Genomic DNA, 57,671 nt, shown 5'->3' with positions numbered 1-57,671 from the left:
AATCTTGCCTTTCTTCTTTAGTAGGAACATAAACGACATCTTCCTCTTTGCTTACATCGAGGGGATTAAGCATGTTTGCAATCAGCAAGGCATTTAAACAGTTCAACGGAATGGCGACAAATACATATGTTGCAGGAACCATGGATAAATAAGCTCCGATAATGGATCCGCTGATACTGCTCATGCCCATAATTCCAAATGTAAGCAAGCGCTGAGTTTCAATCGCACTAAGCTGAAGGCGCAAAACAGCAAGTGCTTCCGTATTCCCAAGAAACATCATCTGGATGGAAAAAAAGCTCTCAAGTTTTGGCAAACCGGACACTTTTGATATGAGCCAGCCTACTTTATCGATGATCCAGGTCAGTATACCGAAATAAGATAAAATATCAAAAAACGTAATAATGAAAATAATCGGCATTAAGGCACTGAAAAAGAAATCAACCTGCTCATTTGCCATTGCTGACGGGAAGACAAAAGAAATCCCTTCATTTGCACATGCAATCAGCCAGGTAAAGAAAGCTGCAATCTGATTAATGACCCATGTGCCGATTTTAGTCGATAGCATGAACCAAGTAATAATGAATTCAACTACGATCAATGTAAGAATGGCTTTCCATTTAACATTTCTTTTATTAGGTGAACAAAGGTACACAATGCCAATCACCACAAATACACCAAGTATATTTAACAAGAAATACATGCTATCACCCTCCTTGATTTATCATTGCCTATTTCTTTTTTTATATAAAAAATTCCATGTTTTTTCACACGTTTCATTCAACATACAGAAGAAAAAACAAAAAAAGGAGCCTGTGTTTTCTCTCCTTTGTGTCTCTCATTCTATTCCGCAGCAATTCCACCTTAAAAACCTATCACGCAGAAGATTTTATATTTTTACCTGAAAAATTGTATTTAAGTACTTTTCGTTATTAGACCCTTTCTGGATTTAATAGAACATATATTTAATACCCATATTTCTCTTTCCGAATGTCAAAATATGAGCGACAAAATATTTTCAGGAAAATTATATTAGGTCTAATTTACTTCAATCGGCTTTCCTTAACAACGGCCAAGTTTAATTTATATTATAAAAAACCCGATGCAGTTCTCTTAATATGACAATCGGTAAATCAGAAATCTCTCATAGGGATTCTGTTCATACAAACCCGGCAGCAAGACTTCCTGTTTTAATTCAAACGCAGGGTGGTTATTTAAGAAATAGGTATAATCATTTGATCCATAATATAGAATCAGCTCAATATCACGCGCTGATTTTTCCGCTGAAACTAAAATATTGTTGAGCACATTCATAAAAATTTGAATCGAAAACGGATTAAAAAAATAAAAACGGTTGTCTAAAGGATCAATCTGGTATTCTTCTGCCAAACAACAGAGAAAGTGAATTTGACCGCTGCTAATTTTAGCTTTCTTTAAATAAGAGTGACAATTTTTAACAGCTTCTTCATAAAAAGTCTCGTTCATTTCAACCCCTACAGCAGATGCATGAAATAAATGATTGATATAGAAATTTAGTCGCCCTTTACCGCACCCATAGTCTACAAGGCGGTCAGTGCTTTTTAATTCATATTGAGTAAATAAAATTTCAAGTGCATGATAAGGTGTTGGCTCATAGCGATGATAATGCAAAGATTTACTGAAACCCTTTTGATCTCCAATTGTTTTGATGTTTAATAATTCATCATAAAGCTGTTCTTTCATTGATATTCTCCTATTCAAACTCAAACATTGAATTAATGATACAAAACTGATTTATCGTCTTTTTGTTATTGATTAATTTTATAATAAAGCATGATGGGTCAGATTCAAGCTCACTTTCCTTTTCAAAATTTCAATATACGTTCCTTTTGTCTAACTGTCTTTTTCAAGTGTGATTTTTAAAAGCCTGTCACAATAAATGTTACCGTAAATAAGTCCAATGCAGCAGACTATTTAAAAACGGAAATATCTGCTGTAACCGTATTATTCTTAGAACACAGAAAATTCCCTGTCTTGAAACAAGCGACAGGGAATTTTGAGACTTTAATATAAACTAAGGTTAATTATCCACGATTTTTCTTAAGTTATTCGTAACAGTTAGTGACCACTGAACCACATTCAAAAAGCATTTTTAAGAGGTGCATTTTAATTTCAGACTGCCTCTCCCTGATTCGCTTGATTTGCCTTCGTTTCCCGTATCTTATAAATCACAAACAGTAAAATAAACCAAACAGGAGTTACGAACAAGGCAACACGAGTATCTTCAGCAAGTGCAAGCACGACAAGAACGAACGCTAGGAAAGCAAGGATCAAGTAATTGGAAAATGGATAAAGCGGCAATTTAAATTTGTTTACTTTCGCTAGATCTGGTCTTGATTTACGGTATTTCAAATGGCTGATGACAGTAATTCCCCAAATAAAAATGAAACATACTGTAGAAATACTTGTAATAAGCGTAAATACACCTTCAGGCATTACATAGTTCAAAACAACGGCAATTAGAATGACCACAGTTGAAAAGAACAATGCATTGGAAGGTACTTTACGGGAAGTAAGTTTTGTAAATGGTACAGGTGCATTTTTATCTTTTGCAAGTGAGAATACCATCCGGCTTGTACTAAAGATGGCGCTGTTACATGCAGAAGCTGCGGATGTTAGAACGACAAAGTTGACGATCCCAGCAGCTGCAGCGATACCAACAGCAACGAAGACTTGGACGAATGGGCTTTCCATTGGGTTGATGGCACTCCAGGGATAAATACTCATAATGACAATAAGTGCGCCTATGTAGAAAACTAAAATCCGAATAGGGATATTATTAATTGCTCTTGGGATAACTTTTTCCGGGTCTTCTGTTTCTCCTGCAGTAAGTCCTACAAGTTCAATCCCAACAAACGCAAAAACAACCATTTGGAATGAGAGAATAAAGCCATTTATTCCATTTGGGAACATACCGCCGTGGCTCCATAGATTTGTGAAACTAGATGCGCCTGAAGCAGTTGAAAAACCTTTAATAATCATGAAAATACCGATAACAATTAGTGCTAGAATAGCAATGACTTTAATTAATGCGAACCAGAACTCCATTTCACCAAAAAGTTTTACGGTTGCAAGGTTCATAATCAGCAAAATGACAAGCGCAATTAATCCCGGCATCCACTGTGGTATATCAGGAAGCCAAAATTGGGTATAGAGACCAACTGCTGTTAAGTCAGCCATCGCGATTGAAATCCAGCAAAACCAGTAGGTCCAGCCGGTGATAAATGCCGCCATGTTCCCTAAATAGTCTTTTATAAAGTCAACAAAAGAATGATAATTTAAATTGGTTAAAAGCAGTTCTCCAAGTGCGCGCATGATTAAAAAGCAAATTACGCCTGTAATCATGTAAGCAAATAAAATCGATGGTCCTGCTAAATGAATCGATTTTCCTGCTCCTAGAAATAATCCCGTTCCGATTGCCCCTCCGATAGCGATTAGTTGTACGTGCCTGTTTTTGAGGCCTCTTGTTAATTCTTGTTGCTGCATTTGAATTCCCACTTTCTAATTTTTATGCATTTTTGCTGAACATAGATTTTCTAATAATAAAATTAAAATCAGATAATGGCAAATTAAAAACCAAATAAAAGTTTAATCTATTATCCGTTAATTCAAGTTCGAAGTGAGTAAAATAATAATGCAATTTAATTTTGCATACATAAATGAGAGGCAGTTCGCTTCTCACCCTGCGTTAATCTCCTCAACCAGCACCCCAATCGCATCCTTCCGATCAAGCGAGGCCATCGTTCGCTTCATTTCATCCCTTTTCGCTTCTAGAGCTGCGAGATGTTCAAGCAATGATTCCTCTGTTAAAGCCTCTTCCTCAAGCATAAGGGCAAACCCTTTATCCTGAAAAGATTGAGCGTTTAAGATCTGGTCTCCCCTGCTTTGATTTTTCGTAAGAGGGATAATGAGCATGGGAATTTTTAAGGCTAGAAATTCGAATATGGAATTTGATCCTCCTCGCGTTATGACAAAATCAGTTGCTGCTAAATAATGAGGAAGCTCATCATGGACATATTCAAATTGTTTGTAGTCTTTCATATGTGAATACTTTTCATCAACATTCCCTTTGCCGCATAAATGTATGATTTGAAATGATTTTAGCTGCGGTAAGGCAGCTCTGATTGTCTCATTAATATTTTTCGCCCCTAAGCTTCCGCCCATCACGGTTAATACTGGACGTCTATGATCAAATCCCAGCAGCTCTCTGCCTTTATATGAAGAACCGTTCAGAATTTCACGACGAATCGGAGAGCCTATTACAGTCGTTTTTTCCCTAGGAAAATACTGCAATGTTTCTTCAAAAGAAGTGAAAATTTTCGTTGCAAACCGCTGAGCAATTTTATTGGCAAGTCCAGGGGTCATGTCGCTTTCGTGGATAAAAACAGGTATCTTCAGCGAATTCGCGGCAATGATCACGGGTACTGAAACGAAGCCTCCTTTTGAAAAAACGAGTACAGGTTTCAGTTTTTTCAATATGCTTCTAGCCTCTATACAGCCCTTCAGTACTCTGAAGCTATCCACCACGTTTTCAAAATCTATATATCTTCTTAGCTTACCGCTTGAGATTCCGTGATAGGGTACAGAAATCTTTTCTATTAACTCCTTTTCAATCCCCTTTTTTGAACCAATGTATTGTACTTCCCAGACGTCTTGGTCAAGCTCATCTATGATTGCTAAGTTAGGGGTTACATGGCCCGCTGAACCCCCGCCGGTAAAAACGATTGTCTTCATAAGCAAGTCCTCCTTCTATATTCTGAACTGTGAGAGAAAGGTTAAAAATTCATGTTGTTTCGTATGACTGTACTTCATGATGGCATATGTATTTGCTTCTGGCAAAGGTATCGATGGACAATCGACTTCAAGCAGTCTTCCTTCAAGCATTTCCCTCCTTACAGTGGAAACTGGAAGGAAGGAAACTCCCAATCCTTCGACAATAAACCGTTTCGTAATGTGAATTTGAGAAACCTCCATCATACGAATTCCCGGATACATTGCTTTTACCGATTTGCAAAGGGAAGCCCAATACACAGGATGATTATGAGTGAGCAGATAATTTGATGTTAACACTTCTTCCTCATCCAGCGGCAAAGCACTTTCAGAATCCCTTCCATCATGAGGTGCTACTAATAAAACCTTGTCTTTATATAAAAGCTGACAGCTCAAATCTGAGTGGGAACTGCTCAAACAGGATAAACCGAGATCTACTTTTTCACTTAGCACTGCTTCTTCAATGTCGCTTGATTCTAAAATTTTGACTGATATTTCAACTTCCGGATATTGATTGCAATATCTTTTGAGCACATATGGAAGGATGGTATCAGCAATCAGCGGGGAGATCGCGAGTGTAAATTGAGCGGTAAATCCTTGCTGAAAAGAATGTAATTTTACTAAACCGTTTTGATACACTGAAAGCAGTTCTTTTGCTTGCTGTAAATACACTCTGCCTTCTTCAGTGAGCTTTATTTTTCTGCCTTCACGCTGAAATAATAAAACCCCAAGTTCTTGTTCCAGCAGTTTAATATGAACGGAAACGGACGGCTGCGAGATGTAAAGAATTTCTGCTGTTCTTCTAAAATTTTCACATTCTGCTGCCGTTACAAACGTTTGAATCCAAGAGAATTCCATACTCGCCCTCCTAATTACTTTTTTTAATCGATCTCATTAATTATATTTAATTTTCTTAATACTTCTTATTTTATAAAATTGTAGATATAAAGGGAAGGAGAGATTTATATGTTTTCACAAGGTTTAAAGGGTATAGTTGCAGCAGAAACATCCATCAGCCATGTTGACGGGGGAAAAGGCAGACTGATATACAGAGGATATGACATACGTGAATTAACGGAGAATTATTCTTTTGAAGAAGTTTCATATTTGCTGTGGTTTGGGAGATTTCCAGATAAAACGCAATTGATTCAGCTGAAAAACGACCTAAAAAACCAGCGGGAGCTTCCGGAATATATTAAAAAACTTTTAACCAGCCTGCCTGCGGACATGGATTTAATGAGTGTTTTAAGAACAGCCGTTTCAGCTGCAGGCCCAGTGAACAGTGAGAAATTTTCGTTTTCAGATGCACTAAGGTTAACTGCTATTTTGCCCACTATCATTGCATACAGAAAGAGACACTTAGAAGGAAACGAATTTGTTTCTCCTGTCTCAGATCTTGATCATATTGAAAATTATTTATATATGCTAAACGGAAAGGTTCCAACAGAACCACAGCGCAAAGCATTGGAAACGTATATGATTTTAACACTGGAACATGGAATGAATGCTTCCACGTTTTCGGCAAGAGTAACTGCCTCGACCGAATCAGACATCTATTCCGCAGTCACATCTGCCATTGGTACGATGAAAGGACCATTGCATGGAGGTGCGCCGTCTGAAGTCATTTCATTTTTAAATGAAGTTGCTGAAGATGGTGACGCTGAGAAAATCATCCGGAACAAATTAAATCGCGGTGAGCGGTTAATGGGATTTGGTCATCGTGTTTATAAAACACACGACCCGCGATCATTGTCATTAAAATCAGCTTTGCTCAAGCTATCAGGAAACGATGAATGGTTAGATCTGGCGATTGAAGTTGAAAAAACAGCTGTATATCTGCTGCAGGAGCTAAAACCAGGCAGATCTCTCTACACAAATGTTGAATTCTATGCGGCAGCAATCATGAAATCCATTCACATGGATTCGCATCTGTTCACCCCTACCTTTACAGCAAGCCGTGTTGTCGGCTGGACAGCCCACATCCTTGAGCAGTCAGAGAATAATACGATTTTCAGGCCAGAGGCGCACTACATTGGAAAAATTCTTGCAAAGTAGGTTCTAATTCTATGAAATAAAGAGATTCACAATGATTTGCCATTGTGAATCTCTTTTTTATAGTTTTGCATTTATAGTCTTAGCTGACCAATTCTCTTTCTTTTCCACTACAGGTTTTTTCGACCAGAACGTAGCAAGAATCGGACCTGAAATGTTATGCCATACTGCCCCAAGAACGCTTGGCAACGCTGCAAGCGGACCAAAATGGGCGCTCGCTAGTGCAACACCTAATCCGGAGTTTTGCATCCCTACTTCAATTGAAATGGCTCTTCTTGTTCCTTCATCCAGGCCCAGCATTAACGCGGTTAAATAACCGAGCAAAAGGCCGAATGTGTTATGAAGGATAACTGCAGAGATAATAAGCAATCCCGACTCTGCAATACTCTCAACATTTGCAGAAATAACTGCTGAAACAATGATGATAATAGCCAAAACAGAAATAAGAGGGATAACTGAAAGGCTTTTGTCAACGCCCGTTCTGAAAAATTTCCTTATTGCGATACCCAAAATGATTGGTACGATAATAACCTGCGTAATTGATACGAACATCGAAACGGGATCGATTGGCATCCATTGACCTGCAAGCAAAAGCAAAATTAATGGTGTGGCAATTGGCGCAATTAATGTTGATAGTGATGTCATAGCAATTGACAATGGAAGATTCCCTTTTGCAAGATAGACCATCACGTTTGAGGCCGTGCCGCCTGGAACAGAGCCGAGGAGAACTAGACCTGCTGCTAATTCAGGAGGTAAATTCATTCCATAAGCAAGCAGGAAAGCAACAGATGGCATAATAATAAATTGGGCACAAACACCAATTATCACCGGCAACGGTTTTGTTAAAACAATTTTAAAATCTACCGCCTTAAGAGTAAGGCCCATTCCAAACATGACAATGCCGAGCAAAATCGTGATATATCCATTTAGCCATAGAAAAGGTGTAGGAATCATAAAGGCAATGCATGCGATACATATGACCCATACTGCAAAATATTTTCCTGCTAAGCTGCTGATTGCTTCTAATAGTTTCATAGTGTCACACCCTTGTTTTTTACAATTTTATTTGGATTGAGGATATTAAGCGGATCTAATGCTTGTTTTATTTTTTCCATCACACGGAGTGCTTCACCATGCTCTTTTTCCTGATACTTTTGTTTGCCGACACCGACTCCATGCTCGCCTGTACAAGTCCCTCCGCGTTCAAGAGCATACAAAACGATTGCTTCGTTTAATTGATCAGCCTTGTTTACTTCTAATGGATCACTCGTATCAAGCATCAAGAGAACATGAAAATTTCCATCTCCAACATGGCCGACAATGCCACCGTTAAGTCCTAAAGTGTCTATCGTCTCCCTTGCATGACGAATCGCACCTGAAAGCTCCGAAATCGGCAGACAGACATCCGTAACCATAAGCTTTTTCCCCGGATATCCATGGACATAGGCATAAGCTAAATGGTGCCTTGCTTCCCACAGCTTGTTTCGCCCCGCATTATCTTTCTCAAAATCGATGCTTTCACAGCGAAAATCAGATACTAGCTCTTTCGTGAATTCTACGTCCTGTCTAAGTCCTGCTTCATTCCCATGAAACTCCAAAAATAGAGTTGGTGTTTCTAAATAGGCAGTCTCACTAAATTGGTTTACCTGTTTCATGGATGGTTCATCAATAAGCTCAACTCTTGCAATAGGAATACCCGCTTGTAAAATAGCAACGACAGCTCCTACAGCATCATTTACAGTTGGAAAAGAAGCTCTTGCTGCCATGATGTGCTCAGGTATCCCGTAAACTTTTAGTGTCAATTCGGTAAAACAGCCAAGCGTTCCCTCTGAACCTACAAAAATACCGTTTAAATGATAGCCAGATGATGATTTTTCAGCTAAATTGCCGGTATGGATGATCGTCCCGTCTGCAAGGACCGTTTCCAAATCTCTCACTTGGTCACGCATGACCCCATATTTAACAGATGTTGTGCCGCTTGCATTTGTGGCAGCCATCCCGCCGAGAGTAGCATCAGCACCAGGGTCCACCGTGAAAAACAAACCATATTTTTTCAGCTCTTTATTTAACTGTGAGCGTGTAACGCCTGGCTGTACTTTTACAAGAAAATCATTCTCTCTTACTTCAATGATTTTATTCATGAAAGAAAAATCAATGGTAATTCCTAAGTCATAGGGAATAACATGCCCTTCCAAGCTGGATCCAAGTCCAAATGGCACTACTGGAACCTGATATTTGTTTGCAAGTCTCATAATCTCACTCACCTGGAGTGTTGTCTCTGGAAAAACAACGATATCCGGCAGACTTGGAGCATGATACGATTCATCTCTGCTGTGCTGTTCTCTAACTGTCTGATTGACTGATACCCCGCTTTCAGGAAGAATATGTTTAAGAGCATCTACTATATTTTCTGCAGCCATTTTCATTGTGATCTCTCCCTTGAAATTTTTATGTAAACGATTGCAATAGATCGTTTATAATAAAAGACAATAGGTCCTACCAATCAACACATTGGTCTAACCACTTTCAATTATACTTAATTATCTGAAAAATACAATAAATCATTCTATCTTTTAGGAAGTGAAAATTAAGATGAAGCAAAAGAAACGAATTTATGAAGTCATTGTCGAACAGCTAAAAGAATTTTTTCTGAATGGAGAATTAAAACAAGGGGATAAACTGCCTCCTGAACGTGAATTGGCAAGCCGTTTTAATGTCAGCCGCACATCAATCAGAGAAGCTCTTCGCATTTTGGAGATAAACGGAGTAATCGAAATCAGACAGGGCGGCGGAAGCTACATAAAAAAAACAGGCTTCCCTTGTTCTTCTGAAGAACTTTCAGCCGTTATCAGCAAAGCTGAAAACCACCTTGTCTATGAAATGCTTGAGCTGCGCCGTGCAATCGAAGCTGACTCTGCATACCTTGCCGCTCAGCGGGCGACTTCTCAAGAGTTAAACAAACTTCGAAAAGCTCTCGAATTGATGGCAGCCTCAAAAAACGATGTGGAATCTGGCTTGAAGGCAGACTTCAATTTTCATCTGAATATTGTTCAGGCAACTCACAATTCATTATTTATAGAGTTGATACAGACATTAAGCGAACAAATGGAAGATACAATCCGAGCAACGCGCAGACACCGTCTTTCTGACCCTGACAGGGCTCATGATACAATTGATGAACATAAAAAAATATATGCGGCAATCGCTTCCGGAAACTCAACATTAGCAAAACAGCTTGTGGAGGAACATATTACACGAATTAAAAGTGAATTGAGTGAGTATTTCTTAACTGGCTTAGGAGAAAATAAATGATTAAAATACTTTAAATTTTTGGGGATTGATCAAGAATGGAGATAAATTGTAGGTTTTTAGCTGTAAAGCATCATCGCATATGCTGTGATGCTTTACTAAATTGAAATGATTATCTTTTTTTTACAAAACCGTTCACAATCTTTTTCGTTACTTAAAGGATCCTATCATTTTAAGCTTTAGGTATCGTTCCTCGAAGAATATATGGGACAGTTGCCTTACTATCTATTTGTACGTATTCATTAGCCATTTTAGAATCCATCCAGGTAATCTCCTCAATCTCTTCTGGTCTTGATAAATGGATTTCTCCCCCTATTATTTTCCCGCTGAACGTAAAGAAGATCACATGATGCCCTCTTTCTTCAAAAAACGCTTCGCTTACAGATAAAACATCATTTATTTGCACGTCTAATCCAGTTTCTTCTTTTACCTCACGTAAAGCGGCTTCTTTAAGAGTTTCTCCCTGTTCAACTGCTCCCCCTGGAAGTGTATAGTATGAAGATTTCTCTCCTTTGTTTTTGACCATCAATACATTTTTGTGATCATCATTTAGAAGGACATATGTTACATCTACTCTTTTCATTTATTTCAAAACTCCTTTTTTTAAAAGATCAAGATATTACTGCTTTCTGCTTTTAATAAATATAGTGGGATTCTTCGTGTGCCCAAAAATGACACACGCTTTAACATGCTCTTAAAATCTTAACATAATATTCCACAATCAGGGTAAACCTTTAAAAACTAACCTCTCTTTTCCAGCAAATCTATAAATTTTCAAGATACGAGGATGTTTACTATGAATTATTCTGTGATTCATGGTAAACTTATCATTATTTTAATTTTCAAAAAACACGGAAAGAATATGGAATCCTTTCCAGAATAAGAGGTGCATACATGACAACTAAAACCAAAACGATAAAAGACCGAGATCATAATGCTGCTCTTCGCCGAGATGTGAAGTTTTTGGGCAAGCTATTGGGAGATGTACTTGTTCATCAGGGCGGACCAACCCTTTTAGAAAAAGTGGAAACGATTCGTGAGATGACAAAATCCCTTCGCAATAATGAGGACTATTCCAACTATGCAATATTGAAGGAGGAAATATCTACACTTGAACCTCCTGTGAGAAAGCAAGTGATCCGTGCATTTGCCGTATACTTTCATCTAGTTAATATCGCCGAACAAAATCATCGCATTAGAAGGCGCCGTGATTATCAATTTCAGGAGGAGTCTGTAAAACAGCCTGGCTCACTAGAAAATGCTGTTGCTTCTTTAAAGGAGAATGGTATTTCATCAGATGTGATTCAAAAATTGCTGAAAACCCTATCCTTAGAGCTTATTATCACAGCACATCCAACTGAAGCAACTAGAAGAAGTGTTCTTGAAATTCATAAACGAATCGCTGCCTTGCTTAAAAGTTTGGATCAGCCTGTCATAACTAATCGTGAGCGCCAAGAGCTTGAAGATAGACTATTTAACGAAGTCGTCATCCTGTGGCAAACTGATGAGCTGCGTGACCGAAAGCCTACTGTTATGGATGAAGTTGCAAATGGCTTGTATTATTTTGATGAGACATTATTTGAAGTCCTCCCAAAGCTTCATCAAGAACTAGAAGATTGTTTGCAGGATTATTACCCTGAAGAAAATTGGGAGGTTCCAAATTTCCTTCGCTTCGGTTCATGGATTGGCGGAGACCGCGACGGCAATCCAAATGTAACCCCTGAGATTACATGGAAGACCTTAACGAAACAGCGGACTCTGGCTATTCGAAAATACAAGGAATCTCTCAAGCAATTAAGGAAGCGGCTGAGTCAGTCTACAAAAAGAGTGTCAGTCAGCGCAGAATTGCTGAAATCGATTGAAAATGAAGCATCCATTTTGAATCAAAACGAAAAATGGCAAATTGAAGATGAAGTTTATCGCTGTAAATTAACAATCATGCTAAAAAAACTTGATGCGCAAAGTGAAGTTCGTTATAAAACGGCTGAAGAGTTTCTTTTCGATCTTAGATTGATTCAAAAGAGTGTCAAGCTTCACCATCCAAAAGGATATGAATTGAAAAGTTTGCGGGAGCTTATAAGGCAGGTTGAACTTTTCGGCTTTCATCTCGCAACACTTGATATTCGCAATCACAGCGGTGAGCATGAAGCAGCGATTAAAGAAATCTTTCATTCTGTAAAGCTTGCAGAAGATTACTCCAGTTTGTCTGAAAATGAAAAAATGAAGCTGCTTGGAGACGTTCTTCAAGATCCAAGACCTCTTGTTTCATTTACAGAGGATTATTCGAAAGAAACACAGGATGTTTTAGAAGTGTTCCAAATGATCCGAAATGCACATAAAGAATTTGGAGAACGTTCAATTGAAGTATATTTAATAAGCATGACACAATCTGCAAGTGACTTGCTTGAAGTAATGGTGCTTGCAAAAGAAGCTGGAATTTACCGTCTGCATCCGGATGGCCGAATTGAGAGCAAATTAAACGTTGCTCCCCTGCTTGAAACGATTGATGACCTTATTGCTGGCCCAAAAATCATGGAGCAGCTCTTTCAATTAGACTTTTACCGAAAACACTTAAATGAACAAAATAACCTTCAGGAAATCATGCTTGGCTATTCCGATGGAAGTAAAGATGGCGGTACTCTTACAGCTAATTGGAAACTATACAAAGCCCAGCAGGAAATTCATGAGATGGCGAAAACGTACAACATCCGTTTGAAGTTTTTCCATGGCCGCGGGGGTTCTTTAGGCCGAGGCGGCGGTCCACTCAATCGCAGCCTGCTTTCTCAGCCTGCTGAAACATTGGGAGATGGCGTGAAAATAACAGAGCAAGGTGAAGTACTTTCTTCACGATATGCTCTATATGACATCGCATACCGCAGCCTTGAGCAAGCAGCTTCAACCCTTCTTACAGCTGCGGCACATGTCTCAAGTGAGGCTGAACAATCTTCCATCAGAACAAACGACTGGGAAGAAGCCATGGATAGGATCTCAGCTGAATCTTTGAATAAGTATCAAGAGCTTGTCTTTAAAGATCCTGACTTTTTAACTTATTTCAAACAAGCAACACCTTTGCCTGAATTGGGTGCGTTAAACATTGGGTCACGTCCAATGAGCCGTAAAGGCAGCGAACGCTTCGAAGATTTGCGCGCTATTCCATGGGTGTTCGCTTGGACGCAAAGCCGCCAGCTTCTCCCTGCATGGTATGCAGCAGGAACGGGTTTACACAGCCATGCAAAGAATGATGTGAATCTTGCACTCCTTCAGCAAATGTACAAAGCTTGGCCGTTTTTCCGCTCGACCATCGACAATCTTCAAATGGCATTATTAAAAGCAGACTTAATGGCAGCTAATGAATATATCGCAATGGTTGAAAATCAGCATGCAGCTGATCGTATTTTCAAAGAAATCGAAACCGAATACAACCGAACAAAAAACATTTTGCTGGAGATTACACAGCAAGAAGAATTAATGGACCACCTGCCAAATATCCAAGATTCTGTAAGACTTCGGAATCCTTATGTGGATCCTTTAAGCTTTTTCCAGGTAGAAGTGATTTCAAAACTGCGTGATGCGAATGAAGAAAACAATAACGATGAACTATTAAGCGAAGTGTTGCTGACGATTAATGGGATTGCAGCGGGGCTTCGAAATACAGGATGATCTAAAAAATCGGACATGTTAAGTGTCCGATTTTCTTTATTTCTATCTTACCTTCTGTTATCTGCTGCATTCATTTGGAGCCATTTACTTAAATGAACCGTGCCAGACTGCAAATTGGATTTCCCCTCCAGGATTGTTATATATTCTAATGAATTGTTATCAGGATCCTTAATATATATTCTTGCTGATTGCATCCACGCATATACAACTGGTTCACTGGCATCTAAACCAAAAGCAGGAGAAAGCTCGATCCCTTTAGCAGATAAAAACTCAGGAACTTTCAATAATTCCTCATACGATAACCGAAATGCAAAATGAGACGGAGTAAATTTCTCAGCAGGCACTTCCCAAATTCCGAGCATTTGCTCTTTATTCGACGGATTTCCTATCCAAAAGAAAGCAGCCCTTCGTTCCTTTATAACAGCAGCCAATTCAAGTTCTAAATTTTGATAAAATGCAATTGCTTTTTCTAAGTTTATCGTCTCGACATGTGTCTCATATAATGCTGCAAGTTTCATTCCAATCTCTCCTTTACCTGATAGTTAATTCTTGCCCTAAGTTTACTGAAAAACAGGATAAATTAAATCAAATAAAAGATTGAAAAAAGAGACTTCTTTAGTCTTGTGTTCGAGAGATCTCCCAAAGTAAAGATGAACCATAATTTCCCAATAAAAAGCAATATTTAGGACAATCAGTGAAAACTATTGCTTTTATCCCCTTAAACTGTCAAGCTAAGATAGGAACAAAACTTAACAGGAAAGATCATACAGGTGACGAAATGATTGAAATTAAAATATCAACCCTAAGCAACGGGGAATTTAATAGAGGTGTATTCGCAACACGCGATATTGCAAAAGGAGAGCTCATCCACGAGGCACCAGTCATTCCTTATCCGAATGAAGAACATGTTCATATCGAAAAGACAACTCTTGCTGATTATGCATTCGAATACGGAGTGAATCATACTGCCATACTTTTAGGCTACGGCATGCTGTTTAACCACTCCTACACTCCTAATGCCACTTATGAAATCAGCTTTGAAAACCATACCTTTAACTTTAGTGCATATAAAGACATTAAAGCTGGAGAAGAAATACTGATTAACTATAATGGCGATGAAGAGGATCAAGAACTGCTTTGGTTTGATCGTGATGATGAGAATGATCAGAAGAAAGAAGAAGATAAATAATGATGATAGACCCGGAGAGAAAGAATTAAACCTTTTCGGGAAATGATAAATAACAGTGCACATAACACCAAACCCAGTTTTGAAAAAGGCAGCTAAATCAGCTGTCTTTTTTTATATAAATTATACAAAAATTTTGTTCTCCTTTTTAAGTAAGACTTCGTTGCAGAAGATCTAGTTTCGATAATTATTATCTACAGCTTGAGCCTTAGTCTAAAAACAGTCCTGGGATGGACGAAACACGATCTATAACAATTTATAATTTGTAACAACGATATGAAGGTGAGGATATTTGCGAATGGCAATACGACTTAGTTTGAGAAAAAAACAAGTATTGGTTTCAATACATGTTATTTCTGTTACTTTATGGTTCGGCGGTACTATGGGCATGTTATTGCTGGGTTTTTATCTAAAAAATGCTGTAGATGGCGAACAGCTTTATTACACTTTATTAAGTATGCACGTAATTGATGAAAGCTTATTAAAATACCCAGCCCTGCTAACATTGATAACTGGTATTATGCTATCTGTATGGACTCAATGGGGACTCTTTAAACATTACTGGGTTCTCATTAAGCTTGCTTTAACCATTGTTACCATACTGCTTGGCATCTTCTTTATAAATGATTGGTTTTCTTTTCTTGTAACAACAGCAGAAGAACTAGGTTTTTCTGCACTTCAGAATCAAGATTTTCATAATGTCTGGTTCTCTATGATCTTAACGGGTTCTTTTAATCTTCTATGTTTAGTAATGATGACCTTCGTTACCTATATTAAGCCTTTCGGAAAAATAAAAAAAATAGTGAAATAGATAAAAGGATCATCTAAGATGGTCCTTTTTCTAATCGATTCATTTGTTTATATATTTCACGATCTATGAGAGCCATAACGTTATCCCGCCCGATATGGAAACTAGATTATACATTATAGAATAATCATCTATCAGATATTTTTATTCCATATTGCTATGTTTCAGCAAAGCCTGTTCGTTACTGACTTCGTTTTTCTCTGCGTATTTTAGACAGATGCCATCGAAAAGGATGTGAACACATTGATCGAATAATGACCCTAGTGGCTGTATGGTTGACTGTTCGCCTTCTTTTCGATATTTTGTTGCTGCAGGAACATGTAGAATCAGGGACGCATGTGAAGCTAAAGCTGCATCAGTATCCGCCGTTATTACAATGATTGAGCAGCCAATAGATTTTGCTTTTTCTGCAGTCCAGACAACGTTTTTTGTTTTACCAGACCCGGAAACGGCTATCAGGATATCCCCTTCCGAAATAGATGGTGTAATGGTTTCACCTACTACATAAACTTCAGCTCCTAAATGCATTAGACGCATAGCAAAGGATTTGGCCATTAATCCTGAACGGCCTTCCCCTATAACAAAGATCCGCTTTCCTTTTTGAAGCACTCTGACAATCTCTTCAATCTTCTGCGTGCTGCTTCGTTTAATAACTGTTGATATTTCTGATAGAATCGTTTCCAATTGATTCATTATATTTATCCTTCTTTCCTTCTAGTATTCTGCGAAAAGCCTCTGCTGCTTTTTCAGGGTGAATGGCTTTTGTAATGGCTGACCCTACGATGACAATATCAGGAAGCGGTTCTGCCATATTCCGGATGGAATCGCCAGTAATACCTCCTGCAACTGCCCATTGCAGTGCAGGATCAAAGCAGTAGCTGTTCGTGCTTTTCAGTCCTGATCGTTCTTGTAAATCCTTGCTGATATGATCACAAAAAATAGCATCTGTAAATGCAAAAATAGAAGCTCTTTGCTGTGCCGTTGTGTTTAATATATCAATCATTGTTTTTTTGTCATGCTTTGCTGCTGCTTCCATGCACACCTCAATTGTGGGCATTGGTGATACCCCCATGACAGTGGCTATGTCAGCACCTGCATTAAAGCTTAGAGTAAATTCGTAAAAAGCATTATCGATGGTTTTCATATCTGCCAGAATGGTTTTATCGGGAAATGCTTCTTTAAATTTAGAAATGCTTGCAACTCCAAATTCTTTTATTAACGAAGTTCCCACTTCAATGATGTCTATGTATTTTTCAGTCCTACTAGCAATCTGGATCGCTTCTTCCATTGATAAACGGTCTAAAGCTAGTTGAATTTTCATCATTTCACCTCTCATAAACCGATTTAGTTATACTTTTAAAAAAGAGAACTCTTGGCCTATCACATTCTTGGCTGAGATGATTCTCTAATCATTAGTTCACAACCGAAAACATACTCGTCAAAACCTTGAAGTTCTTTGTTTATTTGCTGCAGCAATAATTCTGCAGCCTTTTGGCCCATTTCATAACCAGGCTGTGCAATAGTGGTTACTTGTGTTTCAGCTAAATGGGCAAGCGGAATATTATCGAAAACAATTAATGCTACATCTTTTCCAATTTTTATATGCTTCTCTTTGAAAAACTCCAAAACTTCAAGAAACACTAGATCATTTCCTGCAAAAAGGGCTGTTGGACGCTCTGAAAGACCAAAGAGCTTTTCCAATTCATTTTTCATTTTTTTTATTTCAACATGAATCATATATTCTTCCTTCATGGGGATACCCGCTTCATTAAGCGCCTGCTTATATCCATGAAGTCTTTCAATCCTAGGACTGATGCTTAACGGCTGGGTTACAATTGCAATTCTTTTATGCCCATTTGAGATAAAGTGACGAATGGATTCCACAGTAGCTTCACTGTTGGCTGCAAGAACTGAATTTGCATTTAACTCATCTATTTTCCGGTCTATAAAAACAACCGGATATTCCTCATCTATTAATTTTTGATATAAATCAAGATTTTGTCCTGTCGGGAAAATAATCAGACCGTCTACCTGCTTGGCTTGAAGGACCTCAATATATTTTCTTTCTTTTTCTGGATTGTCATCCGCATTACAAAGTATGGCGTGCATATCATGCTCATAACAATAGTCTTCAATGGAACGGCTAACCTCGGTAGATAGGCGGTGCATAATATTCCCAACTATAACTCCGATCATAGATGTTCGCTTCTGCTTTAAGCTTCTTGCCAGATAATTAGGATGATAGCCCAGCGTTTTGATTGCTTCATCAATTTTCCTCTTTGTATCATCACCCATATATTCATACCGTTTATTAATAAATTGGGATACAGTACTCTTAGAAACACCTGCTTCCTTAGCTACATCCGCCATCGTAACTCTTGCCATCTTATCAACTCTTTCCAATTACTTGTACCGTCCATTTTATAGGATAGATTTACATTAATCCACTCTCCGTTCAACCTATTTAAATTTCGTTGTGAAATTTTTCTATGCCACCCATTCCCCTCAAAAATGAGCGGCAGTCGAATTTTATTCTCCTCTTGCTATCCTGACTTCTTTCATAAAATGTGATGCTTTTTCCATCATGTCCCGAAGTGCCTCTTCGGATAATTCTTTTTTTATATTTACAAGTGTACTTCCCACTCCGACTGCCACGGCACCTGCTTTAAAATAATCTCCTGTATTATGAACATCGACCCCGCCTGTTGGCATTAATGGAATATGGGGCAGTGGACCTGCTATATTTTTAAAATAGTCTGGACCGACCGAACTTGCCGGAAAGACTTTGATTAAGTCTGCTCCATACTCATATGCTGTCAGAATCTCCGTAGGTGTAAATGCACCAGGCACACTGATTACACTATAGCGTTTAGCCATTGTAATCGTTTCTTTTCTTACTGTCGGCGAAAATATAAATCTCGCACCTGAGAGTATAGCTGCTCTTGCCGTTTCAGCATCAAGCACAGTTCCGGCTCCAACTAGTACATCTTTTCCAAAGTATGATGATGCTGCTTCAATTACCGACATTGCTTTTGGAGTTTCCATAGTGATCTCAAATGCAGTCACTCCGCCATTTTTTAATGCATTTCCAATAGATATAATAGATTTGGGTGTCGCTCCTCTTATAACAGCAACAACCCCGCGTTTTTTGATTTCTTCTAAACCCACGGTCTCACTCCCTATCAAACTTTGCTTCCAATTCTAAGTACCATGTGTTGATACTTCTTGCTGCTTTGCATACTTAGAGAGCAACAGCTTTTATTTGGACTGCCATCCTGCTGTGTTTTTTATGAAATACTAGTTTTCAGCGCAGATTGGCTGATATTTTTTTCTTTTGCTTTTTTCGTCGCAATAATTGTTAAGATGGCAGACAGTAATAACGAACCGGCCATAAAGATATACGAAGCCCCAAAACCTCCAGTAGAACCGTTTAAATACCCAACAACATATGAACCAACAAATGAACCAAGTGCACCCATTGAATTGATCAATGCCATCGCGCCGCCCGCTACATTCCGCGGTAAAATTTCTGGTATGATCGCGAAGAATGGTCCATATGGTGCGTACATGGCTCCTCCTGCTATGATCAGCAATACGAAGCTTATCCAAAAATGACTTGTACCAATTAGATAGGAAGCATAGAATGCAATGGCTCCTATAAAAAGGAATGGCCAGACAAATTCTTTTCGTTTTTGCAATTTATCGGAGAAATGAGATGATACCAGCATAAGCACGACTGCTAAAACATAAGGTACTGCTGCTAGCCATCCAGTCTGGACAATGCTCATGTTAGGTGCTGCTTTAATAATAGAAGGAAGCCACATAACGAATCCGTAAAGCCCTACACTCCATAATGCATATTGCATAGCTAAAAGGATGACAACTTTTGACCTAAACGCTTCACGATAGTTTTTAACAGGCTTTATTCCTTGCTGTTCCTCATCAAGTTCCGCCTGCAAGTCTGCTTTTTCCTTTGAGCTTAGCCACTTAGCGTCTCTCGGATGATCAAAAACAAGCTTCCACCATAAAAATGCCCAAATGATTGCTGGAATACCTTCAATAATAAACATCCATCTCCAGCCATAGGCCTCCAATAAATAACCTGAAACAATAGACATCCATAAAACGGTTACTGGATTTCCAAGAATAAGAAAAGTATTTGCCCGAGAACGCTCCGCTTTTGTAAACCAATGGCTTAAAAAGACCAGCATCGCTGGCATAACGGCACTTTCAACTACACCCAGCATAAAACGAATGACAAATAATAAATTTACATTTGAAACCATTCCTGTTGCAGTAGCAAGGGCACCCCAAGCAATCAATGACCAGAAAATAAGAACTTTAGCACTCTTTTTCTCCGCATAATGGGCTCCCGGAACCTGAAAAAAGAAGTATCCAAGAAAGAACAGGGAACCTAGCAGTGATGATACGGCTGGTGTAATGCCTAGATCTTGAGCTAAACCGCCTGCTGCACCAAAAGAATAGTTAGCACGATCTAGATATGCAAGACTGTACGTGATAAAAACAATTGGAATTAAACGAAGCCATCTTTGTTTTGCAATCGTTTGTTTCATAGTAAATCACTCCTTATATAGGTCTTTTCATATATTCCATTAATTCATGTCGATCTGGATATCCATCATTGTCCCCCTGCGATTGTACAGCCAGTGAGCCAATTGCATTTCCACGGAACACTGCTTCATGCAGCGGCAGACTTTCAAGAAGACCGCTGATAAGACCAACCGCAAATCCGTCTCCTGCTCCAACCGTGTCAACAACTTCTTTTACTTCAAACGCATTCACAATCCCTTCTTCAGAACTGCTTTTATAAAAGGCACCTTGTTCCCCAAGCTTGATCACAACAAGCTTGACCCCTCTATCTAAATAAAAGGAAGCAATATCACGCGGGTTAGTATACCCTGTTAATAGTTCCCCTTCAGAAATACCGGGAAGAACATAGTCTGCTTTTACAGCAAACTGATTAATGACTTCAATCATTTCTTGTTTTGATGACCATAAAGTAGGTCTTAAATTAGGATCAAAGCTGACAGTGCGCCCTAATTCTTTCATATAAGAAAGTGCTGTTTGAGCAAAAGAACGTGTATGGCTTGAAATAGCTAATGGGATGCCTGTCATGTGAAGATGACGTGCATCGCTAAAATATTCTTTGTGAAAATCTTCAGCACCCATGAAGCTTGCTGCTGAGCCCTTCCTGAAATATTGAACTTCCGGATCTCCAGCAGCTGCCTTTTCTTTCAGCTGAAATCCGGTTGGATAACGTTTATCTATAAATACATGTTCAACATTCACATTTTCCTCTGATAGCCTTTTCATAATATATTTTCCGAATGCATCAGACCCTACTTTACTTGCCCAGCCAGATTTGAGTCCTAACCTTGAGAGGCCGATTGCCACATTTGTTTCGGCACCTGCAAGTTCCCTTGTAAAATGTTCAATTTCATGTAACGGCCCTGGATTTCCCGCAATAAACAGGGCCATTGCTTCACCAAACGTTACAACATCTAACTTTTGCATAAAACCTCCCCTTCCTTATACGTCTTGTTGGTTTCAACCATTTCCACATACTCTCTTAACCGATTGACTGGTGCAATCGGGAATTCAAGTGCTTTGGGCAGATCGATTGGAAACTGTCCGGCTATGAATCGCCAAGCAGCGTTTTCATTATTGGATAATGCGATGGTTGTCAGCTCCTTGCCATTTTGAATAACATTTTTAAAGTGCAGGTATGCGACAAATTCTTTTAATTGCATTAATGCATCCATCCATTTTTCATTTGTATACATCCAGTTCCCCGTATCAAAGGTCATACGAACAGGAACATCAGAAATATAAGCGCTTTCAAAAAAATGCTTCAAGTCCGATATATTCCCTCCATACTGAGTCTGATCATTTTCAACGAACAGCTTTACTTCAGCCCTTTTTAAAAATTGTTTTAGATCTTCTAAATTAGAGACCCCTTTTATGTAGTGCCCCAATGAGGTTTTTACCCAGCTTGCACTTAAAAGGTCCGCTTCCTGAAAAGTTAATTGAAGTTCCTTAATGTTTAGTGATCCGTCTTTTTTCCATAACTCGATAGGAGCTGAATAAACTGTAAACAGTGAGGTTGCTGCAATTTTTTCCCTTAGGTGCTTCAGAGGCAAAATCTCATCAGTAAATAATTCTCTCCTGATCTCAACACCATACGCACCAGATGCTGCTATTAATTTAATAAAAGCAATTTGACCATTCTCTAACACTTCTTTTCTATCAAAAGCGTTTAATGGAATAATAACATTCTTCACACAAGCGCTCCTCCCCCCCATAAAACACTAAACCGGTTTAGTAAATCGGTTTATAGAAATTATAATTCTTATGTAAGCGTTTTACAATACATTTATTCAACATTAAATTTTCAAGATTGAGTATTTTATTTTAAGTGGGGTATGTTCTTCCTCCTGATGGGCATTCTGAAGGTTTAATTGGTGAAGCAATTAAAGAACGCAGGGATGATGTGTTTTTCGTTTCTAAAATTTATCCCCATCATGCTGGATTAAATTTGATTTCAACAGCATGTGAAAATAGTTTGAATCGGTTGGGGACCGACCGCCTGAACTTATACTTTTACATTGGAGAGGACGAATTCCTTTAGCAGAAACGATTGAAGGTATGGAAAAACTGAAGAAAGAATGGAATATATTAGGTAGTGTGTATCCAACTTCGATACAGATGATATGGACAAGTTATGAAACACTCCAAATGGACGAAATTGTGAGACAAACCCATTAGATTTTATTTAATTATTTTGTTAATCTTTATAGGCTTTATGCCATTGAAAGGTTAGTCGTGTAATCTAAAGCATAAAATCTCCCCATTCTAAAACTACTTCTTAGTTTTATCTGGTTTTTTGAGACTTGTAGGTGCTAAACCCTGGAAATTATATATAACACTAACACCCAGGACCAATTAAAATTTCCTCATAGTATTCTGACTGCCATTTCTTAATTGCAACAATTCTAATTCGCTTATAATCAGCTACCCATATATCATTTTTATATAAAGCTGATTGTATCTTATCTTTTATCTTTTCATAAATAACCATTTTTTCTTCTTTGGAGAACTCAGGGAAAAAGTTATCCGCAAAACTGTCTAACCAATGATTCAATCCCTTTTCTCCATCTGTTAATGGTGTAGGTCTATCAAAATGATGAGCATATGATACTTTAAATCCGTATTGTTCAAGTAAAGTGCTATATTCTCCGATACTTGGAAAATACCAAGGATTTCTTTTTCCTACATTCATCCCATATTTTTCTGATAGGACATCTATTATCCCTCTAATAACAGTTTGAACATTTCCTTGTCCTCCGAATTCAGCTACAAAACGACCTCCTGGCAAACTGATTCTACAACTTTGTCAGCTCGTTTCATCCAATGAAGGGCTGCATTGGAGAAAATAGCATCATACTTTTCATTTGTCCTAAATGTTTCCCCGTTTTCATCACTGAATGGGATTTCAGGATACTTTTTACGTGCTGTTTCAATCATTTCTCTTGAGAAATCAATTCCTTTTACGATGGCACCTGAGTTAAAGATTTCATATGTAAGATCTCCCATTCCACAGCCTAAATCAAGAATTTTTTCACCTTTTTGCGGTTGAAGCAGTTCAACCACTCCTTTGCCAAAATTAGATACATAGCTTAATTTATCATCGTATAGATCTGCATTCCAAACATTCACAGAACTCACAAAATACCATCCCCTAACTTTCGGTTATAAGGTAAATTCTACCACAATTAGAAAATACCTCCTATACATTTCTAATTGTGGAAGTGTCAGGAAAATACGGATTTCTATTGTTGAAGATCGTCCTGGAACAGAAACGCTTCATAAATATAGCCCACTACCTTTATATCCAAGTAACGACTTATAAAGGCAGTATTATTTATTAGTTTTTTTCTTCGTAAGTTGCTCTTTATCCACTGTTGTAGGTGGTTGTTCCATCCATTCATTTCTTATCATGATGTCGGCTCCATCTTTCGCATATTGAGCAACTTCAAGTGATAATCTTTCATAATTTAAAACTAAGTCGGTTCGTTGACTAGCGGCTGCTGACATTGCGTAATTTCCTGTTCCTGCTGCGCTTAATAATCCCATATGATACATTGTTAATTTATCAGAAAATGGTGGTGTAGTTGAATTCGTTATAGAAACATCAGATGAAATAGGTGATTGTATATCGTTACTGAGAAGTGTACTTGTAAATATCTTCATATGCTTTTGTGAGATATCCCTCCCTCTTAACATCCATTTTTGAATTTTTTCATTTGGAGATATTTGGGCAAAACTCAGTGAAAGTTTACTTCCGATATGGTTCGTTAGGTTATTCATGTATAAATGTGATATTTCAATGGCGTTTAATGGTCTTTGTTTGCTGAAAAGAGAATAACCGCTTAAATATTTTTTACTGTCTACATAATCCGTTTTAGTTGGATATGGGATATACGGTGATCTAATATATAGTCCTTTTGAAAGTAATACATCTGTACTTTTGTCAAATAAATCTGAGGTTTCCTGAAGTCCTGCCATGAAATATGTTTTTAAGTCTTTTCTTGCGCACATAGAAATAAAGCCGCTGTATGCTATCATTCCTACTTTTGCCATATGAGCGATATATTGAAGGATAAAAGAGTCTGTATATAAACGCGGAGCATTTAAATTTACATCTTCATTTGTAAATCCTGTTGGTAAAGGGAGGTGTTCATCCTGGAAAATTTGTATTAGCTTTTCTAGATGAGTAGTTGATAGGTTATTGGCCAACTCAGTAATCGGGCGAATATCTTTATCTTCTACAATTTTAAAAAAATAACTTAAAACGCATTTGGACATACTATCATTCATGTAAGCATTCCAAACTGAAGCTATTTCAGCAGAAGTTAGTTGAGTGTGATGTTCAGTCATCATTAGGTACCTCCAGAAGCATATTTTGGGAATATATATATTCTTTACATAATTTTTTAATATTATTTAAAAGTATTTACGTTTTAACTTCCTTAGGAAATGGAGAAATACACTTGAATCAGTCCCTAAAAGTCAGTAAATGAACGCCATCGAATGTGATACATCATTTTGAAAGATGATAACTTCTATATTGTTAGAATGGAGTGCAAGTGCTAAGGAAAGCACACCAATTCCATAATTTTCTAGCTCAAAAAACTTAATCCCCATTGTTATCATGCAAAGGAACCAGTTCTATTCCTACATTCTTTTTTCTAATTCGTATCTCACAGTCCATTCACTCTTTTCCCCAATATCTAGTTGGTACCTGACAAAATTTCAAGCCTTACATTAACCCGGATCGGCATTCTCTTTCCATCTTTTCCTGTAAAGCGGTTTACCGGAAAACGTTTTATTTGGCCATTCAATATTGTAATTTAAAGGGCAATTGCAGACTCTTGTCCGATAATAAGATACCCTTCAAATTAATTTATAAATTTTTTGATTCTTTACACTTAATCCATTTTGAAGAATCCAGGTTTAATTTAGCTAAACAACAAATTTCAGCATGTCTAATTTTTAATTGCCTTATTCGTGCTTTCGTTAATAACTGTTGCTAATCCCACTGCGTATTCGATATTACCTGCCATTTATTCTGTATTTAATAAAGGCAATACCTAGAAGGATAATTGGTATAATCACCTGAAATGGAAGATGCAAATATAGTGTAACTATCTGTAAACCTTCCTGCAGATGACCAGAAAAATTACTTGCCATCGTTATAGACAAAATTAAAATGACGAGACCAATTGGATAAACCATTCGTGAAGGTTCTTTGATGTTAAACAAGTTTGCAGTTCCTGTAACAGCTGCATAACAAAAGATGCTTATTTTGAAGAAGCCGCCAATAATAAGGGCAAGCATAAAATACACATCAAGCCGTTCCAAAAAATCTGCAACCTGAATGGTTTGTATTGTACTAAGAAGAGGAAATGCAGCAAGGGTAGTAAGATCCACGCCTAGAACACTTATGTTAACTGCCATTACAATAGCTAAATTTATTCCACTTAATCCCAAAGCAAACAAACCGGTCATTCTCGCCTTTTTCGATTTATTTAAATAAGGCATAATCATCGTAAATACGATGACTTCTCCAAAAGGGACATACAAGGTTTGAGTAATTGTGGCTTTTAAAACCGGGAGAATTCCATGTTCAAGTACCGGCTTTAAATTATTAATATCAATTAATCCTGAGACTACAACAAGGATGAAGCCTGTAATTGCGAGCAAGTACATTAATACAAACAACAATTCACCTGTTCTTGCTAATACCTCGATTCCTTTTCGAATGGTATAGACAACAGCCAGCGTCAATAATGCGTTTATAATGAACAACGGTGTATCTGGATAAGCAAACGTTACCAATAATTCTCCAAAGTCTCGCAACACCCTTGCAGCGAGATATGTAAAATATAAAATATAAAGATAGGAAAGGCTGCGCCCGAGTACTTTTCCAATAATTTTTTGAGTATATTCTGTTGGAAGCATGTCAGGATAAAAACAGTAAAGGCCATGATAGACTAAAAATAGGAAAAAACCGCCCAGCATACCAAGCAGAACTGCAATCCAGGCATCCTGTTTTGTCTCGATAGCAAGCGGAAACAGTAATGCACTTCCAAGTTCGAACAGTAAAATAAGGACAAACAGCTGATATGAGCTAATTTTCGCCTTCTCCACTGAATTGTCACTTCCCTTTTAATTATTTATCCATTTCAGATAAGTGGGGCTTTTTTATCATACCTGTTCTGCGAATAAAAGCATCAACTTTCACATCTGCCTTTATTTCTGAAAAGTGAACATCGTTCCATTCATATCTTAGCTTTTTCCATACAACTGGATTGGAGCGATATACAGCATCACCAAACCCAAAAATATCCGTTTTGTCTTCCTTTGCCAGTTGTACTGCGTCTTTGATCTCTTTCATAATTTCTTTTTCTAATAATTCTTCGATTTTAAACAAAACGTTGGGGTCATTCAGAGTGACAGGAACAGTAACCTCTCCAATATCCCCTTCTACCCGTACATGAATGGAAATATGAGGACGATTATTTTTCATGTCAGCAGAAATTTTAGTCTTTTGACGGATAACCTGATAGGCAATCGCATCTTTATCTTTCTCCCAGCTGACATTTACATCCGTTGATTTGATTTTATCAAGCACCCATAATATGCCTCTTGCAGATTTTCCTTGATACCAATTAACCAGCTTACCCTCTTTAAATATTGCAAGGCCTTCAGCTTGAAGGACTGTATCTAGGGCAGTTTGTTGAATATTCTCCATCTTTTTTCCTTGTTCTTTATTGCCCACTGCGCGAAAACCGCTGATAACAGGCTCTTTTCCAGAAGATAGAAGGTTTTTAACAACCTCTTGAATGTTGACATTCAAATGTTCCCCCCAACGTCTTTCCGTGAATTTTAACGTTTTAATGACTTTATTTGCAGGAATTTTGTCCACGGCAGTTAATGTCTTTACAATATCTGAAGCATTTGAATCATGTGCGATCACAACTGTGGCTGTAGTTCGAAATTCAGGGTCCCGCACTAAAGCATCAAACATTTTATTGATACCTTCTTCTTTTGCCAATTCCTCGCTGATGATCAGCAGGTTTGTATGTGCGTAATATAGTTTTCGCGAAATCTTGGTTGATGCACGCCGGCTCATTTCAACTAAATTTTTACCTGTCGAGGTATAGACAGAAACGGATGGACCCTGTCCGCCTCCTCCGCCTTGCGTGCCTCCTGTCACATTTCCCGGATTAATAATTTGAAAAGTTCCAACATACTCACCGTTATCATTTTTATCAATTCCTAGAGCTGAAATTAATGCCAGATCATTTAATTCCTTTTTACTCCAGCACCCAGAGAGAATAGATATTATTATCAAGAGAAGAAATAATGCTTTTAGATTCATTCTGATCGTCCTTCTTTGAACTTAATATTTTCCATTCCACGGTTTTCAGGGGGGGCCGGCTTCTGGTCTTTCCCGCTCCGGCCAATATTGTTAGAGATTAATCTTGGTCTTTCTTTTAAAAACCACCATGGCAATCGAACAAATGAATCACCCGTATTCGTCGGAATAAAGGGAGCAAATGGTGCCATATAGGGTACACCAAAAGATCTTAAACCGCATAGATGAACAATCATCATAATAAATGTGAGAATAATTCCATAAAAACCAAATGTAGCTGCACTCAGCATAAAGATAAAACGTATCAGACGAGCAGAAATAGCTATAGCATATGAAGGAGTTGCAAAACTTGCAATAGCAGTTATGGCAACTATAATCACCATGGCTGGTGATACTATTCCTGCCTGTACAGCAGCTTGCCCAATCACAAGAGCTCCGACGATTGAGATTGCAGATCCAATCGCTTTTGGCATTCGTATACCAGCTTCTCTTAATATTTCAAATGTTACTTCCATAATGATTGCTTCAACGAGAGATGGGAAAGGTACGGCTTCACGCTGGGCTGCAACTGCGATTAAGAGAGGTGTCGGGATCATCTCTTGATGGAATGTTGTGGCAGCCACATAACCAGCAGGTGCTATCAGGGATATAAAGAAAATCAGGATTCGCAGAAAGCGCAGTGCAGTGGCGATATCAAATCGAACGTAATAATCTTCTGCTGATTGAAAAAACTGAATAAATAATGCTGGAGCTAACAGTACAAATGGGGTGCCATCTACAAATATGGCCACTCTTCCTTCCAGGAGATTTCCTGCTACCATATCTGGTCTTTCTGTATGGTAGAGAGTTGGAAATGTTGTAAGTGTCTGATCTTCAATCATCTGTTCAATATAGCCGGACTCTAAAATACTATCGAGATTAATTCTTTCTAACCGTTTACGAACTTCTTTAATAATTTCATCTTTGGCAATACCATGGATATACATGAGTACAACATCAGTGTTCGTAACGGTGCCAATTTTTATAGACTCTATCCACAAGTTTGGATTTTTAATAATTCTCCTTACCATTGCTGTATTCGTCCCAATTGATTCAGTAAAACTTTCTCTAGAACCACGGACAGCTACTTGGGTTCCCGGCTCCAGTATTGAACGTCTTTCCCCTCCTTTGGTGCTTGCACTCAACCCTTTATTCGTACCGTTTACTAAAATAATGGTATCGCCTGACATTAAGGACAATAACAGTTCATTCCAATCACTTATCTGTTTTACACTGCCTATAGAAACAATCTTATCTGCCATACTGTCTAAGATTTCTTCATAGGAATCCGTTCTTACTTTTAATTCAAAATTCTCCATTATTGATTCAATTAAAAAATCGTTGATGGATTGGTTATCTACAATACCCTGAATATAAATAATTGCTGCTGTAACTTCAGGATCTTTACTTATTTTCAACATTCGAACGATTACATCTGAGCTATTACCTGTTTTATGATTAAGTGTCGCAATATTTCCTGTAAGAGATATGCTTAATAGCTCCGAAAATTCTTTGTTTGATATATCTTCACTAGATTCATCATGTTTTTTACTTTGATTTTTAGATTTCTGCTTAAAAAATGAGGGCATATTATAATTAACCTTTCTTTTCCTTCTTTTATTTCTTTATCTTTTTCATAGCATATATTTGTTATGCAATATCTAGAATTTTTTTCCTAAAGGTATAACAACTTTATTTTATTAAACAGGTAGTGGAGAGTGATATATAATGAAAATGATTGCCATTCCTATAGTTATGATGTTGATGTTAACGGGGATTTCATTTGGGATAGATATTCTTCAAGGATTTGAATTGAGAACATCTCTTCTTAATGCTGTCAACCCCTTTCTTGTGATGGAAACTCCCGAATTAGCCGTTTTCATTTTTTTTCTATTTTGTTTTATAATAGATGCCTTTGTCAGCTTTTATAAAAAAAGAAAGAATGAACATAAGAATGCCAAAAAGCAGCCACAATCATAGGGATATAAAAAGTGCATTAAAAAGGAGCTGCTGCAGCAACTCCAATTTTTTTATAGTTTTTTTTGCTGCATTTTCATCCATTTCCTTATCACCTATCCACTGCTGATAATGGATCTCGTAAGCCATACTGTCCAATATTGCCTATCTTGCCTCAATTTTTTCCCTCTTTTTGAAACGATTTCTTCATAGTCTCCTGTTGCAATCCTTATGTAAGGTTCAACTTTTTTATCATAGGGGCGAAAAAAGTAGCACTTGCCAGTTTTTTTGTATCTCTAGTTTTAATTTGAAAATCGGTTTTAAGATATACAACACGCCTTATTGGGAATTCCATAACAATTTTATCAACCGGCTTGTGACTTCCTATACTCCCTCAATAACAACTGAGCTGCCTTCAGCAAGCCACCACTGTTGAACTCAAGGCACTCCTTGTAATAAAGGAATCACTTATGAAATAAAAAAGAGACAGGAATGAATTCCTGCCTCTAATGCAAATTGATCAATCATGAAAATTAGTTCCGTCTGTCACTGCTTTTACGACACCTGAGCGGATAACAAAGTCACCGAAGTGTTCTCCATCCTGGCGTTCTTTAGCATATCGGGAAAAAAGAACTCCCAGTTCGTTTAAAATTTCTTCTTCACCAATGTTTTCACGGTACATTTTACTTAAGCGGCTTCCGTCAAAGGCTGCACCGAGATACATATTGTATTTTCCAGGCGCTTTGCCGATGAAGCCGATTTCACCTAGTGCATGGCGGGCGCAGCCGTTCGGACAGCCTGTCATGCGGATGGTTATTTCTTCGTTCCTCAGACCGTTTTCATCAGCGATTGCTTCGATTTTATTTAGCAGAACAGGTAAGTAGCGTTCTGCTTCCGCCATTGCGAGTCCACATGTTGGAAGAGCAACACACGCAAGCGAGCTGCGGCGGAGTGCTGAATGATGCTTGCCGTCCGTTAAACCGAATTGTTCAATCAGTTCACTGATCTTTTTCATTTTCTGAGCAGATACATTTGATATGATCAGGTTTTGATTTGCTGTCAGACGGATTTCCCCCGTATGAATCTTTGCGATTTCACGCAAACCAGTCATCAGCTTATAATCATCAAAATCTGCAACACGTCCACCTTCTACAAAGAGTGTAAAATGCCATTTTCCTTTGATGCCTTTTACCCAGCCATAACGGTCGCCATTATCATCGAAATGATACGGCTCAGCTTCAGCCAGAGTCCAGCCGAGGCGATTTACCAGTTCGGCTTTTACTGTTTCAAGCCCAAGGCGGTCAACTGTGTATTTGAACCGGGCGTTTTTGCGAATGGAACGGTTCCCATAGTCGCGCTGAATCGTAATGACTTTTTCCGCCACTTCAAGTATTTGATCCGGTGTACAGAAGCCGATAACTTTGGCGAGCTGGGGATACGTTGCTTTGTCGCCATGTGACATTCCCATTCCCCCGCCGATTGCTACGTTGAAACCTTTTAGCTTACCATCTTCAACAATCGCAATGAATCCAAGATCCTGAGAAAATACATCGATGTCATTTGATGGCGGAACGGCGATCCCGATCTTAAACTTCCGCGGCAAATATAGAGGACCATACATCGGTTCTACTTCTTCCGCTTCCGGAGTACCGACTACTTTTTCTTCATCAAGCCAAATTTCGTGATAGGCTCTTGTGCGCGGCAGCAAGTAATCGCTCAATTTTTTTGACCATTCATACACTTCGGAATGAAGTTCAGATTGATATGGATTTGAGTTGCACATAACGTTCCGGTTCACATCTCCGCAAGCTGCAATCGTATCAAGCATTGTCGCATGTATTTCCTGAATTGTTTTTTTCATATTCCATTTTAAAATGCCATGCATTTGAAAGGTCTGGCGTGTTGTCAGTTTTAATGTGCCATTGCCGTATTTTTGAGCAAGTTCATCCATGACGAGCCATTGCGCAGGCTGTGCCACTCCGCCCGGCATGCGGATGCGGAGCATGAACTGATAAGCAGGTTCAAGTTTTTGCTTTTGGCGCTCGTTGCGAAGATCCCGGTCATCCTGCAAATAGCTGCCGTGATGTTTCATCAGGCGATTGTCATCGTCTGGAATTCCGGCACTGATTCGATCTTGCATCACTTCTGCAAGGGTGCCGCGCAAATAGTCGCTCTTTCTTTTAATGTCCTCAACATCGCTCGGTGGGCCATCCGGCGCTTTTAAATTATGTTTGACAATTTGGTTCACCATGTTGAAAAAACTCCTTCCGATCTGATATCAATACACATCACGCTGGTAACGTTTTTGCTGCTGCATATCGGCAAGATACTCTTCCGCCTTTTCACGGCTCATACCGCCCTCTTTTTCGATAATCTCAATCAGAGTGTGATGAACGTCATGCGCCATATTTTTCTCATCTCCGCAAATATAAACCACAGCTCCATCTAGAATCCACTCAAACAATTCTTTGCTGTGTTCAAGCATACGGTGCTGCACATATACTTTTTGTTCTGTATCTCGCGAAAAAGCGACATCCATTTTCGTTAACGCTCTGTTTTCCAGCCACTTTTGCCATTCAGTCTGGTAAAGGAAATCTGTGACAAAATGCTGATCTCCGAAAAACAGCCATGATTTTCCTTCTGCTCCCATTTCTTCGCGCTCCTGTATAAAGGAGCGGAAGGGTGCAATGCCGGTTCCGGGACCAATCATAATAATCGGCGTTTCCGGATTCTTTGGCAGCTTAAAGTTTTGGTTGCGCTGGATGTAAACCGGCAGCGTATCCCCCGGCTGCAGACGTTCTGCGCATAAAATCGAGCAGACGCCATTTCGTTCCCTGCCATGTGATTCGTACCTGACAGCGCCAATTGTCAAATGCACTTCATCTGGATTAGCGGATAAACTGCTTGCAATTGAATATAGACGTGCCGGCATTTTTCGAAGGATCGAGATAAATTCTTGTGACGACACTTCCCATGGACCAAAATCACGAACCAAATCGAGCAAGTCGCGGCCTTCAAGATACCTTTTTAATTTTTCTGCATTGTCAGACAATAAAAGCTCCTGTAAATCTTTATTCTTAGAAAGCTGCGCTGCCTGCTCAAGGAGCGGTTTTGTTAAAACAGTAATTTCAAAGTGAGAAATAAGTGCTTCTTTAATCGCAAGGATGTCTCCTTGTTTATTAATCGTCACACTCTTTTCTGGATCCCAATTCATTTGGTCAAGAAGCATATCTACAAGAGCAGGATCGTTTGTTGGATAAACTCCGAGGCTGTCACCTGGTTCAAATGTTAATCCAGATCCTTCAAGGGATAACTCAATGTGACGTGTTTCTTTATTCGAACCGCGGCCATTCAAATTAATTGTTTCAAGCACTTCTGCTTTAAACGGATTTGTTCTGGAATATGCTGATTCTGCTGATTCAATTACTGCCGGAACGGGTGCAGCACTTCCGCCCTGCGCTTCACTTAAGCCAGCAAGAACTCCTTCAAGCCATTCTGCCGCCGGCTCATCATAATCCAGATCGCAGTCAGTTCGCGGATAAACGCGGGTGCCGCCAAGCTCGCCCAGCCGCTGATCAAATTCTTTTCCAGTCTGACAGAAAAATTCATACGAGCTGTCTCCAAGCGACAAAACAGAAAAGTGAAGATCTTCTAGCTTTGGTGCCCTTCTGCCATGAAGAAACTCATGAAACGACAGCGCGTTATCCGGCGGTGTTCCTTCTCCATGTGTACTCACGACAATTAGAAGGTTTTGGACTTTCTTTAAATTGTTCGGCTTAAAATCGTTCATGGATGAAACAGTAACTTGATAGCCTCGACCTTCAAGCGTCTTGCCTGCATTTTCAGCAAGCCCTGCTGCATTGCCCGTCTGTGATCCATAAAGAATGGTCACTTCTTTTGAGATTGTCTGACCAGTGCTTTCTGCAGGAAGTTCTGCTTTTGGCTCTTCTGGGACAGTAACTGACTGGGACGCAGCCAGATAACCGGTGAGCCAGACTTTTTGTGTTTCTGTTAAGGTCGGCAGAAGACTGTTAAGAAGCTCTGCCTGCTCCTGATTAAACGGACTGTTTAGTACCTGAAGTTGCAACGATTCCCACCTCACAAAGTAATTTAATACTGCTTTTAACGTTTTTTTATAAATATTGGTTCAACAATTCTTTTTAGAATAGAAAGAATTTCATTTATACATGTCTATTATCCCTATAAACTAAGTGGGTTTTATAGGCAAAACCATACATTTATCTTTCCAAAGTATACTATAATCACTTTACTCGAAAACAGAAAATTAGTAAAATACGTATAATTTATGATAACTATTAAGATTACTAATAATAAACCGACTCCATTTCATTTCCCCCTTGAAAGTATTAGCATCTCTAACAGCTCTTCAGGAACAAGCTTCAGCTTTCCATGTTCAAATTCACTTAATGGTTTCCAAAGCACCTTAAATATTGTGCCGTCATCTTCTTTCCCTTCAAATGATTCCATTGAATAAAATGATTGGTCTGCAAAATCTGCATTGTAGACCTGTACAATTTCGTGACCCCTGTCTCCATTAATGGTAAAAATATTTTCAATTGTTCCCAAGAACTGGATGTTATTAATAGCTGCTCCTATTTCTTCTTCAACCTCTCTCACAAGTGCTTCAGAACTCCTTTCTCCAAATTCAATTCTTTCACGAATAACACCCGGTCTTGGTTCATTCCATCATAATTGGACGTAACATTGATTCCATTTATTGTTTTGTCTCCGCTTTCAATTGAAAAGCCCATACGTGTGTGAAAATTTATTGATCCTGTGTTAACTGGAGAGGTTACGCAACGAACAGTATGACATCCTTTCTGTTTCACGATTTTAAAAAACTCACTATATAATCGGTGACCCACCTTATTATTTCTATATTGCGGATGCACACCCACAAAATGAATATAGGCCTCCTCAGGATGAGATTGTGATAAAAAACCGATTAAGAAACCGATCATTCTCTCGTCTTTCTCTGCTGCCAGACTCGTATCATTAAAATGATCAAAGAATAATTTAGGGAGCATGTTAGTCATATTTCTTCCTCCCCACCAATCATTGAGTAAAGGAGAAATCTTATAGTAATCGCTTGGTTCAATATGGCGAAGTTTCATCCAAATCACCTTTCAATGCCAAATTTTCAAAAATGAACTCCAGTGATTGTTGTTAAAACGGAAGATGTGAGGTTTTATAATCAATTCCAAGCTCCTTGAACCAATCATTCAAACCAGTCCACAATGATTCACATTTCTGATAAACTTCTTCCTTGTCACTTAATGAACCCTCCATAACTGCTGATGCAAGCTCTTTAAAACCTGCAGGCTTTGAATCCATTGATATAGCTTCCTCTAATGTCCTTGCTCTTGTACTAAAGTATTGTTTGTTTGCTAGTCCGATGAGTTTAGCTGTTTGCCAGGTTAGGTCTTGGCTCCAATTGGGAGATATCCAAAATTATTTATTTCAAAGTTATTTCTTAGCTTTGCAACTGTTTCAAATGGTTCCCAAACCATGAATTCCTTCATGGCCACTCTAAATGCTTCATCTGAATTTTCATACGGCAGTTTTTTCAATTCCTCGAATAGATTTTTTGGGTCATAGATTTCTAGAATATTTATATAGACTCCTGCTGTAATAGCCCAAGATTCATCCACTACCTTAGCAGATTTAATAATCTCGCTTTCCTCAATCATCCCAATTTCTAATTTAAACCTGTCATAAATAAATTCATGATTCTTCAGCTTAAACCCATCTTTCGTGATGACATGCAATTCGATATCGGAATATGGCCCATCCGTGTTCAAACTAATCGAACCATATGCACCAATTGCTAAAATATTCTCTTTATATGTATTTAATAGCTTCTCTTTAACTTCATTAATGATTTCGATTTTCTCTTCTCTGGTTGTTGCAGCTGGGAATGGCAGCATAAAATACACCTCTTAGCCTTTCATCATTTTTACCCGGAAATCACTTTCGTATTTTCCTCAAAATAAGCAGACCTCGCAGGAATTATGACGGTAATGAAAAGTCCTGCAGCAAGCAGGAAACTAGCAATTGAAAAAATCAGGCAAACCACTTGCAGAGAAAACAGTTCAGCAGTTAAGCCCAGAATCAATGTTAACACAATTTGAACGATGCCCTGGAACATTTCTGCCATACTTCCAAACCGTCCCATTATCTCTACTGGAACGTTGTTTTGGAAAAAGGTAGCATAGCCTGTATTTGCAAATGCCATGAAAAATCCTAAAAAGACAAATGCCGAGGTAGCTGTAAGAAAGCTATAAGAAGCATAAAATAAGACATACCCTGCAGATGTCAATACCATACCTGCCCCAATATAAAACCGCAGCTGCAGTTTTTGAGCTGTAATGGCAGCAACTGCCGCTCCTGCCAATGCCCCTAAGCCTGTAATACTCACAATGAGACCATAATCACGGTCAGTCAATTTCAAGTGCTGTTTGATGAAAGTAGCTTCTTGTGAATCTAAGGCAAATCCAAACAGCATGGCCCCTTGAAACAGTAAATAGACAATCAGAAAATATTTTGCGTTCTTTATAAATTCACTGACTGCTTTCCAATCGCTGAGAAGAGTTTTCCACATTACAGGATTGCTTTCGTGCACTACTTTCTCATCTACATCAGGAAGAAGATAGATAAAAAAGGCACAAATGAGAAAAGTCACTGCATTAATGGCAATGCATAGGTCCGTTCCTGTATACATAATGAGGAATCCTGATATCGCTGGTCCTAATAAGAACGCACCAGAGCTTGTCATGGTCATAATGGAATTAAATCGTTTTCTATTTTCAGGAGGAATCAGTTTTGTTATGTACACTGAGGAACTTGGTCCAAAAAATGAACCAGCAATATTAATTAAAAAAACAATTACATAGATCGCCCATAATGATGATAAAAAAGGAATCACAAAGACCAGTCCCCCTCTAATTACATCTGCTGCGATCATTAATTTTCGTTTATTTATCCGATCAATGACACTTCCAGCCCACGTATTGGTAACCAGCATAGCAATGGGCCGAATCATATATAGACCTGCAACCGCAGCTGCAGAGCCTGTGAGATGAAGGATAGAGAGATTAATAGCAATTAAGTAAATCCAGCTGCCGAGATGTGATACGCCTATTCCCGCAATGAGCAGGAAAGGATTCTTCCGATTTGTTAAATCCATAAAAACACACTCTTCTCTCACCTAAAATTAGTATTTTAATCATAATAGTACCACTTTTACCATTTGAAAATTTTAATATTTTTAAAATTTTTAATAACTTCTTCGTATGCATCATAATTGTTCAATATGTCTTTCCGCTTTTTTTCCATCCCTATAAATTGTAGAATAGATTTGAAGGGACGTGAAAACATGGCAGTCATTTTGCCTCATATTGAAGATTCCAATGCAACATCCTATATCCCTCCAAGCGGAGAATACGAAAAATTTGAAAATGATGCCCATTACGAAGAAAAAGTAAGAGAATGGGGACTAAGTACAACTAGAGAAGTAAAAAAGGAGTTCTGGTATAAGGAACGGACTCATCAGCGTCTTGTGAAAATAAAGGGATATCAATCTTTTGGTGAAAAAGCAGTTCACTATACATTGGTTATTGAATTCCAAGATGGAAACCTATCTTGTATCCATTCAGCATATCTGAAGGAAATGCAATCTTCTAATTTCGGGAAGGAAATCAAACCACTGGCTGAAGTTAGTTCTGAGGAAAATACGCCAAAGTCTGAAGAACCTTCAAAGAAAGCTGAACCAACCGCTGGGACTGTGAAATCAAAACCAGTTAAAGAGAAAAAGGAGAAACCGGCAAAAATAGCACTGCCTGAGGACAAGGTCCGCTTTACTGGAAAAGTGAAACAGTTTGCGATGAGCTGGAATCATTTTAATGAGGAAAACGACGAAGTGGTTATTCTTGAAAACGTCAGAATTGAAACGGATGAGCCGATTGAAGTTGGTCTTGCATGGTGTTCCCACAGCAAAACGCTGAAGAAGTTTGAACTCACTCCTGGCGATGACCTTGATTTTAACGGGAAAATCGTCAAGAAAAGCCTTCCTAAAGGAAAGGATGTTGAGGATGAGTCACTCCTTTTAGATGTATCGGTGCCTTATAAGATCAACAATCCATCTAAATTGTCGAAATTATAAACCCTGTATTCAAACCTGCAGATGATTGTCTGCAGGTTTGATTCATCAAATTATGATTATAGGTATAAGAAATAATCTAATTTACATGCTGTTTCATCTTTTTTCATCTTCTTTCTTATTTTGAAGTGAAAATCCCTTAAACCATTCCATAAACTGAGAATAAGGATAATATGTAGTGCCTTTTAACTCGATTCTTGGTATGTCTGGAGATTTATCGAGCAATTCTTTCATCTCTTCTTTTCCTATTCCTAAATAGGCATGTAATTGATTTTCTTTCATTTATACAGGGTACTCATTGTAACTGCTCTTCGGATTTTTAAAGTTTTTCAACCCTTCGCCAATAAAATATCCGAGTGCAGCTAATCCTGCTCCAACCCAAAACAAACTCGCTTCCATTATGTATACCTTCGTCAATTCGTTTATTCACTTGTATCATAAATACGATTTTGACAGACCTTTTGTTTCATCAAATAAGGATAATTATCCAAAAAAAGAGAGCTGAATGGCGAATCCCAGCTCTCTTTTTGTTTTCACTCAGTTCCTTCAGCGCTCTTTATTACTCCGCAGGCCTGTCTGTCGCCTGCATCACCTGTCTTCATTGTTTCTTCATCTGGACCTGGTTTCCCTTCCGATTCATAACGGTCGGGGATATTGGAAAGGTTATCGGGACTTGCGTGAATAATAATTGCTTTTTCCTGCTCCAATAATTGTTCCATTGAGACCCTGTCAAACGCGGCAGAGAATTCTGCTTTGCCATCTTCGTTCACGAATAACGAAGGCATATCTCCAGCATGTTCAGAGTGTGTGCTGTCATCAGGATTAAAGTGTCCTTCAGCAGTTGTAAATGGACCTTCCGCCGCATCGGGTTCACAAACTCCTTTTTCGTGAATGTGGAAACCATGATAGCCAGGTTGAAGTCCATCCATTTCTGCTTCAATCATAACGTGATTTTCATGCTCTGAAAAAGTAACCGTGCCGACTTTTTTATTCTCTGTATTCTTCACTTCAGCAATCGCGCCAGGTTTCATATCTTGATCTGTGTTTTCTGCGGAATCTTCCATATTCGTTGTTTCCGTATCATCAGTATTTCCTTCCCCGGAACACCCGAGTGCTATAAATAGTGCAAAAAGCGGCAGTATAAGCTTCCATCTGTTTTTTTTCATCACTCACTCCTCCTTGCTGTATATGTTCCACTAAAAAAAGGACATAAACTATATGAGGAAAAGATGAGAGAAAAGTCCGAAAATAAGTCATTAATATAGTTCTATTTACATTTTATTAACCGAGCTCCCTTTTTACTATTTTTTCTAACAGAACTTCCTTAAACTGTTCAAATTTCATCTTTTCAGATTGCTTTGCGCCATGCCTCCTAACACTCACTTCATGATTATCGACTTCCTTATCTCCAACCACCAGCATGAAAGGAACCTTACTCTTCTGTGCCTGGCGAATTTTCAAATTAAACTTTTCATTTTTGCGATCAAGACTAACTCTTATGCCGATCTTTTTCAGTTCATTTTTTATTCTTTCTCCATATTCAAGATGCACGTCAGAAACTGGTACAATTGCCACTTGGACTGGAGCAAGCCAAACAGGAAATACTCCCGCAAAATGTTCAATCAAAATTCCGAGAAATCTGTCAAGTGAGCCTGATATGGCCCGATGGATCACGACTGGTCTTTGTTTTTCATTGTTTTCATCAATATAGCTTAAATCGAATTTTTCCGGCATATGAAAATCAAGCTGAATTGTCGCACACTGATGGCTTCTTTCGATGGCATCTTTTATGTGAAAATCAATTTTTGGTCCGTAAAAAGCTCCATCGCCTTCGTTTAAGTGAAAAGAAATTCCAAGATCTTCAAGAACCTTCTTTAATGCATGTTCTGCATTCTCCCAAAGCTTATCCGAGCCCATCGCTTTATCTGGCTTAGTTGAAAGCTCAACGGAATAGTCAAATCCGAACGTACGATAAACTTTATCAATATGATGAATCACTCTCATTATTTCAGCCTTGATTTGATCGGGTCTTATAAATAAATGAGCATCATCCTGGCAAAAAGTGCGGACACGCAGCAGTCCATTAAGCGCTCCGCTGTATTCATGACGGTGAACCTGGCCAAATTCTGCAAGCCTGATCGGAAGGTCGCGATAAGAATGATGCTGATTTTTAAAGATCATCATATGTCCCGGACAATTCATTGGTTTTAAAGCAAACTTTGTTTCATCCACCTCAGAGAAATACATATTTTCATGATAATGATCCCAGTGGCCAGATTGTCTCCATAGTCTTTCATTCATCATGTAAGGAGTCTGTACCTCACAATAATCAGCTTCAGCCTGAACCTCACGGAGAAACCGCTGAAGCTCATTTTTCATAATTTGGCCATTTGGCAAAAAGAATGGCATACCTGGCGCTTCCTCTGAAAACATAAAGAGCTCCATTGCTTTTCCGATTTTTCGATGATCACGTTTTTTCAGTTCCTCCATCTTTTTTAAGTGATGCTGGAATTCTTTTTCACTTGAAAAAGCAACACCTGAAATCCTCTGCATGATATGGTTTTCTTTCTCACCTTTCCAATAAGATCCTGAAACTGCAGTTAGCTTGAACGCTTTAATGAATTGCGCTGAAGACAAATGCGGCCCGCTGCATAAATCTATAAATTCGCCATGTTTATAAAACCAAAACGAATGGTTTCCAGCTGAATCATTTAAAACTTCAAGCTTTAACGATTCCCCTTTTTCAGCAAGCAATGCTTTAGCTTCCTCATTTGAGAGTTCGAATCGTTCAACTTCATGTTTTTCGTTCATGATTTTCAGTATTTCATCTTGAATCGAACATAATTCTTCTTCGCGAATAGTGTGCGGCAGCTGAAATTCATAGAAAAAGCCTTTTTCATCATAAGAGTCACACCCTAAAATCGCCTTTCCATACAATCGTTTTACTGCTTGCGCTAAAAGGTGTGCAGCCGTATGATTCAGAAATGGAAAACGTTCACGAGAATCGATTGTTATGATCTCAATCTCTGAGTCATCATAAATCCTCTCGCTCAAACTCACCGCTTTCCCATCCACCTTTGCTCCAATCGCTATATTACCAAGTCGATTGCTTATTGAATAAGCCATGTCACCCACTGAAACACCTTTCTTAAATTCTTTCTTTTCACCATTAAAACGAATCTCCATCTTTACCACTCCATTTCATTAAAATAAAAAAACGCACTCATCCCTTAAAAAGGGACGAGCGCGTTTACCCGTGGTTCCACCCAGATTCCCATTCATTCTGACAAACGAATGGCTCCAGCGCTTTAACGCAGCGTCTGCGGCATGGCATTTCCTCCATGCAGTTCAAAGGCGGTAAGTTCATTTTTCTGCATTAGGAAGATCTCAGCTTTTCTCCCCTCTCTGTGAACCAGATAAAATGCCTCATGTCCTCATCCATACAATTTTATAAAAAAAAAAACGCACTCATCCCTGTAATAGGGACGAGCGCGTTTACCCGTTGTTCCACCCAGATTCCCATTCATTCTGACAAACGAATGGCTCCAGCGCTTTAACGCAGCGTCTGCGGCATGGCATTTCCTCCATGCAGTTCAAAGGCGGTAAGTTCATTTTTCTGCATCAGGAAGATCTCAGCTTTTCTCCCCTCTCTGTGAACCAGATAAAATGCCTCATGTCCTCATCCATACAATTTTATGAAAAAAAAAACGCACTCATCCCTGTAATAGGGACGAGCGCGTTTACCCGTGGTTCCACCCAGATTCCCATTCATTCTGACAAACGAATAGCTCCAGCGCTTTAACGCAGCGTCTGCGGCATGGCATTTCCTCCATGCAGTTTTAAAGGCGGTAAGTTCATTTTCTGCGTTAGGAAGATCTCAGCTTTTCTTCCCTCTCTGATAACCGTTTAAAATGTCTCATGTCCTTTTCATTACTTTTCAGTTAATTATTTATGAGTTTATAATACATTCCAAGTGAAATCAACTGCTTTTTTTAGATTATTCAGATGGATCATTTTAGTTCCAATAATTCTTTATTTATTCTTTGGATCATTCAGCTCGCAACTCCATCTTTTTCAAGAAGGGTTGAGGAAGACAATCTTTAATATTTATTCCACTGGAGGATGTCATCAAGCGGAAGACGTGTTTTTGGAAATCCTGCTTTTGTTCCTTTACCAAGTGAGATGAGCATTACCGGTTCGAAGTTTTCTGGCAGATTGAAAGCTTCTATAAATTTGCCGGCGTCATATCCGCCCATTGGCACCGTGTCATAGCCTTTAGCTTTTGCAGCAAGCATAAGCTGCATTGATACAAGTCCACCATCAATCATAGCAATTTTTGACAATCGCTCTGCCGGAAAGTTTCCGTAATTCTGAATGATGCTGTTTACATACGTCTCTTTTACTTCTTCTGTCATCACACCGTTTTTAACCAGTTCTCCGTAAATCCGATCAGCGTTCTTATAAGCTTTTGTATCTCCAAGAACAGCTATTACAACAGAAGCATCAACAATTTGCTGCTGATTGTTAGCAATAGGAAGCAACTCTTCCTTTGCCGCTTGATCATCGATTACAAGAAATCTCCACGGTTGAAGATTGGAAGACGATGGAGCTGTGATCGCCGCTTCTAAAATATCCCGGATTTCACTTTTTTCCATTTTGAACGCAGGATCATACTGGCGAACAGATCTGCGCTCTCTCGCTACTGTAAAGAATTCTGTATCGTCTAGTACTTTAGGCTTCTCTGCATTTACATCCAAATCTTTCACTTTATTTAAATATTCTTCCTTGCTCATTGTTTTCTTTGACATTTTGTATCTCTCCTTTTAACTGTAATATTTACAGGAACAGTATATTCCTGAAACTGTTCTCACGTCAAGTACAGTTAATTAAATAAAAAAAACGAAACATTTCGTTCCGTTTTCTCTTTTATTTCATAAGTAAATCAGCTATTGTTTTTTGCTTTAACCCATCAACGATCCAGCTTTCCATTTCATTTCGAAGTTCAAATAGCGCGGTCCTCGTTGTAGAGTCAAAGCATTCTTTGCTCTCAATGCATAGAAAACCTTTAGTGAAAGGCTCAGCTTTCATCGCATCATAGACTTCCGCAAGTGTGATATCACCCGGATCTTTTACAAGAGAATAACCGCCATCCCTGCCTTCTTTCGCTTGAATCAAACCGGCTTTTACTAAGTGGGTTAAAATCTTTCTTAAAAAGGCCGATTGAGATTCAAGCTTCTCAGCTATCTTTCCGCTCGGACAAAGTCCTTCATAATCTGCAAGAATTATCAGTGCCTGCAGCGCCATACCAAACCACCCAGTACTTGAAATTTTTTCAGCCATCTCTTCTCACCTCTTTATCCATGTCTATTTTGAAGGATTAAAATTTGAAAGTCAAAGACCGTTAGAAAAAATATGACTGCAACTTTAATTACCCAGCTACCTGCCACTCAATATTTAAGCTAACTTCCTCACTAATAGGAGAATTTTCTGGAAATTAACAATTTCTTTCCATAATATCTGCATCATTTGATCCTAAAAAAAGAGACAGAAATAATTCCTGTCTCTCCTCCATTAGCTTTTCGTTAAATTCTCAACAATAAACTCTAGTTGTCCCTCTAATGAAATTGGATCGTTAAAATAGAAGCCGATTGGGTGAATTTCAAAGACACGGTCATTTTTAACAGCAGGAAGGTCTTTCCACATCTGACTGTTGTACGTTTTCGTTCCGTCATCTTCAGCTGACCATGGACTTGTGAAAATGTAGTCACCAGCATATTCCGGCAGCTTTTCCAATGAAAATTGCGCATAGCCTGCGCCGCTGTCAATCGCTTCTTTTTGAATAAGATCAGGTGCCTTTAAATCAAATTCTTCGTAAAGAATCTCTCCTCCACGTCCAAATGTAGATCCAAAAACGTTGATGCCTTTGTCATATGGCTGGATTAAAGCAACGGTTTGATCACCTACAGCTTTTTCAACTTCCGGCTTTTCTTCTGCAATTTTTTTGTCCCAGCTTGCAAGCCATTCATCCGCTTTTTCTTCTGTTCCAGTCATTTTTCCGAACTCTTTCAGCTGTTCTTTTGTATTAAGTGCTGAATATTCAATCGCAACAGTTGGTGCAATTTTCTCTAATTGATCGATGCCCTCGTAAGTTGTCCAGGCAATAATTAAATCTGGTTTCAGTTCAAGAATTTTTTCTGCAGAAGTGCCATCGCCGATGTTTTCTGTACCTTTTGTTTTTCCTTCAAAAAAAGGATTATCAAATACATTTTGAGGTGCACCTACAGGCTGAATACCGAGTGTTAAGAAATGTCCATAATAGCTGTCAGCTACAAGCACCACTCTTTTTGGATGTTTAGGAATCTTCACATCTCCATTTGCTGCTTTATATGTAATCGTCTCTTCTGTTTTCTTTTCAGAAGAAGAGTTTTCTTCTGTTTTCTCCTGATTCCCGCATGCTGCCAATATCCCTATGACGAACAGTGCACAGATTAATCCAATAATTCTTTTATGAAATTGTCCCTTCATGCTGGTTCCCACTTTCTGAATTGAGTGATAAGGATTATCATTATCATTATATCAATTTTTTTTGAATAGTAAACTATTTTTTAAAAAAAAGATAGCCCCTATGATATTCTTAGGTTAGGAGTTGAGCACATGATTATCAATGATAGCGTTTATGGAGAGTTTAAAGTTGAAGGAATTCTGGAAGAACTGATAAACAGTAAACCAGTTCAAAGATTAAAAGGCATTCACCAAGGAGGAGCAAGCTACCTGGTGAATGAAAAATGGGATGTAACTCGATTCGAACATTCCATTGGCGTGATGATTTTAATAAAGAAGCTGGGCGGCTCATTGGAGGAACAGATAGCAGGATTGCTTCACGACATCTCACACACAGCATTTTCACATGTGATTGATTTTGTTTTAGAAAATAAAGAAGAAGACTATCATGAAAAAATATATAAACATGTCGTTGAAGATTCTGATATTCCATGGATCCTGCATAATAGCGGCTACGACTATAAAGAAATCCTGTTTGACGATTCAAAATGGACTTTACTTGAACAGCCTGCCACTGAATTATGTGCAGATCGAGTGGATTATACACTGAGAGATATGCATCAATATGGATACATTTCCAATAAAGAAGTCCAGTTTTTCCTGGATAATGTATTCACAAAAGACGGGAAAATGGTTCTTCTCTCAATTGAAGCAGCTGAATGGTTTACAAAAATCTATTACAAAGAAGTCATTGATTTCTTTATGGATCCTCTAAATATATACGGATACGACTCTTTGGCGAAAATATTGAAATGCGCATTGAACAAACAGATCATTAAACTTGATGATTTGCTTGGCACTGATCAAGAAGTAATGGAAATTCTGAATTCTTCACACGATTATGAAATAAAGCAGCTGGTAAATCAACTGCATCGCAGAAAAATTGTTAAAGAAGACCAAAACGACTACGATTTACATCGAAAGACTAAAATCAGACTCATCGATCCCCCTGTTCTTCATAATGACAAATTGGTCAAAGCATCCTTATTATCGGATAAAGTAAAACTGATGAATGAAAAAGCTTCTAAAAAAGCTGCGGAGGGAATGTTTGTAAAGGTCATTTCTCCTTAAGAAATGACCTAAACGATTACTTCTTTTTAATAAATTTCACAATCAAGCTGACAACAATTGAAAGTATAGTGTAAACAATGACCCAAATGAAAAAAGAATCGTTAAATAATGTAAATGTTAACACACTAAACAAAATGAGGACAGCTATCGGCATGATATACCACTTTTTCAGCAAAAAGCAGCTTGCTGCAGATAGAACGGTGACAATGATTGGGCATATGATCAAAACAAAAACGAATTCCATTAAGACACTTCCCTTCAGCTATAAAGGCATTAACCTGTTAAATAATCCCCTTACTATCAAAGAAATCTTTTTTTGAACATAAAAAACACCAATCCTGTATTGGTGCCTTAAGAAGCAAAATAAGATTCATTATTTTTGTAGATCATATACCGCTGCAGCCCTCTTGTTTGTTCAAATGCCTTTTTCGCATGCTCTATTGCTAAGGTTTTATTTCCTTGCTTCTCAAAAATTTCTGCATAAATACTTTCCTTCATCCATCCCTGGGGCAGCTGATCCGCAATTTCACGCGCTTTATTTAATTGCTTGGATTCAATTGCAATAAAAGCCTCATAATACAAACGATACGACGCTTGCTTTATCGCTCTTACATTTTCCTTTGCAGCCTGTAAATCCTTTTTGTAAACCGCATAAGTTGTGTTCAATAACGCCTGTCTATATGAGTTTTTGTATTTGGCATTGAATGCTGCTAGTGCTGTTTCTGCTTCAGCATCCTTGTTGTTGGCTATTGCGTAATAGAGCTGATACATCGGATTTTTTTGATGTTTTATTAAGTATTTTTCCGATTTTTTAACATCCTTCGAAAATAGAATTGGACTGATTTGTACATACATATATCCCCCCATTGAAACGATCAGCAGCAACCCTATCAATGGAATGGGAGCTTGAATGGTCCCGAGCAAAAAGCAAAGCAGAAAAATAAATGTGTAGAATAGTACGTGCATTTTCAAAAAATGATGCCTCCTCTTTATGTACACTATCTTGATGATACTCACAATAGAGGAAGTTATCAATCTGAATTAGCCATTTTACTGCTCTTATTCTAAAAATCTTACCAGTTCCCTATTAAACTTTTCCATTTCATCATAAAACAAACCATGTCCGCTGTACTTGAATGGTACAAGCTCAGAGTCTTTAATTCCATCATTCATTAGCTTGGCAAAAACAAATGGACATACTTGGTCTTTCATCCCATGAAAAATGGCGGTTGGAACGTTAATTTTCCCTAAGTCATCGCGGAGATCTTCATCTCTCAGCGAAACGGCAGAAAGAGCAGTTCCGTGACCTGATGCTTCAAGTCCTAAGTCCTGGAACCAGTTCTTAAAGCTTTCTGTAATGTACTTCGCAAAAAAAATTCCGCCAAATCCTGTAAGCATTTCAGGCCGGTCTTTGTAGGTTTGTTCAATGAGTTTGTTTACCTCGGTTTTTGACATCCCATATGGATAGTCAGGACGTTTTGTGAAAGATGGTGCGGCTGCGCCAAAAAGTGCAAGCTTTGACACTTGATGACCTGCATGGCGCGCCATGTAGCGAATCGCAATAGCCCCGCCCATAGAAAATCCGGCTAAAATGACGTCTTTTAGCTGCAAAGCGTCAATCACCGTCCGAACATCATCAGATATTCTGTCATAGGAATAGCCTTGCCATGGTCGGTCTGATTTGCCAAAACCGCGGATGTCGATTGCAATGCATCTAAAACCTTGCCGTGGCAGCTGATTAAACTGATACTCGTACATTTTATGGTTGACAGGCCATCCATGGAGAAAAAAAATGACGCGGCCATCTTTCGGACCAATATCCTCAACAAATAAATTGACATCTTGTTCTACTTTTACGAAATATCCCATATAAATTCCTCCCAATATAATAAAAAGCTGTGTGCCCATTAATTGTTGTTTCTCTCATTTAGACTTTGTACGACTTTCATTAAGATATGTTTGAGAAAAGAACCAATAAAAAAGAGCTGTTTCTTAAGAGAAATAGCCCTTTTGCTTATTTTTTTTAAGGGCAATATGGCTTGGATAATTTTGTTCTGTCATGGAGATCCATTCAGACACTTCCTTGAGCATGCCCTGTACTTGCTCTTCTGTTAGGCCTTCTTCAGCAGCCCTGTACCAAATGTCTTCCATGATTGAACTTAGATTACGAGGATAGGAGACATGATCATGACGAAGTACATAGCTTAAAATCGGTTCAGCATCTCTTCCAGCCTGTTCGCTCTGTGACATGTGCTGAATGAGCCAGCCCTCTTCATTTCGAATTAGTGTATATCTATCATAATGCCCCCACTTACGTGTATAGACATCCAAGTGAAAGGTTTTGCCAAGTGTCTGATCCTCCGGTTCATCATTTGCGTTAATATTATCCAAATAGTTAAGCAATTCTTCTACAGGACGAACGTGGTGATAAAACTCTGGATGCTCAGGCTTCATCCCCCGGATACGAATGGTTTCACGGTGAAGTTTTGGTTTTGGATCAAGTGTAAGATGCAATTTATGGGCAGTCGAACCCATTTCCTCATAGACCTTCTCGATTTTCTCGTAGGATTGACTTCTTCTTTCTTCCCTTGTTAACGATAGAAAATCTAGAATCTCTGCTACCTTCACTTTCAATAGCTTCCGCAGTTTTTTCTGCTCTGGACTTAATTCAACTCTCATCGCCATACCTCCACTTCCAATCTATCACCATTACCAAACATCCCTGCTGTATTTTAAATCTATTTTTTCATTTTGGTGCAAATAAGGTTCATATTTTGAATCACCGATCTTCACAGATAAAAACGCGATTTTATTCTCAAGGCTGTATAATTTAATTTCAGCAGGCTGAAGGGTGTACTTGAAAGACACTCCATTTTCATCAAACAGCTCCATTTTCAAAACATCGAGCTGAATATCATGGTCTTCGGGATTCTTTAATCGCAGTCTAATCTGCAGGCTAAGACTATCTTTAGGATCGATACGGATCCCCTCTACACTGCAGGCGATCAGTTTTTTGTCTCTTTTTTCATCGTCGGCAATTTGATTTATGTTCCGAATTGCCTGCTCGCATATCTTGACTAAGAACGTGCCAGGCTGCTTCTCAAGCTTAAAAACCTCTCTGCTGCTTTCAAGAAATTCATACAAACGATCCAAATCGTTCAGCTTGAATGAAACTTGATTCGGATTTATTGCACCCTTCATTTCTTTATAATCAAAAGCAGGTGTTAATATAGCCGTGTATTTTTTATTTAAGATCCAGCATGCTCCCATTTCATTTAAGCACGCAGCACTTTTATAGTAATGATCAGACAGCACATAAATGACCCATGAGTTGCCGCTTAATTTCTTATGAAGATAATCGTAAATATCTTCATCATTTGGAATATGATAGCCGGGATATGAACTGCATACAATATTCGGCACCTTCATCATCGTCAGCAAGTTAACCAGTTCTCGGACATAGGCTTCATCACGATGAGCATGACTGATAAAAATAGTATCGATCAATAGCAGGGTCTCCCTCCCTCATTTATTACTTCAGAAGAAAATAGAGCGTGCATTCATGGAAATTATATTCACTCTATTAGAGAGATATGATTGATCAAAGCTAGTAAACTGTATTTAAAAGAATAAGCGTCCTTCTTTTTAGAAGAGACGCTTTCATTATGTATTGCAATCTTACTTGTTTTATTGCTCCGAATAGATAAGTAATCACAGTAGGTCTTATTGTCGAAATCTGAAAGATAAACAGACTGTCAGTTTGTTTTTCCGGGTTAACTGATTGTTTTATTTACAATCGTGTCCTTATTTCTCCAGGAAGTCTTTTAAAAAGCCTTCATACTGTCCTTCTGCAGTCAAAAAGTCTGCACCAAGCCACGTCCCAATTCCTGCAGCTGCTGACCAGATGAGCAAGCTCGCAAGCATCCATCCTGTAACGGCTGTTCGTTTTGACCCGAATCCCATACTTAAAAATGCAGCCAAATGGGATCCTACTAAAAGAGGTCCAATAATCGTCAGACCTGGCAATCCAAACCGTTTCCATAGTTTTTTAGCTCTCTTGGACCGCTTAGTCTCATTTTCTTCTAGCGTTGCTGCTTCTTCGTTTATCACAATAGGATCTTGTTTCTTCATCTTTCTCTTTTGAAGCCAAATTTTCACCTTTTCAATAAGCAAAATGAGCAATACGACTGTAAACGCATTCCCTAAAAAAGCAGTAATGGTCACTGCAATCGGCGAAAGTCCTGCTAATATCCCTATTGGAATGACACCGTAAACCTCAAACAGCGGAATGGCTGCCATAATAAAAACAACTGCATACGCAATAAACGTTTCCATTTAAATTCTCCTCTATTAACTTATTCAAATGCAATCACTTTCTTACTTACGTTTTAACTAAACAAAAAGTTCCAATACTAGAGTGACTCTTGAAAAGGTTTTGAACGATTAAATTGGAACGGCAACAAAAAGAACAGCTATTCGCTGTTCTTTTTGTTTTGGACACAAGAGTTTAAAAGCTGGTGTTAATCTCCATTTTCAACAAACAATTTTCAAGCAGATGCCTATCTATTTTATTTACATTAAAGTATTTTTCCTTGTACATGGCCTTCACTATTTCTTTGATTTCTTCAATAGAAAAATGATCTTTGCCGATATGTTTGGAATAAAGATGCAAAGGTACATGTTCCCCATCTTTATGTAATGGAGGCTGTATATATTCAATGTCTTCAAACAGAATATAGTTATTTCTTTCAAAGAAACGATTTCTTTTTACACAGTCCTCTTTTTCTTCTGCAGTATGTACTGCCTCCAGTTTTTCTGTTTCTAAAAAAATCGTTTTTAAAGAAGGATATCCAGCCAATTTGGCATCTTTGTTAAGGATTTCTTCGATTTTCAATAGCGTTTTTGATCCTAACCCCTTGCTTCTTATATGAGGATTTATACATATGTAAACGATAAACCCTGAATTCACATCTGCTAAATAGTGTGCAGTTGCAAATGAAACTAGCTGCTCTCCTTCTAACCCAATCAAGAACCTAAAAGTATTTGGAAAGCTGATGTTAGTGTATTTAAAACTTTCGGCAACTACCTGATGAGGTTCTCTTACATCGACCGGAAACGATTGATCGTAAAGTTTCAGGGCATCTTCCAGGTAAGTTGTGTCCTCAAATGATATTTCTTCCCATCTAATATTCATAGCTATTTTCCTCCAATCTACCATAAATTCACATATTTACTTCACAATCTGCAATGCAGCCAGAAAGCAGCACAAGAACTAGAATCAAACTGCAAAATCCACTCACATATGGATACATTTGTTAAGATTCACTATCATTCACGATTGTTTCCTTCATAAGTCTTGCAATGTGCTTCGCATTTTCGCTTTTCAATTGTTCAAGCTGTTCTATGACTGTTTCTCTGCGTTTGATTGAATGATTTTGACTAAGTTTCCTTTTGCCTTCCATCTTAGTGATTTTTATTCTGAATCCAACAATCCCTTTGCTTAATCCTTTTATGTATGCAGGATCTGCTTTATCTAATTCGTACGAACTGTCTGGTTTCTCATAGGTGTCCACCAAATCTTGCAGGGATTTCATGAGTTCCTGTTCACTTTCAATCATTTCAGCTTCTCCATAAACATGTACAGCTGTATAATTCCAAGTTGGAACGGCAGTGTTTGTTTCATACCACGAAGGTGAAATATAGGAATGTGGACCATGAAAAACAGCAAGAACCTGCTGATGTTGCATGTCTTTCCATTGTGGATTCTGTCGGGCAACGTGACCAATTAAAACTTCTTCAGCTCTGTCTAAAGCAAGCGGCAGATGTGTAGCAAAAGGGATGCCATCAAGCAGTGAAAATAGAGTAGCAAAGCTATTCTCTTCGATTATCTTGTAGATTCCTTCTTTTTCATTTAATTTAAAATGCTTTGGAATATACACTTGAATCCCCCTTTAAGGCACACTGCTTTTAGTGTGCTTCTTTCAAATCTACCATCATCTTCCACACCGAACAACAAAAACGAATAATAACACAAAAAAACAGCCCTGATTGAAGGGCTGCCCGGACGTTTTATATGGATTATGCTTTGCGAACGTTAGTTGCTTGAAGTCCACGTTGACCTTGCTCAGTTTCAAATGTAACTGATTGGCCTTCTTCTAATGTTTTGTAGCCTTCGCCTTGAATAGCTGAGAAATGAACGAATACATCTTCTCCACCTTCAACTTCGATGAATCCAAAACCTTTTTCTGAGTTAAACCATTTTACTTTACCTTGTTCCATTTTTGTTGCCTCCTAGTGTGTAAACACACATTGTATTACTATTCTTGTTCATGTTCATTTCAATCAAGACAAAAGCCGTTTGAAAATTATCATTCGAACAAAAATAATTCTCTCTCATCATAACAGTTCGACATATGAATAGCAATTTTATTTCAAATTTTTCCTATTAAAACGAAAAATAGGGAATTAATTCCTATATTTAAACCGTTTTGTTCGAGGTTTTTCACCATCAACCCAAACTCTTGACCTACCTTTTACCCCAGAAACAATGCCTCTGTCATCTTTTCATATTGTTGTATGGAATAGCACAAGACCAAGAACTACTATCTAATAAAACCATCGGCCGTATTTAATGGATTTTTTTAAAAAAATAAAAAAGCCCCATAAGAGAGGCTTCTTTCATAGCGTACTAGCAAATATAAGCTGAACCAACAATAATTAACAAAATAAACAAGACAACAATCAATACAAAGCAGTTTCCATGCCCGCCGTGAACCGGATAAGAAGGATATGCACATCCGCAGTCATAACCGTACATTTACAAACACCTCTTCATTTGAATTTTCTTTACAGACTACTTTATGAAGTGGGTGGCTGTCCTGTATGTGCATTCGCCCAATTTCCTGTAAAAAAATCATGATGAAGATTTATTAGCTAAATTTTTAAAAATATTTTCCTGTTCTAACACCTTTACAAAGCCGAGTTTTTCATAAAAAGCTCTTGACGACGTTTCATTTACAGTAACAAGATATGCAAACTCTGCACCTAATCGTTTCGATTCATTCAAAAGGCTTTTCATAAAAGATGTGCCATAGCCTCTTCGCTGGTACTCATCTAAAATGGCCACTTCTTCTATCTTGACAATCTTAGAAATAGGAGATATATAAAGCTCTGCGCTTCCAATTGGGACTCCGTTTTCATAGCAGACAAACAGTCTGATTTGCTTTGACTGATAAAATGGTTTTTTCCGCTTCAATTTCGTGTTAGCAAAACCTGCATTAATATGCCTGGCATCATATAATTCCATCGCACGGCACGCATCCCGAAGTGCTGCACCTTCTCCAACTTTGGTAACGATTCTGCTGCAAACATCCAGAGATTTTAAATCGTGCAAGTAATATAAATCAAGATCACAAAAGTAATCATCCATTGTCAATGAATACATCATTTTTTTATCGACTCTTACATTAAAGGGCAATTTTACATGTACGAATGTCCGATTCAGCGCCTTATGGGATTCCGCAAGCACTTCTCTTAGCAGGATCGGATGATAAGGTGTTGTCATTTTAGTAAAATGATGACTGTACATTCCTTTTAGAGAGTCATCTTTAAATGTTCGAAATAGCGCTGTATCCGTCACATCACAAAACAAACGCAAATATTCTTCTTCTGCTGCATCCAGCTCATTTATGAAATTTATCATATTAGCTTTTCATCGGTTCGAAATATTCAATCCATTCGCCGTCTGGGCCTCTAAAAAAGAGGTATTTCGCACCATTTGGCAGCGTAGTAATGTCTTCATAAATGAACTCAGCCTGCAATTCGCGGAGTCTTTCTTTTTCTCCTTCAATTTCACTTACTTTAAAAGCAACATGATGAACCTTCCCTTCTTCGGGAAGATCTGGGTTATATCCTTCGATCAGTTCCACAATAATCGAATCATCTATTCCTAAAAATGCAAGCTTCATTTTTTTATCTGTATGTAAAAATCGGTCAATAAATTGCAATCCAACCACTGTCTGATAAAATTCAATTGATTTCTCTATGTCCTTTACTTGAATTCCAACATGTTCAAATCCCTTTATTGCCAAGGTTACCCTCTCCTTCTCTTTTATTAAAGCTCTAAAAACATTGTTGCTTTAGCTAGGACCTGAAAAATCGGTTTTTTTGATTTTTCAATGAATTTACGGCTTCCAAATTAGTCATGTATCTTCAAATTCAAGGAAAAGAGCACACCATTACTTAGTCCATGTGAAAAATCCCTGCGCAAAGCAAAATCAAGGCAAACACAGCCTATGTTAATAAAAGTATATCAAATTCCTGTCATTCTATCACATATCTTTAAGCTTATCTGTTCATTCAAGTAAAGGTAAACGAATTGCATAATCCATACTCTTCCAGCCAAATACTAAGACAAAATCATACAGTGAAGGTATTTTTGCTCATAACAGCAAGGGTTTTATTATTAATTGCTTTTATATTGCCATGGCTATCGCTTTTCTTTCTCAGAAAAGAAACGACCAAAAGGTACATGCCTGTTGTCATTTTAACAGCTTTAATCATGACCATCGTTTTTAAATCGCCTACACATATGATTGGTGGACCATTCACAGGTATATCGTTCCGTGGGGCTATATGACCCGACGTAAGTTTTGCCTATGGTCTTTATACAGTTGGTACTCTATGGATTTTTATACTGACATACCATAAATTTTCACACTATTTTCTTGCAAATTTGGTTCTGGATGCTTTTTTATGTTTTATAGGTTTGAAATGGCTCGAGATGCTTGGAATCGCTTCGTTTCAAATAAAAATGTGGCAATACTATCTGATTGTGTTTGGTATATCATTTATTATTTATGGCTATCAAAAGTGGCAGGAAGGTATTTTTAAGGACGTGACGATTCCTGAAAAAGACTTTTAATTTGAATAAAATCTGTTATTCCCGCGTAAAAAAAGACATCACATTGGATGTCCTTTTCACCTTAATTTTACTGAAACAGCACGGTGTATTTTCCATATCCTTCTTTTTCAAGATCTTCCTTTGGAACGAATCTAAGTGCTGCAGAATTGATGCAGTATCGAAGTCCGTTCGGACCAGGTCCATCGTTAAACACATGGCCCAAATGGGAATCTGCTGATTTGCTTCTAACCTCTGTCCGAATCATGAAATGAGAGAAATCTTTCTTTTCAATGACTTCATGCTCCCCAATCGGCTTTGTAAAGCTCGGCCAGCCGCATCCGGCGTCGTATTTGTCCGTTGAACTGAATAAGGGTTTTCCAGATACAATATCTACATAAATGCCGTCCTGTTCATGGTCATAATATTCGTTTTGGAATGGACGCTCCGTACCATTATTTTGTGTTACTTCATATTGGATGGGCGTTAATTTTTCTTTTAGTTCTTTTTTGTCCCAATGATCTTTAATATAAGCATCACGCCCTGAGCCTTTACGGTATTGATTATATCTTACAGGGCTTTTTTGATAATATTGCTGGTGATATTCTTCTGCTTCATAAAACGGCTTAGCAGGCAGAATCTCTGTTGCAATCGGTTTTTCAAAGCGACCGCTTTCCGAAAGCTTTTTCTTAGACTCTTCTGCAAGCTGCTGCTGCTCTGGCGAGTGATAGAAAATGGCAGTCCGGTAAGAGTCTCCGCGATCGTAGAATTGACCTCCTGGATCTGTCGGATCGATTTGCTGCCAAAAAAGCTCAAGCAATCTCTCGTATGGAAATATTTCTGGATTAAACGTAATTTGCACAGCTTCATAATGGCCGGTTGTTTCTCTGCAAACTTCTTCATAAGTCGGGTTTTCTTTATGCCCTCCTGTGTAGCCTGATGTTACTTTTTCGATTCCAGGTAATTCGTCAAATGGATGTACCATGCACCAGAAGCATCCTCCAGCAAATGTGGCAAGCTCTGTTATTTTCTCACTCATCTTGTTTCCTCCTCGGCATGTATCTATGTTCCCATTATAACATCTCCATATTTAAATCCCAGAATTCAGCTCTCTGCCTGTTTTTCTTGACATTCTTAGCTTGTTTCATTACATTTAATTAATGTTTACTAACGTGTAGGCTTTTTTCCCTAATGTTTGGTCTGGGAGGTTTTGAAGTGGAAAATCGTGAAGAAATGATGTACGAAATGGAATCTTTAATGAGGAACGTCGTCCGTCAGCTAAGAAATGAAATCAATCTTGTTCTCAGCAACGTTTTATCACGCAACGAATTTATCGTTTTAAAAAGTTTAAAAGATAATGGACCGCTTAATTCGACAGTTTTAGCAAAAGAGCTCGAAGTGTCGGCAAGTCATATTACGACCGTAACGGATTCCCTGATTGCTAAAGAGCTTATAACAAGAAAAAGATCAGATAATGATCGAAGAATTACAGTTATTGAGCTAAGTGAAAAAGGTCATCTCGTTTTAGCCGAATTTGAAAATAAAAAAACCGAATTTTTTTCAAAACGGTTTCAATGCTTTACAGATGAAGAGCTTTATCAGCTGATTAAATTGTTCGGCAAACTGGATCGCTCTAAATAAAAGGGCTGTTTCCGCAAAGGAAAAAGCCCATTCCCTTGTTTTAGAATAGACCCAAGTAAAAATACATAATCCTTCCTTGTTATGGAAAAATAATGATAAATAACAAGAGGAGGTTTCGTAATGACTGCACCTTATCTATGTCCGAATTGCAAAACAAATCGAACAAGATTTAATTTAATCGAACAGTCACCAAAGTCGGTTAAGCTTGATCCTCAGTCCGGCAGCGTTATCCAAGAATTCACACAAGAATCTCTTGATCCGTTTCACATTGCCTATAAAGGACCGGCTTACAAAGTACAGTGCGGTGTGTGCGGTTTGATTGAAGATGAGCTTACATTTGTAAAGCTTGCAGAGCTGAATCAAAAGTAAGAAAAAGGCCTTCAGGCTCTGCAGAAAGTCCATACTCATCACAAAAAAGCGCTTAGTATCTAAGCGTTTTTTACTTTTTTCCGTTTTTCTCCAGAAATTCAAAAATGATGCCTGTTAGCTGATCAGATTCTTCCAGCATTCCCATATGTCCGCTTTTTTCCAAGGTTCGTTCCATAATGTGAGCACCCTTGTGCAAAAATGTTTTTTCAGGAGGGATTACCTGATCATTTCTGCCGGCTATGAGCAATATCGGTAAATCCGGATTCTGCAAAACCTTTTGACGATCTCCACGATTTTTCATAGCCTGCAAAGCTCCGATTGCTCCATATTTAGAAGTTTTATTGCCTATTCGTTGTGCAAATTGGATTTCCCCATCAAATCTTTCCAAATTCTGAGGAGCGAATAGTTTAGGAATCAAGTCGTGAACAAATGGCTCAATACCTTCTTTCTCAATTCTTTCCATTCCCTTCACACGGTTTGCTTTTCCAGCTTCATCATCAGGCAGTGCGGTTGAATGAATAAGAGCAAAGGAGTGAAGCATTTCTGAAAAACGTTCCGCAAATGCAAGTGTGACATAGCCCCCCAGCGAATGTCCGATAATTGTTGCTTTTTCTACATCAAGAGCTCTAATCAATTTTGCGATATCATCTGCCATTTGTTCGATTTGATATTCATCTTTTGCTGTACTGGAGGAACCATGTCCCCTTAAATCAACAGCAAGTACACGGTGCTTTTTTGAAAGATCCGGGATGATCTTATTCCAGTATTCATGACTCCCGCAAAAACCGTGCAGCAGTACAATACAATGGCCTGCCCCTTCATCCGTATAAGAAAGTGTGACTTCCCCTACGTTCTGATCAAAATACGCCATTACTCATTCCTCCTTGTTTAGATCTCACGTGTATGCTTCCCTGCTTGTTTCGAACTAAAACATGATCAAAATCTTGTGACATTCACCCATCTTTTTTCATATGTTAATTACGAATTTAAAGATGGGAGTGCGGAACATGAATGAAACGAATAAATATGCTGAAAAAGCAATGAAATATGACATGCTTGCTAATTATTATAAATATTCAGATCCAGAAAAGCACGTCATGTATTATCAAAAACATTTATATGCCATGCAAAATTGGATGCACAGCATGCAATTCCAATCCGCTCGGATGCCAC

58 protein-coding genes and 5 pseudogenes (2 of these 63 only partly in view) are annotated in these 57,671 nt (G+C 38.3%); 13 read left to right on the top strand and 50 right to left on the bottom strand.

Translation table 11 applies throughout. The features are described 5' to 3' along the window. From CYJ36_RS16920 to CYJ36_RS16900, 5 genes are all read right to left on the bottom strand, one after another. Positions 1–700, bottom strand: the 5' portion of a protein-coding gene (locus CYJ36_RS16920) for a nucleoside transporter C-terminal domain-containing protein (protein WP_101568426.1). It extends 494 nt beyond the left edge of the window; only the first 700 of its 1,194 coding nucleotides appear in the window; its start codon is at positions 698–700; its stop codon lies beyond the left edge, outside the window. A 410-nt stretch (positions 701–1,110) separates the two neighbouring features. Further along, positions 1,111–1,719 carry a class I SAM-dependent methyltransferase gene (locus tag CYJ36_RS16915; RefSeq protein ID WP_101568425.1) on the bottom strand — a complete coding sequence of 203 codons (609 nt, stop codon included), beginning with the start codon at positions 1,717–1,719 and terminating at the stop codon, positions 1,111–1,113. A 429-nt stretch (positions 1,720–2,148) separates the two neighbouring features. Further along, positions 2,149–3,522: an amino acid permease gene (locus CYJ36_RS16910; protein WP_101568424.1), complete on the bottom strand. Its 1,374-nt coding sequence runs from the start codon at positions 3,520–3,522 to the stop codon at positions 2,149–2,151. A gap of 192 nt (positions 3,523–3,714) precedes the next feature. Continuing rightward, on the bottom strand, positions 3,715–4,776 hold the full coding sequence (locus tag CYJ36_RS16905; protein ID WP_101568423.1) for an undecaprenyldiphospho-muramoylpentapeptide beta-N-acetylglucosaminyltransferase: 1,062 nt from the start codon (positions 4,774–4,776) through the stop codon (positions 3,715–3,717). Positions 4,777–4,785: 9 nt separating this feature from the next. Next, entirely contained in the window at positions 4,786–5,664 is an 879-nt protein-coding gene (locus tag CYJ36_RS16900) for a LysR family transcriptional regulator (protein ID WP_101568422.1), read from the bottom strand. 108 nt (positions 5,665–5,772) lie between these two features. Between CYJ36_RS16900 and CYJ36_RS16895 the strand changes: the two genes are divergently transcribed. Next, positions 5,773–6,861, top strand: coding sequence for a citrate synthase/methylcitrate synthase (locus CYJ36_RS16895; protein WP_101568421.1), 1,089 nt, complete (start codon positions 5,773–5,775; stop codon positions 6,859–6,861). 57 nt (positions 6,862–6,918) lie between these two features. On the opposite strand, the gene CYJ36_RS16890 is transcribed toward CYJ36_RS16895, so the two are convergent. After that, on the bottom strand, positions 6,919–7,893 hold the full coding sequence (locus CYJ36_RS16890) for a bile acid:sodium symporter family protein (protein ID WP_101568420.1): 975 nt from the start codon (positions 7,891–7,893) through the stop codon (positions 6,919–6,921). Next, entirely contained in the window at positions 7,890–9,284 is a 1,395-nt protein-coding gene (locus CYJ36_RS16885) for an FAD-binding oxidoreductase (RefSeq protein WP_101568419.1), read from the bottom strand. Before CYJ36_RS16885 ends, CYJ36_RS16890 begins: the two co-directional genes overlap by 4 nt. Positions 9,285–9,450: 166 nt before the next feature. Between CYJ36_RS16885 and CYJ36_RS16880 the strand changes: the two genes are divergently transcribed. Beyond that, positions 9,451–10,170: a FadR/GntR family transcriptional regulator gene (locus tag CYJ36_RS16880; protein WP_101568418.1), complete on the top strand. Its 720-nt coding sequence runs from the start codon at positions 9,451–9,453 to the stop codon at positions 10,168–10,170. 169 nt (positions 10,171–10,339) lie between these two features. On the opposite strand, the gene CYJ36_RS16875 is transcribed toward CYJ36_RS16880, so the two are convergent. Continuing rightward, on the bottom strand, positions 10,340–10,750 hold the full coding sequence (locus CYJ36_RS16875; protein ID WP_101568417.1) for an NUDIX hydrolase: 411 nt from the start codon (positions 10,748–10,750) through the stop codon (positions 10,340–10,342). A 311-nt stretch (positions 10,751–11,061) separates the two neighbouring features. Here CYJ36_RS16875 and ppc point away from each other — a divergent pair, with 311 nt between their 5' ends. Then, positions 11,062–13,827 (top strand): phosphoenolpyruvate carboxylase, encoded by a 2,766-nt coding sequence (ppc, locus tag CYJ36_RS16870; RefSeq protein WP_101568416.1) that lies wholly within the window; start codon positions 11,062–11,064, stop codon positions 13,825–13,827. Positions 13,828–13,874: 47 nt separating this feature from the next. Here ppc and CYJ36_RS16865 read toward each other — a convergent pair whose 3' ends face one another. Next, positions 13,875–14,345, bottom strand: a complete 471-nt coding sequence (locus CYJ36_RS16865; protein WP_101568415.1) for a VOC family protein — start codon at positions 14,343–14,345, stop codon at positions 13,875–13,877. Positions 14,346–14,605: 260 nt separating this feature from the next. Here CYJ36_RS16865 and CYJ36_RS16860 point away from each other — a divergent pair, with 260 nt between their 5' ends. Together CYJ36_RS16860 and CYJ36_RS16855 are read left to right on the top strand one after the other, a co-directional pair. Beyond that, positions 14,606–15,016: an SET domain-containing protein gene (locus CYJ36_RS16860; protein WP_101568414.1), complete on the top strand. Its 411-nt coding sequence runs from the start codon at positions 14,606–14,608 to the stop codon at positions 15,014–15,016. 295 nt (positions 15,017–15,311) lie between these two features. Continuing rightward, positions 15,312–15,824 (top strand): DUF2269 family protein, encoded by a 513-nt coding sequence (locus CYJ36_RS16855; protein WP_101568413.1) that lies wholly within the window; start codon positions 15,312–15,314, stop codon positions 15,822–15,824. Between the two features lie 141 nt (positions 15,825–15,965). Here CYJ36_RS16855 and hxlB read toward each other — a convergent pair whose 3' ends face one another. The 7 genes from hxlB to CYJ36_RS16820 form a co-directional block, all read right to left on the bottom strand. Then, positions 15,966–16,514: a 6-phospho-3-hexuloisomerase gene (gene hxlB, locus CYJ36_RS16850; protein WP_101568412.1), complete on the bottom strand. Its 549-nt coding sequence runs from the start codon at positions 16,512–16,514 to the stop codon at positions 15,966–15,968. Continuing rightward, positions 16,468–17,142 carry a 3-hexulose-6-phosphate synthase gene (gene hxlA, locus CYJ36_RS16845; RefSeq protein ID WP_101568411.1) on the bottom strand — a complete coding sequence of 225 codons (675 nt, stop codon included), beginning with the start codon at positions 17,140–17,142 and terminating at the stop codon, positions 16,468–16,470. Before hxlA ends, hxlB begins: the two co-directional genes overlap by 47 nt. Positions 17,143–17,201: 59 nt before the next feature. Beyond that, entirely contained in the window at positions 17,202–18,206 is a 1,005-nt protein-coding gene (locus CYJ36_RS16840) for a LacI family DNA-binding transcriptional regulator (RefSeq protein WP_101568410.1), read from the bottom strand. A 144-nt stretch (positions 18,207–18,350) separates the two neighbouring features. Then, the gene (locus CYJ36_RS16835; protein ID WP_101568409.1) at positions 18,351–18,989 is read right to left on the bottom strand and encodes a bifunctional 4-hydroxy-2-oxoglutarate aldolase/2-dehydro-3-deoxy-phosphogluconate aldolase; all 639 of its coding nucleotides are present in this window, start codon (positions 18,987–18,989) and stop codon (positions 18,351–18,353) included. A 119-nt stretch (positions 18,990–19,108) separates the two neighbouring features. Next, entirely contained in the window at positions 19,109–20,395 is a 1,287-nt protein-coding gene (locus CYJ36_RS16830; protein WP_101568408.1) for an MFS transporter, read from the bottom strand. Between the two features lie 13 nt (positions 20,396–20,408). Beyond that, on the bottom strand, positions 20,409–21,356 hold the full coding sequence (locus tag CYJ36_RS16825; RefSeq protein ID WP_101568407.1) for a sugar kinase: 948 nt from the start codon (positions 21,354–21,356) through the stop codon (positions 20,409–20,411). Continuing rightward, entirely contained in the window at positions 21,344–22,123 is a 780-nt protein-coding gene (locus tag CYJ36_RS16820; RefSeq protein ID WP_101568406.1) for a sugar phosphate isomerase/epimerase family protein, read from the bottom strand. Before CYJ36_RS16820 ends, CYJ36_RS16825 begins: the two co-directional genes overlap by 13 nt. A 155-nt stretch (positions 22,124–22,278) precedes the next feature. Between CYJ36_RS16820 and CYJ36_RS16815 the strand changes: the two are divergent. Next, positions 22,279–22,564, top strand: a pseudogene (locus CYJ36_RS16815) (aldo/keto reductase); the annotation flags it as partial. A 203-nt stretch (positions 22,565–22,767) separates the two neighbouring features. On the opposite strand, the pseudogene CYJ36_RS16810 reads toward CYJ36_RS16815, so the two are convergent. The 5 genes and pseudogenes from CYJ36_RS16810 to CYJ36_RS16790 all read right to left on the bottom strand — a co-directional run bounded on the left by CYJ36_RS16810 (position 22,768) and on the right by CYJ36_RS16790 (position 29,411). Further along, a pseudogene (locus CYJ36_RS16810) lies at positions 22,768–23,567 on the bottom strand (class I SAM-dependent methyltransferase). Between the two features lie 192 nt (positions 23,568–23,759). Next, positions 23,760–24,779 carry a DUF3231 family protein gene (locus CYJ36_RS16805; RefSeq protein ID WP_101568500.1) on the bottom strand — a complete coding sequence of 340 codons (1,020 nt, stop codon included), beginning with the start codon at positions 24,777–24,779 and terminating at the stop codon, positions 23,760–23,762. Positions 24,780–25,454: 675 nt separating this feature from the next. Then, the gene (locus CYJ36_RS16800) at positions 25,455–26,552 is read right to left on the bottom strand and encodes a GerAB/ArcD/ProY family transporter (RefSeq protein WP_101568405.1); all 1,098 of its coding nucleotides are present in this window, start codon (positions 26,550–26,552) and stop codon (positions 25,455–25,457) included. Positions 26,553–26,574: 22 nt separating this feature from the next. Then, positions 26,575–27,786, bottom strand: a complete 1,212-nt coding sequence (locus CYJ36_RS16795) for a Ger(x)C family spore germination protein (protein ID WP_101568404.1) — start codon at positions 27,784–27,786, stop codon at positions 26,575–26,577. Beyond that, a complete protein-coding gene (locus CYJ36_RS16790) occupies positions 27,783–29,411 on the bottom strand; it encodes a spore germination protein (protein WP_101568403.1) in 1,629 nt (542 codons plus the stop codon). The genes CYJ36_RS16795 and CYJ36_RS16790 overlap by 4 nt, the downstream gene beginning before the upstream one ends. Before the next feature lie 139 nt (positions 29,412–29,550). On the opposite strand from CYJ36_RS16790, the gene CYJ36_RS16785 reads away from it, so the two are divergent. After that, the gene (locus CYJ36_RS16785) at positions 29,551–29,802 is read left to right on the top strand and encodes a hypothetical protein (protein WP_224773264.1); all 252 of its coding nucleotides are present in this window, start codon (positions 29,551–29,553) and stop codon (positions 29,800–29,802) included. Between the two features lie 496 nt (positions 29,803–30,298). On the opposite strand, the gene cysI is transcribed toward CYJ36_RS16785, so the two are convergent. The 7 genes from cysI to CYJ36_RS16755 all read right to left on the bottom strand — a co-directional run bounded on the left by cysI (position 30,299) and on the right by CYJ36_RS16755 (position 36,985). After that, entirely contained in the window at positions 30,299–32,017 is a 1,719-nt protein-coding gene (gene cysI, locus CYJ36_RS16780) for an assimilatory sulfite reductase (NADPH) hemoprotein subunit (protein WP_180850414.1), read from the bottom strand. Between the two features lie 39 nt (positions 32,018–32,056). Next, positions 32,057–33,865, bottom strand: a complete 1,809-nt coding sequence (locus tag CYJ36_RS16775) for an assimilatory sulfite reductase (NADPH) flavoprotein subunit (protein WP_101568401.1) — start codon at positions 33,863–33,865, stop codon at positions 32,057–32,059. A gap of 260 nt (positions 33,866–34,125) precedes the next feature. Beyond that, the gene (locus tag CYJ36_RS16770; RefSeq protein ID WP_257962510.1) at positions 34,126–34,416 is read right to left on the bottom strand and encodes a hypothetical protein; all 291 of its coding nucleotides are present in this window, start codon (positions 34,414–34,416) and stop codon (positions 34,126–34,128) included. After that, positions 34,413–34,913 carry a GNAT family N-acetyltransferase gene (locus CYJ36_RS16765; protein WP_101568399.1) on the bottom strand — a complete coding sequence of 167 codons (501 nt, stop codon included), beginning with the start codon at positions 34,911–34,913 and terminating at the stop codon, positions 34,413–34,415. Before CYJ36_RS16765 ends, CYJ36_RS16770 begins: the two co-directional genes overlap by 4 nt. Positions 34,914–34,965: 52 nt before the next feature. Continuing rightward, positions 34,966–35,196: a kanamycin nucleotidyltransferase C-terminal domain-containing protein gene (locus CYJ36_RS24485; RefSeq protein WP_257962519.1), complete on the bottom strand. Its 231-nt coding sequence runs from the start codon at positions 35,194–35,196 to the stop codon at positions 34,966–34,968. Between the two features lie 20 nt (positions 35,197–35,216). After that, a complete protein-coding gene (locus CYJ36_RS16760) occupies positions 35,217–35,726 on the bottom strand; it encodes a hypothetical protein (protein ID WP_257962509.1) in 510 nt (169 codons plus the stop codon). A gap of 29 nt (positions 35,727–35,755) precedes the next feature. Then, positions 35,756–36,985 (bottom strand): MFS transporter, encoded by a 1,230-nt coding sequence (locus CYJ36_RS16755; RefSeq protein ID WP_101568398.1) that lies wholly within the window; start codon positions 36,983–36,985, stop codon positions 35,756–35,758. A gap of 189 nt (positions 36,986–37,174) precedes the next feature. Between CYJ36_RS16755 and CYJ36_RS16750 the strand changes: the two genes are divergently transcribed. Further along, positions 37,175–37,960, top strand: coding sequence for a hypothetical protein (locus CYJ36_RS16750; protein WP_101568397.1), 786 nt, complete (start codon positions 37,175–37,177; stop codon positions 37,958–37,960). 93 nt (positions 37,961–38,053) lie between these two features. On the opposite strand, the pseudogene CYJ36_RS24970 reads toward CYJ36_RS16750, so the two are convergent. From CYJ36_RS24970 to CYJ36_RS16720, 6 genes and pseudogenes are all read right to left on the bottom strand, one after another. After that, positions 38,054–38,356: pseudogene (locus CYJ36_RS24970) on the bottom strand (DNA-binding protein). 134 nt (positions 38,357–38,490) lie between these two features. Beyond that, the gene (locus tag CYJ36_RS16740) at positions 38,491–39,123 is read right to left on the bottom strand and encodes a superoxide dismutase family protein (protein ID WP_101568396.1); all 633 of its coding nucleotides are present in this window, start codon (positions 39,121–39,123) and stop codon (positions 38,491–38,493) included. A 115-nt stretch (positions 39,124–39,238) separates the two neighbouring features. After that, positions 39,239–41,143, bottom strand: coding sequence for a threonine--tRNA ligase (gene thrS, locus CYJ36_RS16735; protein ID WP_101568395.1), 1,905 nt, complete (start codon positions 41,141–41,143; stop codon positions 39,239–39,241). A 914-nt stretch (positions 41,144–42,057) separates the two neighbouring features. Further along, the gene (locus CYJ36_RS16730) at positions 42,058–42,765 is read right to left on the bottom strand and encodes a nitroreductase family protein (protein WP_101568394.1); all 708 of its coding nucleotides are present in this window, start codon (positions 42,763–42,765) and stop codon (positions 42,058–42,060) included. A gap of 118 nt (positions 42,766–42,883) precedes the next feature. Further along, entirely contained in the window at positions 42,884–43,297 is a 414-nt protein-coding gene (locus CYJ36_RS16725; protein WP_101568393.1) for an RrF2 family transcriptional regulator, read from the bottom strand. Between the two features lie 231 nt (positions 43,298–43,528). Next, positions 43,529–44,482, bottom strand: coding sequence for an iron-hydroxamate ABC transporter substrate-binding protein (locus CYJ36_RS16720; protein WP_101568392.1), 954 nt, complete (start codon positions 44,480–44,482; stop codon positions 43,529–43,531). Between the two features lie 129 nt (positions 44,483–44,611). On the opposite strand from CYJ36_RS16720, the gene CYJ36_RS16715 reads away from it, so the two are divergent. Further along, positions 44,612–45,589 (top strand): HD domain-containing protein, encoded by a 978-nt coding sequence (locus tag CYJ36_RS16715; protein WP_101568391.1) that lies wholly within the window; start codon positions 44,612–44,614, stop codon positions 45,587–45,589. Between the two features lie 16 nt (positions 45,590–45,605). On the opposite strand, the gene CYJ36_RS16710 is transcribed toward CYJ36_RS16715, so the two are convergent. The 13 genes and pseudogenes from CYJ36_RS16710 to CYJ36_RS24105 all read right to left on the bottom strand — a co-directional run bounded on the left by CYJ36_RS16710 (position 45,606) and on the right by CYJ36_RS24105 (position 54,199). Beyond that, positions 45,606–45,833 (bottom strand): DUF2651 family protein, encoded by a 228-nt coding sequence (locus CYJ36_RS16710; RefSeq protein ID WP_101568390.1) that lies wholly within the window; start codon positions 45,831–45,833, stop codon positions 45,606–45,608. Positions 45,834–45,940: 107 nt separating this feature from the next. Next, a complete protein-coding gene (locus tag CYJ36_RS16705) occupies positions 45,941–46,561 on the bottom strand; it encodes a hypothetical protein (protein ID WP_101568389.1) in 621 nt (206 codons plus the stop codon). A gap of 87 nt (positions 46,562–46,648) precedes the next feature. Further along, on the bottom strand, positions 46,649–47,458 hold the full coding sequence (locus tag CYJ36_RS16700) for an alpha/beta fold hydrolase (protein ID WP_101568388.1): 810 nt from the start codon (positions 47,456–47,458) through the stop codon (positions 46,649–46,651). A 123-nt stretch (positions 47,459–47,581) separates the two neighbouring features. Beyond that, positions 47,582–48,268, bottom strand: a complete 687-nt coding sequence (locus CYJ36_RS16695) for a hypothetical protein (RefSeq protein WP_101568387.1) — start codon at positions 48,266–48,268, stop codon at positions 47,582–47,584. Positions 48,269–48,298: 30 nt separating this feature from the next. Next, entirely contained in the window at positions 48,299–49,096 is a 798-nt protein-coding gene (locus CYJ36_RS16690; RefSeq protein ID WP_180850390.1) for a toll/interleukin-1 receptor domain-containing protein, read from the bottom strand. 297 nt (positions 49,097–49,393) lie between these two features. Then, positions 49,394–49,924, bottom strand: coding sequence for a small multi-drug export protein (locus tag CYJ36_RS16685; protein ID WP_101568385.1), 531 nt, complete (start codon positions 49,922–49,924; stop codon positions 49,394–49,396). Positions 49,925–50,096: 172 nt separating this feature from the next. After that, positions 50,097–50,783: a GNAT family N-acetyltransferase gene (locus tag CYJ36_RS16680; protein WP_101568384.1), complete on the bottom strand. Its 687-nt coding sequence runs from the start codon at positions 50,781–50,783 to the stop codon at positions 50,097–50,099. 121 nt (positions 50,784–50,904) lie between these two features. After that, positions 50,905–51,528 (bottom strand): FMN-binding negative transcriptional regulator, encoded by a 624-nt coding sequence (locus CYJ36_RS16675; protein ID WP_101568383.1) that lies wholly within the window; start codon positions 51,526–51,528, stop codon positions 50,905–50,907. Between the two features lie 139 nt (positions 51,529–51,667). Further along, positions 51,668–51,868, bottom strand: coding sequence for a cold-shock protein (locus CYJ36_RS16670; RefSeq protein WP_070877768.1), 201 nt, complete (start codon positions 51,866–51,868; stop codon positions 51,668–51,670). A 409-nt stretch (positions 51,869–52,277) separates the two neighbouring features. Then, positions 52,278–52,403 (bottom strand): annotated as a pseudogene (locus CYJ36_RS16665) (YjcZ family sporulation protein); the annotation flags it as partial. Positions 52,404–52,502: 99 nt separating this feature from the next. Beyond that, positions 52,503–53,291, bottom strand: a complete 789-nt coding sequence (locus CYJ36_RS16660) for a GNAT family N-acetyltransferase (protein WP_101568381.1) — start codon at positions 53,289–53,291, stop codon at positions 52,503–52,505. Position 53,292: 1 nt separating this feature from the next. Beyond that, positions 53,293–53,679: a VOC family protein gene (locus CYJ36_RS16655; RefSeq protein WP_101568380.1), complete on the bottom strand. Its 387-nt coding sequence runs from the start codon at positions 53,677–53,679 to the stop codon at positions 53,293–53,295. Positions 53,680–54,007: 328 nt separating this feature from the next. Further along, positions 54,008–54,199, bottom strand: coding sequence for a hypothetical protein (locus CYJ36_RS24105; RefSeq protein WP_219621113.1), 192 nt, complete (start codon positions 54,197–54,199; stop codon positions 54,008–54,010). Between the two features lie 157 nt (positions 54,200–54,356). Between CYJ36_RS24105 and CYJ36_RS23770 the strand changes: the two genes are divergently transcribed. After that, positions 54,357–54,512 (top strand): hypothetical protein, encoded by a 156-nt coding sequence (locus CYJ36_RS23770; protein ID WP_180850389.1) that lies wholly within the window; start codon positions 54,357–54,359, stop codon positions 54,510–54,512. A gap of 67 nt (positions 54,513–54,579) precedes the next feature. Here CYJ36_RS23770 and msrB read toward each other — a convergent pair whose 3' ends face one another. Continuing rightward, on the bottom strand, positions 54,580–55,017 hold the full coding sequence (gene msrB, locus CYJ36_RS24865; protein WP_374702825.1) for a peptide-methionine (R)-S-oxide reductase MsrB: 438 nt from the start codon (positions 55,015–55,017) through the stop codon (positions 54,580–54,582). Positions 55,018–55,062: 45 nt separating this feature from the next. Beyond that, positions 55,063–55,527 (bottom strand): annotated as a pseudogene (gene msrA, locus CYJ36_RS24860) (peptide-methionine (S)-S-oxide reductase MsrA); the annotation flags it as partial. A gap of 194 nt (positions 55,528–55,721) precedes the next feature. Here msrA and CYJ36_RS16645 point away from each other — a divergent pair. Further along, positions 55,722–56,129: a MarR family winged helix-turn-helix transcriptional regulator gene (locus tag CYJ36_RS16645; RefSeq protein ID WP_374702824.1), complete on the top strand. Its 408-nt coding sequence runs from the start codon at positions 55,722–55,724 to the stop codon at positions 56,127–56,129. Positions 56,130–56,249: 120 nt separating this feature from the next. Then, the gene (locus CYJ36_RS16640; protein ID WP_101568377.1) at positions 56,250–56,498 is read left to right on the top strand and encodes a DNA alkylation repair protein; all 249 of its coding nucleotides are present in this window, start codon (positions 56,250–56,252) and stop codon (positions 56,496–56,498) included. Between the two features lie 70 nt (positions 56,499–56,568). Here CYJ36_RS16640 and CYJ36_RS16635 read toward each other — a convergent pair whose 3' ends face one another. Continuing rightward, on the bottom strand, positions 56,569–57,369 hold the full coding sequence (locus CYJ36_RS16635; protein WP_101568376.1) for an alpha/beta fold hydrolase: 801 nt from the start codon (positions 57,367–57,369) through the stop codon (positions 56,569–56,571). A 136-nt stretch (positions 57,370–57,505) separates the two neighbouring features. Between CYJ36_RS16635 and CYJ36_RS16630 the strand changes: the two genes are divergently transcribed. Further along, on the top strand, positions 57,506–57,671 hold the start of the coding sequence (locus CYJ36_RS16630) for a DUF4397 domain-containing protein (protein ID WP_101568375.1). Its footprint extends 596 nt past the window's final position; the window shows 166 of its 762 coding nt (coding positions 1–166); its start codon is at positions 57,506–57,508; its stop codon lies off the right edge, out of view.

The sequence above is a fragment of the Bacillus sp. UMB0893 genome, from assembly GCF_002858905.1.
Lineage (GTDB): Bacteria > Bacillota > Bacilli > Bacillales > Bacillaceae > Bacillus_P.
The sequence above is the reverse complement of the archived record's forward strand: the minus strand, read 5'-3'. Positions and strand labels throughout refer to the sequence as shown.

What these genes read in the sequence shown, in the direction of transcription:
- CYJ36_RS16660 (WP_101568381.1), bottom strand. Translation starts at nt 53,291, where the DNA reads ATGATAAATTTCATAAATGAGCTGGATGCAGCAGAAGAAGAATATTTG.
- CYJ36_RS16760 (WP_257962509.1), bottom strand. Translation starts at nt 35,726, where the DNA reads ATGCTGCCATTCCCAGCTGCAACAACCAGAGAAGAGAAAATCGAAATC.
- CYJ36_RS16830 (WP_101568408.1), bottom strand. Translation starts at nt 20,395, where the DNA reads ATGAAACAAACGATTGCAAAACAAAGATGGCTTCGTTTAATTCCAATT.
- thrS (WP_101568395.1), bottom strand. Translation starts at nt 41,143, where the DNA reads ATGGAGATTCGTTTTAATGGTGAAAAGAAAGAATTTAAGAAAGGTGTT.
- CYJ36_RS16645 (WP_374702824.1), top strand. Translation starts at nt 55,722, where the DNA reads ATGATGTACGAAATGGAATCTTTAATGAGGAACGTCGTCCGTCAGCTA.
- CYJ36_RS16670 (WP_070877768.1), bottom strand. Translation starts at nt 51,868, where the DNA reads ATGGAACAAGGTAAAGTAAAATGGTTTAACTCAGAAAAAGGTTTTGGA.
- hxlA (WP_101568411.1), bottom strand. Translation starts at nt 17,142, where the DNA reads ATGAAAATTCAACTAGCTTTAGACCGTTTATCAATGGAAGAAGCGATC.
- CYJ36_RS16720 (WP_101568392.1), bottom strand. Translation starts at nt 44,482, where the DNA reads ATGAAGGGACAATTTCATAAAAGAATTATTGGATTAATCTGTGCACTG.
- CYJ36_RS16755 (WP_101568398.1), bottom strand. Translation starts at nt 36,985, where the DNA reads ATGGATTTAACAAATCGGAAGAATCCTTTCCTGCTCATTGCGGGAATA.
- CYJ36_RS16885 (WP_101568419.1), bottom strand. Translation starts at nt 9,284, where the DNA reads ATGAAAATGGCTGCAGAAAATATAGTAGATGCTCTTAAACATATTCTT.
- CYJ36_RS16860 (WP_101568414.1), top strand. Translation starts at nt 14,606, where the DNA reads ATGATTGAAATTAAAATATCAACCCTAAGCAACGGGGAATTTAATAGA.
- CYJ36_RS16915 (WP_101568425.1), bottom strand. Translation starts at nt 1,719, where the DNA reads ATGAAAGAACAGCTTTATGATGAATTATTAAACATCAAAACAATTGGA.
- CYJ36_RS16680 (WP_101568384.1), bottom strand. Translation starts at nt 50,783, where the DNA reads ATGAATATTAGATGGGAAGAAATATCATTTGAGGACACAACTTACCTG.
- CYJ36_RS16855 (WP_101568413.1), top strand. Translation starts at nt 15,312, where the DNA reads ATGGCAATACGACTTAGTTTGAGAAAAAAACAAGTATTGGTTTCAATA.
- CYJ36_RS16785 (WP_224773264.1), top strand. Translation starts at nt 29,551, where the DNA reads ATGAAAATGATTGCCATTCCTATAGTTATGATGTTGATGTTAACGGGG.
- CYJ36_RS16765 (WP_101568399.1), bottom strand. Translation starts at nt 34,913, where the DNA reads ATGAAACTTCGCCATATTGAACCAAGCGATTACTATAAGATTTCTCCT.
- CYJ36_RS16865 (WP_101568415.1), bottom strand. Translation starts at nt 14,345, where the DNA reads ATGAAACTTGCAGCATTATATGAGACACATGTCGAGACGATAAACTTA.
- CYJ36_RS16740 (WP_101568396.1), bottom strand. Translation starts at nt 39,123, where the DNA reads ATGAAAAAAAACAGATGGAAGCTTATACTGCCGCTTTTTGCACTATTT.
- CYJ36_RS16795 (WP_101568404.1), bottom strand. Translation starts at nt 27,786, where the DNA reads ATGAATCTAAAAGCATTATTTCTTCTCTTGATAATAATATCTATTCTC.
- CYJ36_RS16700 (WP_101568388.1), bottom strand. Translation starts at nt 47,458, where the DNA reads ATGGGATATTTCGTAAAAGTAGAACAAGATGTCAATTTATTTGTTGAG.
- CYJ36_RS16710 (WP_101568390.1), bottom strand. Translation starts at nt 45,833, where the DNA reads ATGGAATTCGTTTTTGTTTTGATCATATGCCCAATCATTGTCACCGTT.
- CYJ36_RS16640 (WP_101568377.1), top strand. Translation starts at nt 56,250, where the DNA reads ATGACTGCACCTTATCTATGTCCGAATTGCAAAACAAATCGAACAAGA.
- hxlB (WP_101568412.1), bottom strand. Translation starts at nt 16,514, where the DNA reads ATGAATCAATTGGAAACGATTCTATCAGAAATATCAACAGTTATTAAA.
- CYJ36_RS16750 (WP_101568397.1), top strand. Translation starts at nt 37,175, where the DNA reads ATGGCAGTCATTTTGCCTCATATTGAAGATTCCAATGCAACATCCTAT.
- CYJ36_RS16910 (WP_101568424.1), bottom strand. Translation starts at nt 3,522, where the DNA reads ATGCAGCAACAAGAATTAACAAGAGGCCTCAAAAACAGGCACGTACAA.
- CYJ36_RS16880 (WP_101568418.1), top strand. Translation starts at nt 9,451, where the DNA reads ATGAAGCAAAAGAAACGAATTTATGAAGTCATTGTCGAACAGCTAAAA.
- CYJ36_RS16715 (WP_101568391.1), top strand. Translation starts at nt 44,612, where the DNA reads ATGATTATCAATGATAGCGTTTATGGAGAGTTTAAAGTTGAAGGAATT.
- CYJ36_RS16875 (WP_101568417.1), bottom strand. Translation starts at nt 10,750, where the DNA reads ATGAAAAGAGTAGATGTAACATATGTCCTTCTAAATGATGATCACAAA.
- CYJ36_RS16890 (WP_101568420.1), bottom strand. Translation starts at nt 7,893, where the DNA reads ATGAAACTATTAGAAGCAATCAGCAGCTTAGCAGGAAAATATTTTGCA.
- CYJ36_RS16685 (WP_101568385.1), bottom strand. Translation starts at nt 49,924, where the DNA reads ATGGAAACGTTTATTGCGTATGCAGTTGTTTTTATTATGGCAGCCATT.
- CYJ36_RS16825 (WP_101568407.1), bottom strand. Translation starts at nt 21,356, where the DNA reads ATGCAAAAGTTAGATGTTGTAACGTTTGGTGAAGCAATGGCCCTGTTT.
- CYJ36_RS16695 (WP_101568387.1), bottom strand. Translation starts at nt 48,268, where the DNA reads ATGAGAGTTGAATTAAGTCCAGAGCAGAAAAAACTGCGGAAGCTATTG.
- CYJ36_RS16840 (WP_101568410.1), bottom strand. Translation starts at nt 18,206, where the DNA reads ATGGCAAGAGTTACGATGGCGGATGTAGCTAAGGAAGCAGGTGTTTCT.
- CYJ36_RS16725 (WP_101568393.1), bottom strand. Translation starts at nt 43,297, where the DNA reads ATGGCTGAAAAAATTTCAAGTACTGGGTGGTTTGGTATGGCGCTGCAG.
- CYJ36_RS16900 (WP_101568422.1), bottom strand. Translation starts at nt 5,664, where the DNA reads ATGGAATTCTCTTGGATTCAAACGTTTGTAACGGCAGCAGAATGTGAA.
- CYJ36_RS16805 (WP_101568500.1), bottom strand. Translation starts at nt 24,779, where the DNA reads ATGACTGAACATCACACTCAACTAACTTCTGCTGAAATAGCTTCAGTT.
- CYJ36_RS16635 (WP_101568376.1), bottom strand. Translation starts at nt 57,369, where the DNA reads ATGGCGTATTTTGATCAGAACGTAGGGGAAGTCACACTTTCTTATACG.
- CYJ36_RS16790 (WP_101568403.1), bottom strand. Translation starts at nt 29,411, where the DNA reads ATGCCCTCATTTTTTAAGCAGAAATCTAAAAATCAAAGTAAAAAACAT.
- CYJ36_RS16730 (WP_101568394.1), bottom strand. Translation starts at nt 42,765, where the DNA reads ATGTCAAAGAAAACAATGAGCAAGGAAGAATATTTAAATAAAGTGAAA.
- ppc (WP_101568416.1), top strand. Translation starts at nt 11,062, where the DNA reads ATGACAACTAAAACCAAAACGATAAAAGACCGAGATCATAATGCTGCT.
- CYJ36_RS16895 (WP_101568421.1), top strand. Translation starts at nt 5,773, where the DNA reads ATGTTTTCACAAGGTTTAAAGGGTATAGTTGCAGCAGAAACATCCATC.